49 protein-coding genes, 1 tRNA gene and 1 pseudogene (1 of these 51 running past the window's edge) are annotated in these 57,671 nt (G+C 38.0%); 22 read left to right on the plus strand and 29 right to left on the minus strand.

Features of this window, described 5'->3' with window-relative positions:
* From AC1M87_RS09685 to AC1M87_RS09700, 4 genes are all read right to left on the minus strand, one after another.
* The coding region (locus AC1M87_RS09685) for an Ig-like domain-containing protein (RefSeq protein WP_481593579.1) at window positions 1-1,984 on the minus strand (1,984 nt) is incomplete at its 3' end.
* A gap of 576 nt (window positions 1,985-2,560) precedes the next feature.
* Window positions 2,561-4,060 (minus strand): cation:proton antiporter, encoded by a 1,500-nt coding sequence (locus AC1M87_RS09690; RefSeq protein ID WP_481593580.1) that lies wholly within the window; start codon window positions 4,058-4,060, stop codon window positions 2,561-2,563.
* A gap of 202 nt (window positions 4,061-4,262) precedes the next feature.
* The gene (ypfJ, locus tag AC1M87_RS09695; RefSeq protein WP_035270407.1) at window positions 4,263-5,162 is read right to left on the minus strand and encodes a KPN_02809 family neutral zinc metallopeptidase; all 900 of its coding nucleotides are present in this window, start codon (window positions 5,160-5,162) and stop codon (window positions 4,263-4,265) included.
* 55 nt (window positions 5,163-5,217) lie between these two features.
* A complete protein-coding gene (locus AC1M87_RS09700) occupies window positions 5,218-6,141 on the minus strand; it encodes a DUF808 domain-containing protein (RefSeq protein ID WP_481593581.1) in 924 nt (307 codons plus the stop codon).
* Window positions 6,142-6,343: 202 nt separating this feature from the next.
* Between AC1M87_RS09700 and trpS the strand changes: the two genes are divergently transcribed.
* The 4 genes from trpS to AC1M87_RS09720 all read left to right on the plus strand — a co-directional run bounded on the left by trpS (window position 6,344) and on the right by AC1M87_RS09720 (window position 11,018).
* Window positions 6,344-7,357, plus strand: coding sequence for a tryptophan--tRNA ligase (trpS, locus tag AC1M87_RS09705; protein ID WP_092767023.1), 1,014 nt, complete (start codon window positions 6,344-6,346; stop codon window positions 7,355-7,357).
* Window positions 7,358-7,744: 387 nt separating this feature from the next.
* Complete coding sequence (locus tag AC1M87_RS09710) at window positions 7,745-8,383, plus strand: YqiJ family protein (RefSeq protein ID WP_481593582.1); 639 nt, start codon at window positions 7,745-7,747, stop codon at window positions 8,381-8,383.
* Window positions 8,384-8,401: 18 nt separating this feature from the next.
* Window positions 8,402-10,111: a flotillin family protein gene (locus AC1M87_RS09715; RefSeq protein ID WP_481593583.1), complete on the plus strand. Its 1,710-nt coding sequence runs from the start codon at window positions 8,402-8,404 to the stop codon at window positions 10,109-10,111.
* Between the two features lie 169 nt (window positions 10,112-10,280).
* The gene (locus AC1M87_RS09720; protein ID WP_481593584.1) at window positions 10,281-11,018 is read left to right on the plus strand and encodes a sulfite exporter TauE/SafE family protein; all 738 of its coding nucleotides are present in this window, start codon (window positions 10,281-10,283) and stop codon (window positions 11,016-11,018) included.
* A gap of 31 nt (window positions 11,019-11,049) precedes the next feature.
* On the opposite strand, the gene AC1M87_RS09725 is transcribed toward AC1M87_RS09720, so the two are convergent.
* Together AC1M87_RS09725 and AC1M87_RS09730 are read right to left on the minus strand one after the other, a co-directional pair.
* On the minus strand, window positions 11,050-11,637 hold the full coding sequence (locus AC1M87_RS09725) for a 1-acyl-sn-glycerol-3-phosphate acyltransferase (RefSeq protein ID WP_481593585.1): 588 nt from the start codon (window positions 11,635-11,637) through the stop codon (window positions 11,050-11,052).
* 194 nt (window positions 11,638-11,831) lie between these two features.
* Window positions 11,832-13,433, minus strand: coding sequence for an isocitrate lyase (locus AC1M87_RS09730; protein ID WP_035267987.1), 1,602 nt, complete (start codon window positions 13,431-13,433; stop codon window positions 11,832-11,834).
* A gap of 681 nt (window positions 13,434-14,114) precedes the next feature.
* Between AC1M87_RS09730 and AC1M87_RS09735 the strand changes: the two genes are divergently transcribed.
* From AC1M87_RS09735 to AC1M87_RS09745, 3 genes are all read left to right on the plus strand, one after another.
* Window positions 14,115-15,107: a LysR family transcriptional regulator gene (locus AC1M87_RS09735; RefSeq protein ID WP_035268043.1), complete on the plus strand. Its 993-nt coding sequence runs from the start codon at window positions 14,115-14,117 to the stop codon at window positions 15,105-15,107.
* 141 nt (window positions 15,108-15,248) lie between these two features.
* The gene (gene paeA, locus AC1M87_RS09740; protein WP_035267989.1) at window positions 15,249-16,571 is read left to right on the plus strand and encodes a polyamine export protein PaeA; all 1,323 of its coding nucleotides are present in this window, start codon (window positions 15,249-15,251) and stop codon (window positions 16,569-16,571) included.
* 337 nt (window positions 16,572-16,908) lie between these two features.
* On the plus strand, window positions 16,909-18,246 hold the full coding sequence (locus AC1M87_RS09745) for a CitMHS family transporter (protein WP_481593586.1): 1,338 nt from the start codon (window positions 16,909-16,911) through the stop codon (window positions 18,244-18,246).
* A gap of 58 nt (window positions 18,247-18,304) precedes the next feature.
* On the opposite strand, the gene AC1M87_RS09750 is transcribed toward AC1M87_RS09745, so the two are convergent.
* The 12 genes and pseudogenes from AC1M87_RS09750 to AC1M87_RS09805 form a co-directional block, all read right to left on the minus strand.
* Window positions 18,305-19,843 (minus strand): TolC family protein, encoded by a 1,539-nt coding sequence (locus AC1M87_RS09750; protein ID WP_481593587.1) that lies wholly within the window; start codon window positions 19,841-19,843, stop codon window positions 18,305-18,307.
* A complete protein-coding gene (locus AC1M87_RS09755) occupies window positions 19,840-21,972 on the minus strand; it encodes a peptidase domain-containing ABC transporter (RefSeq protein WP_481589119.1) in 2,133 nt (710 codons plus the stop codon). Before AC1M87_RS09755 ends, AC1M87_RS09750 begins: the two co-directional genes overlap by 4 nt.
* 11 nt (window positions 21,973-21,983) lie before the next feature.
* A complete protein-coding gene (locus tag AC1M87_RS09760) occupies window positions 21,984-23,252 on the minus strand; it encodes an HlyD family secretion protein (protein ID WP_481593588.1) in 1,269 nt (422 codons plus the stop codon).
* A gap of 235 nt (window positions 23,253-23,487) precedes the next feature.
* Window positions 23,488-25,275 (minus strand): cholesterol oxidase substrate-binding domain-containing protein, encoded by a 1,788-nt coding sequence (locus AC1M87_RS09765; RefSeq protein WP_481587244.1) that lies wholly within the window; start codon window positions 25,273-25,275, stop codon window positions 23,488-23,490.
* Window positions 25,276-25,369: 94 nt separating this feature from the next.
* Window positions 25,370-25,708, minus strand: coding sequence for a hypothetical protein (locus AC1M87_RS09770; RefSeq protein ID WP_035268003.1), 339 nt, complete (start codon window positions 25,706-25,708; stop codon window positions 25,370-25,372).
* 136 nt (window positions 25,709-25,844) lie between these two features.
* Window positions 25,845-26,591: a twin-arginine translocase subunit TatC gene (gene tatC, locus AC1M87_RS09775; RefSeq protein ID WP_051586588.1), complete on the minus strand. Its 747-nt coding sequence runs from the start codon at window positions 26,589-26,591 to the stop codon at window positions 25,845-25,847.
* Window positions 26,584-26,982 (minus strand): Sec-independent protein translocase protein TatB, encoded by a 399-nt coding sequence (tatB, locus tag AC1M87_RS09780; RefSeq protein ID WP_051586589.1) that lies wholly within the window; start codon window positions 26,980-26,982, stop codon window positions 26,584-26,586. Before tatB ends, tatC begins: the two co-directional genes overlap by 8 nt.
* 54 nt (window positions 26,983-27,036) lie before the next feature.
* Window positions 27,037-27,186, minus strand: a pseudogene (gene tatA / locus AC1M87_RS09785) (twin-arginine translocase TatA/TatE family subunit); the annotation flags it as partial.
* Window positions 27,187-27,432: 246 nt separating this feature from the next.
* Window positions 27,433-27,945, minus strand: coding sequence for a hypothetical protein (locus AC1M87_RS09790; RefSeq protein ID WP_481593589.1), 513 nt, complete (start codon window positions 27,943-27,945; stop codon window positions 27,433-27,435).
* A gap of 125 nt (window positions 27,946-28,070) precedes the next feature.
* Window positions 28,071-28,979 (minus strand): AEC family transporter, encoded by a 909-nt coding sequence (locus AC1M87_RS09795; RefSeq protein WP_481593590.1) that lies wholly within the window; start codon window positions 28,977-28,979, stop codon window positions 28,071-28,073.
* Window positions 28,980-29,110: 131 nt separating this feature from the next.
* The gene (locus AC1M87_RS09800; protein WP_481593643.1) at window positions 29,111-29,839 is read right to left on the minus strand and encodes an HAD family hydrolase; all 729 of its coding nucleotides are present in this window, start codon (window positions 29,837-29,839) and stop codon (window positions 29,111-29,113) included.
* Window positions 29,840-29,949: 110 nt separating this feature from the next.
* The gene (locus AC1M87_RS09805) at window positions 29,950-31,236 is read right to left on the minus strand and encodes an MFS transporter (protein WP_481593591.1); all 1,287 of its coding nucleotides are present in this window, start codon (window positions 31,234-31,236) and stop codon (window positions 29,950-29,952) included.
* Between the two features lie 136 nt (window positions 31,237-31,372).
* Between AC1M87_RS09805 and AC1M87_RS09810 the strand changes: the two genes are divergently transcribed.
* The 5 genes from AC1M87_RS09810 (at window position 31,373) to putP (ending at window position 36,092) form a co-directional block, all read left to right on the plus strand.
* Entirely contained in the window at window positions 31,373-31,990 is a 618-nt protein-coding gene (locus AC1M87_RS09810; RefSeq protein ID WP_481591646.1) for a lysophospholipid acyltransferase family protein, read from the plus strand.
* Window positions 31,991-32,064: 74 nt separating this feature from the next.
* Window positions 32,065-32,994, plus strand: a complete 930-nt coding sequence (locus tag AC1M87_RS09815; protein WP_051586590.1) for a patatin-like phospholipase family protein — start codon at window positions 32,065-32,067, stop codon at window positions 32,992-32,994.
* Window positions 32,995-33,080: 86 nt separating this feature from the next.
* Window positions 33,081-33,554 (plus strand): NfeD family protein, encoded by a 474-nt coding sequence (locus tag AC1M87_RS09820; protein WP_481593592.1) that lies wholly within the window; start codon window positions 33,081-33,083, stop codon window positions 33,552-33,554.
* Window positions 33,555-33,578: 24 nt separating this feature from the next.
* Complete coding sequence (locus AC1M87_RS09825; RefSeq protein WP_035268029.1) at window positions 33,579-34,433, plus strand: SPFH domain-containing protein; 855 nt, start codon at window positions 33,579-33,581, stop codon at window positions 34,431-34,433.
* A gap of 168 nt (window positions 34,434-34,601) precedes the next feature.
* Complete coding sequence (gene putP, locus AC1M87_RS09830; protein WP_092767008.1) at window positions 34,602-36,092, plus strand: sodium/proline symporter PutP; 1,491 nt, start codon at window positions 34,602-34,604, stop codon at window positions 36,090-36,092.
* A gap of 34 nt (window positions 36,093-36,126) precedes the next feature.
* On the opposite strand, the gene AC1M87_RS09835 is transcribed toward putP, so the two are convergent.
* The 3 genes from AC1M87_RS09835 to prpF all read right to left on the minus strand — a co-directional run bounded on the left by AC1M87_RS09835 (window position 36,127) and on the right by prpF (window position 39,559).
* Window positions 36,127-37,038: a polyprenyl synthetase family protein gene (locus AC1M87_RS09835; RefSeq protein WP_481593593.1), complete on the minus strand. Its 912-nt coding sequence runs from the start codon at window positions 37,036-37,038 to the stop codon at window positions 36,127-36,129.
* Window positions 37,039-37,174: 136 nt separating this feature from the next.
* Window positions 37,175-38,137 (minus strand): GGDEF domain-containing protein, encoded by a 963-nt coding sequence (locus tag AC1M87_RS09840; protein ID WP_481593594.1) that lies wholly within the window; start codon window positions 38,135-38,137, stop codon window positions 37,175-37,177.
* A gap of 234 nt (window positions 38,138-38,371) precedes the next feature.
* Window positions 38,372-39,559, minus strand: a complete 1,188-nt coding sequence (gene prpF / locus AC1M87_RS09845; RefSeq protein ID WP_481593595.1) for a 2-methylaconitate cis-trans isomerase PrpF — start codon at window positions 39,557-39,559, stop codon at window positions 38,372-38,374.
* Window positions 39,560-39,881: 322 nt separating this feature from the next.
* On the opposite strand from prpF, the gene AC1M87_RS09850 reads away from it, so the two are divergent.
* From AC1M87_RS09850 to AC1M87_RS09870, 5 genes are all read left to right on the plus strand, one after another.
* Window positions 39,882-41,231 (plus strand): amino acid permease, encoded by a 1,350-nt coding sequence (locus AC1M87_RS09850; RefSeq protein WP_180028093.1) that lies wholly within the window; start codon window positions 39,882-39,884, stop codon window positions 41,229-41,231.
* Window positions 41,232-41,301: 70 nt separating this feature from the next.
* Window positions 41,302-41,377: transfer RNA gene (locus tag AC1M87_RS09855), tRNA-Arg, on the plus strand.
* A 219-nt stretch (window positions 41,378-41,596) separates the two neighbouring features.
* Window positions 41,597-42,883, plus strand: coding sequence for an OmpP1/FadL family transporter (locus AC1M87_RS09860; protein ID WP_481593596.1), 1,287 nt, complete (start codon window positions 41,597-41,599; stop codon window positions 42,881-42,883).
* Between the two features lie 347 nt (window positions 42,884-43,230).
* On the plus strand, window positions 43,231-44,595 hold the full coding sequence (locus AC1M87_RS09865; RefSeq protein WP_092767002.1) for an OmpP1/FadL family transporter: 1,365 nt from the start codon (window positions 43,231-43,233) through the stop codon (window positions 44,593-44,595).
* A 296-nt stretch (window positions 44,596-44,891) separates the two neighbouring features.
* Window positions 44,892-46,079 carry an OmpP1/FadL family transporter gene (locus tag AC1M87_RS09870; RefSeq protein WP_481593597.1) on the plus strand — a complete coding sequence of 396 codons (1,188 nt, stop codon included), beginning with the start codon at window positions 44,892-44,894 and terminating at the stop codon, window positions 46,077-46,079.
* 51 nt (window positions 46,080-46,130) lie between these two features.
* Here the strand turns inward: AC1M87_RS09870 and thrH are convergent, their stop codons facing one another.
* Complete coding sequence (thrH, locus tag AC1M87_RS09875; protein WP_035269809.1) at window positions 46,131-46,748, minus strand: bifunctional phosphoserine phosphatase/homoserine phosphotransferase ThrH; 618 nt, start codon at window positions 46,746-46,748, stop codon at window positions 46,131-46,133.
* Window positions 46,749-46,946: 198 nt separating this feature from the next.
* On the opposite strand from thrH, the gene AC1M87_RS09880 reads away from it, so the two are divergent.
* Window positions 46,947-47,681 carry a phosphoadenylyl-sulfate reductase gene (locus AC1M87_RS09880; RefSeq protein WP_035269807.1) on the plus strand — a complete coding sequence of 245 codons (735 nt, stop codon included), beginning with the start codon at window positions 46,947-46,949 and terminating at the stop codon, window positions 47,679-47,681.
* A gap of 166 nt (window positions 47,682-47,847) precedes the next feature.
* Window positions 47,848-49,302, plus strand: a complete 1,455-nt coding sequence (locus AC1M87_RS09885) for a WS/DGAT/MGAT family O-acyltransferase (RefSeq protein WP_481593598.1) — start codon at window positions 47,848-47,850, stop codon at window positions 49,300-49,302.
* Window positions 49,303-49,354: 52 nt separating this feature from the next.
* Here AC1M87_RS09885 and AC1M87_RS09890 read toward each other — a convergent pair whose 3' ends face one another.
* From AC1M87_RS09890 to AC1M87_RS09915, 6 genes are all read right to left on the minus strand, one after another.
* Entirely contained in the window at window positions 49,355-49,522 is a 168-nt protein-coding gene (locus tag AC1M87_RS09890) for a PA1571 family protein (RefSeq protein WP_171076802.1), read from the minus strand.
* 136 nt (window positions 49,523-49,658) lie between these two features.
* Window positions 49,659-51,113, minus strand: coding sequence for a ribonuclease G (gene rng, locus AC1M87_RS09895; RefSeq protein WP_035269804.1), 1,455 nt, complete (start codon window positions 51,111-51,113; stop codon window positions 49,659-49,661).
* A 51-nt stretch (window positions 51,114-51,164) separates the two neighbouring features.
* Window positions 51,165-51,731, minus strand: a complete 567-nt coding sequence (locus AC1M87_RS09900; protein WP_481589105.1) for a Maf family nucleotide pyrophosphatase — start codon at window positions 51,729-51,731, stop codon at window positions 51,165-51,167.
* Window positions 51,719-52,213, minus strand: a complete 495-nt coding sequence (gene mreD / locus AC1M87_RS09905) for a rod shape-determining protein MreD (RefSeq protein ID WP_481587256.1) — start codon at window positions 52,211-52,213, stop codon at window positions 51,719-51,721. The genes AC1M87_RS09900 and mreD overlap by 13 nt, the downstream gene beginning before the upstream one ends.
* Window positions 52,200-53,057: a rod shape-determining protein MreC gene (gene mreC, locus AC1M87_RS09910; protein ID WP_035269796.1), complete on the minus strand. Its 858-nt coding sequence runs from the start codon at window positions 53,055-53,057 to the stop codon at window positions 52,200-52,202. Before mreC ends, mreD begins: the two co-directional genes overlap by 14 nt.
* Before the next feature lie 30 nt (window positions 53,058-53,087).
* Window positions 53,088-54,134, minus strand: coding sequence for a rod shape-determining protein (locus AC1M87_RS09915; protein ID WP_035269793.1), 1,047 nt, complete (start codon window positions 54,132-54,134; stop codon window positions 53,088-53,090).
* A gap of 133 nt (window positions 54,135-54,267) precedes the next feature.
* On the opposite strand from AC1M87_RS09915, the gene gatC reads away from it, so the two are divergent.
* Genes gatC through gatB form a run of 3 tightly spaced genes read left to right on the plus strand, consistent with a single transcriptional unit; the run spans window position 54,268 to window position 57,581 of the window.
* Window positions 54,268-54,582, plus strand: coding sequence for an Asp-tRNA(Asn)/Glu-tRNA(Gln) amidotransferase subunit GatC (gene gatC / locus AC1M87_RS09920; RefSeq protein WP_035269791.1), 315 nt, complete (start codon window positions 54,268-54,270; stop codon window positions 54,580-54,582).
* A gap of 45 nt (window positions 54,583-54,627) precedes the next feature.
* Entirely contained in the window at window positions 54,628-56,106 is a 1,479-nt protein-coding gene (gatA, locus tag AC1M87_RS09925) for an Asp-tRNA(Asn)/Glu-tRNA(Gln) amidotransferase subunit GatA (protein WP_481593599.1), read from the plus strand.
* Entirely contained in the window at window positions 56,106-57,581 is a 1,476-nt protein-coding gene (gene gatB, locus AC1M87_RS09930) for an Asp-tRNA(Asn)/Glu-tRNA(Gln) amidotransferase subunit GatB (protein ID WP_481593600.1), read from the plus strand. The genes gatA and gatB overlap by 1 nt, the downstream gene beginning before the upstream one ends.
* 68 nt (window positions 57,582-57,649) lie before the next feature.
* Here the strand turns inward: gatB and AC1M87_RS09935 are convergent, their stop codons facing one another.
* On the minus strand, window positions 57,650-57,671 hold the 3' end of the coding sequence (locus AC1M87_RS09935) for a putative phage abortive infection protein (RefSeq protein WP_481593601.1). The gene runs 836 nt beyond the window's last position; only the last 22 of its 858 coding nucleotides appear in the window; its start codon lies off the right edge, out of view; it ends in the stop codon at window positions 57,650-57,652.

Below are 57,671 nucleotides of genomic sequence, written 5' to 3' on the forward strand. Positions count from 1 at the left end.
TGCCATCCGCAGTTTCAGTAGCAGTATTACCCACCGCATCTTTCGCTTCAGCTTTAACTGTATATTCACCTTCTGGTAATTCTTCAGTCGGCGTGTACGACCAGTTACCTTCTGGATCTACAGTCGCATCACCTGTTGCTACAGGGTTGCCATCTTTGTCTAAGATTTCAACTTTTACTGTTGCGCCTGGTTCAGTCTTACCATTAATTTCAGGAGTTGTATCACTAGTATCTTCTAGAGGATCGATTGTAATTTCCGGATCGATTGTATCAACTTCAACCGTAGTTTTAGCAGGTTGACTTACATTTCCTACCGCATCACGAGCTGAAGCCTCGACACTATATGTACCATCTGGTAACGCTTTAGATGGCTTATATGTCCAGCTACCATCGGCTGCAACATTCACAACTGCAGATTGAACAACCTTGCCAGCCGCATCCTTGATTTCAACACGTACTTGTGTTGCACCATCTTCAGTTTTACCTTTAAAGGTAGGCGCATCAATGTTCGTAAGTGGTAACTCTTCAATCGTTACTTTAGGTGGAGTAATATCCACAGTAAAGCTTGAAGTAGCGACTTTACTATTACCAGCCGCGTCATATGCTGTTGCTTCTAGTTTATAGTCACCTTCAGCTAATGTTACAGGTGATTTAAACTGCCATTTACCGTTGGTCACTGTAGCAGGACCTTCTGCGATAATCTTACCTGAACTATCGCGAATCACTACTTTTACGCTCTCACTATCTTTAGTGGTTCCCGTAAATGTAGGAGTTTGATTTTTAGTTGTATTCACTGGATTATTCTCCGATTCCGAAAGAGTATTTGCGATTGCAGCAATTGCAAAAGTTGATTGATTCGTTGCTGTATCCCAACCCTCAGGTTCAGGATCAGTAGGGATTGGATCGATGTCTATGTCTGGAGGAGTTAAGTCAACATTGAATTCTTGTTTTTCTTCTTCACCTTTATTTCCTGATTTATCAATAGGCGTTACGATAACTTCGTATTTACCTTCATCCAGGTTTTTCTCAGGTGTATATTCCCATTTACCATCTTTATCAACAGGAACAGTATCTTTATCAACCACGTTTCCATCTTTATCTTTAATTTCTATTTCGACATTAGATTCTGGCTCACCTTCACCTGATAATTTAGGTGTTTCTGAGTTTGTTTCACCCTTATTTCCAATTTCATCAATAGTGATGTCTGATGGTGGGACAGTATCAAGCGTGATTGTCTTAATCGGTGATTTATCACTTTCTTGACCACTTACAGTTTGTGTGACAGAAAGCTCATAGATACCATCTTTTAAATCTTGATCAGGTGTAAAACTCCAATCACCATTAGACAATGCAACAGTCTCACCAATTAGTTCATCGCCATTATAGATTTTGATGATTGCACCAGGTTGAGCTCCAGAACCTTTGATTTCTGGACGAGCATCATTTGTTACACCACCATCAGCAACTTCACCAATATGCTCTGGCACATCATCAATGACGATTGGTGCATTTAATAATGCATTTGGCTTTGGCTGAGGGTTAGGTGTAGGATTAGAGTCAGAACCATTATCTGCGACTGCTGCAATTGCACCAGCTGCACCAGCACCAATTAACCAAGGGAGAATACCACCGATAAAATCATCGGAATAAAGAAGAGGTTCGATTTCTTCGATTGGGTAATACAGAATTGTTTCTGCAATTGAGCCATCTTCATTGGTAAATTTAACCCAATAAAGTTGACCACTTTCATCTTGGAATACGAGGCTGTTATCAGCAAATGAAGGATTGAAATAGTTTTCAATCACAATCACTTCACCATTACGCAAATTGATTAGAGCATTATTATTATCACGAGTGATTGAAGCTACATCATCTTTAGATACTTGAACGACAACTACAGAGTTTTCGTTAAGCCCCACTTGACTAGAGTTGACATTCTCTAATACCTGATGACTCTCTTTAGATATTACGGAGATATTAGCCATGGTAAATTCTCACTTATAAATTTTATTTTTATCGATCTTTCTACATCTAAGATACAAAAAAGATAGACACTATTATCTATAAGTGAGATTTATATCACATTTTTAAGATTTAATGCGAATAGATTTTGCGTCTTTTATCAGCTTTTTGTAACCGCTCATCCACAATAAAAATATATACTTTATTTACAAACACTTATGACAAAAGAATTAATATTTTTCTTACTTTTAGGATATTTCAGGTCACCAAATTTCAAAGGCTTACTTATCATAATTTCTGCTATATTTAGTTTAACTACATACGGTAACTTGTCCACCTAACATTTTAATGTTAGTAAACTAGTATACTTTTCATTTTATATTGAAAATTAATACTTACTTTTTAGTAAGTTAAGAAATAAATTTTGCTTTAAATATGATGTAATTTTCACATTTTAATTTTATATTTCATCGATAAAATTCTGCGTAACTGAATAAAATATTTAAACAATATCACTGTTATCTTCTGCATTGATCATGCTTAATTCATAAAAAAAAAGAGCAAGCACTATCATGCTTGCTTCAATTAAATATAATTTTTTAGAAATTTTCTGGATTTTCTAATTTTTTCACCTCTTCAGCTTTAGCTGGATGATGGACGATTGCCACACCATCATCAGAAGTCCGATCTAATATCACTTCAGGATTATAAATCGTAATAATCTCATTACCTTTACTATCTTCACCAACAATATATTTAAATCCTTTACGATTAAGCTTATTACATAATCGCTGATATAGTCCCTTTAAGCCCTCTTTTTCCTCATTAGGATTGTAATAGAAAGCATTCATAACTGCTGGCAAACCTAAACCACATACTACGCCCGATAATAAAACAACAATAAAGGTATAACCAATCAAGATACTACTGTATTGCCTTAACTCTGGGACATTAGCAACCGCGAGAATTAGAGCCAATGAAATTCCTCCTCTTACTCCACCCCATGATAAAATTGCTAGGCTACCGTTATAGCTTTTCTTACGAAACGATGGGAAGAATGCGAAAGCCAGAAAGTTCGCAGCAAAACGAGAAATATGTAAAATTACAAATGCGATAATACCGCCAAGTATCATGCTGGCATTAAGATCAAGAATAAACAGCTCTAAACCAATTAAAGTAAATAAAAAAGAATTAATGATGCCTTCGACTGTATGCCAAAAGTGATTTACTTCTTGGATTTCACGATTTTGTAAAATTTCTTTCCATTTATTACCAACAATAAGTCCACCAATCACACATGCGATTGGTGCTGATGCATGAGCAAATAAAGCAACCAAATATGAACCACAAGCCAGTAAAGCTGTCGTTAGGATTAATGATTCCATTTCATGCTTCCCGCGAAGCAATCGTAAAATCCCCCAACCAAATATCAAACCAATAATTACAGCTACCACAATTTCATAAAGGAGTGTTTGTAGTGTCAGCAACAGACTAAAATGCTCGCCTTCAAGCACATTCAACAATGTCATAAATACAGCGATACACATTGCATCATTGAACAGTGATTCACCCTCCAATTTCACCATTAAATGATGTGGTGCACGTACAGAACTGAGTACCCCTTTGATTCCGATTGGATCTGTAGCCCCTAAAGCAGAACCGAGTAATAAAAGTACGAGTATTGGTACAGGGTTACCAATCAAATATTGAAATCCAAATAATAATCCACCAAACAATGCTGCACACAAAACCAAAGCAATAGTGGCAAGAATACTAATTGGCTTCCAATATACTTTTAAATCAGACACTTTAAATTTCAATGCCGACGATGTAAGAATGAAGCAAATAACACCATTTACGAGAAAATCATAAAAATCAATATGACGTACTGCTTCTTCAATATTCGCCAAATTAATGGTGATAAAACGATTATCCCCTAATAAATTGGCAGCCCATTGTAGAATAAAGACAAAAATTGCTGAAACAATTGGCACCCCTATCGCTTGGGGAAAACCTAGAATTCGTTTATTGAATATGGTGGTGGCAATTGAGAGGGCAAAAACCACTGTAAATACTTGGAGAAAAAAAAAGTTGCCCATTTTGCACTCTATGATATGTTTTATTTAAATGAGATCATTTAAATTTTAAATGAAAAAACTATAGCCATTTATTTATTTTATATAAAGAATGATTACTCGCAATCCCTTTTTTTAAAGATGTGTAGCCTTCCTAATAAATTATTACATTAGCAGGCTACATGTTTTAACTTTGCAAAAAATCAATCGATTCTGCTTGGTACATTTAGATTGAGGCATTGAATGTATCACATTGATTCACATCACCTGTTTTCATGCCACGATCGAACCAATACATTCTTTGTTGGCTTGTGCCGTGGGTAAAGCTATCAGGAACCACATGTCCTCTAGCCTTTTTCTGAAGATAATCATCACCAATCTTATGCGCCGCATCCATTGCCTCTTCAACATCACCTTGCTCCAAGAATTGGGTTCGTTGATGTGTATCTTTTGCCCACACACCAGCTAGACAATCAGCTTGCAATTCCAAACGGACTGATAATTGGTTCCCTTGAGCTTCAGTAGCTCGTTGTCTAGCTTGTTGGACTTGAGTTGAAATACCTAAAAGATTTTGAATATGATGTCCGACTTCATGCGCAATCACATAAGCTTGTGCAAAGTCACCAGCAGCATTTTGTGTAGATAATTCTGATTGATTTCGTTCACCCGATATACCCATTTGCTGACGCATATCTTTAAAAAAATCAGTATCAATATAGATTTTTTGGTCTGCAGGACAATAAAATGGCCCCATCGCTGACTGGGCTGTACCACAGCCTGAATTGACTACACCACTAAACATCACTAGTTTCGGTGCTTGGTATTGCATTCCCTGTTTTTGAAAAACGGTGGTCCATGTATCTTCAGTATCAGCGAGTACCGTACCAACAAATGCCGCTGTTTCTTGTTGCTCGGGTGTTGGGTTTTCAATCCCTATCGCTTGTTGCTGATTGTTAGAAGTCACTTGTTTAGTTGCCTGATAGGCTTGTTGTGGATCAACCCCAAAAAATTTCCAAGCAACAAATGCAACAACTAAACCGAGAATACTAATTCCACCAGCTTTAGCCCCACCGCCTCCACGGCGATCTTCTAAATTACTACTTACTCTCCGGCCTTTCCAACGCATAATCTCAGCCCTTTTAAATCATATAACTTTTTATAATACGTTATTTCATCAAACTCTAAACTTTTCTAGCGTTCCATAGTTTTTGTATTCCTGAAACAACGACCAAAACAATAAGTCCTGCAATAAAACCTATGACAAAGTTTAAGAGCGTCGGTGTTAAAGCACCGATGATACTGCCTACATTTGGAATATGTTCAATATAATCGACAGAATCTTCAGTAAAGTGATGAAATAATGGAATGGTATGATTAATAATACCGCCACCAACCAAGAACATCGCGATTGTTCCGACAATGGTTAGTGTCTTCATAAGTTTAGGCGCAAAAGCAAGTAAGCCCTGACCAATTCTTTGTTTCAATGCAGACGTTTGTTTGACGAGATAAAATCCCAAATCATCAATTTTAACAATCATAGCAACCAAACCATAAACACCAATCGTCATTAAAATTGCGATGACTGACAAGACTGCAACCTTTATTCCAAAAGTAGCTGCTGCAACTGTACCCAATGAAATCACGACAATTTCAGCAGATAAAATAAAGTCTGTTCGTATCGCGCCTTTGATTTTATCTTTCTCAAAAGTTGCTAGATCTACATTTAAGTTTTCGAGTTCTTTTTCGGCCTGTTCAGATGTTTTTGCTTTTTTATGGTGTAATGAGTGAAGTACTTTTTCTACACCCTCATAACATAAAAATAATCCACCCAACATCAATAAAGGATTTATAAGCCAAGGCGCAATCACACTAATTAATAATGCTAATGGAACCAAAATTAATTTATTAACAAATGAACCTTTTGCAACAGACCAAACGACAGGCAATTCACGGTCGGCTTTTACACCACTGACCTGTTGAGCATTAAGTGCCAAGTCATCACCCAACACACCGGCAGTTTTTTTTGCAGCCATTTTACTCATGAGCGCAACATCATCAAGAATGGTGGCTATATCATCTAATAGCACCAATAAACTATTTGCCATTATTGTTATCCTTCTTTGTTTTTTGGAATTTTATTCTTCTATTTCAATCTATTCTGTATCAACATTATTAATACTATCTCAAATAAGGTGTTTTTAATTCGATTCTTTCGATGCTTTATGCTGACATAAAAAAAAATAATGCCGTACAATATTGCGAAATTTTAAAAATTCAGCCCTAGTGTTGATGACTTTGGTATAGAAAATGAGTAATCAAGATAATCGCCCTGTTATTTTGACAGGTGACCGTCCAACTGGACAACTTCATTTAGGCCACTTTGTCGGTTCTTTACGTTCACGAGTAGGTTTGCAAGATTCCCATCACCAACATCTATTATTGGCTGATGCACAAGCTTTTACAGACAATGCTGATAACTTCGAAAAAGTTAGACGTAATATTATTGAAGTTGCAACTGACTATCTCGCTGTTGGGATCGACCCGACAAAAACAACAATTTGCGTTCAATCAAGCTTGCCAGCTTTGAATGAGCTGACCATGCTTTATTTAAACTTTGTCACAGTTTCAAGACTAGAACGAAATCCTACGATTAAGTCTGAAATACAAATGCGTGGGTTCGAGCGTGACATCCCAGCTGGATTCTTATGCTATCCAGTTGCCCAAGCAGCTGATATCACTGCTTTTAAAGCATCGATTGTGCCCGTGGGTGAAGACCAAATTCCAATGATTGAACAAACAAATGAAATTGTTCGTCGTTTAAATCGTCAGATTGGTCAAGAGCTTTTGCCTGAATGTAAAGCTCTGCTATCGAATGTTGGTCGACTACCAGGATTTGATGGTAAAGCTAAAATGTCTAAATCATTGGGCAATACAATTGTCTTAGATGCTTCTGATAAAGACATTAAAAAAGCTGTAAATGCAATGTATACAGATCCTAATCATCTTCGTATTGAAGATCCAGGTCAGGTGGAAGGTAATGTTGTATTTACTTATTTAGATGCTTTCGATCCAAATCCAGAAGAAGTAGCAGAGCTTAAAGATCACTATCGTCGTGGTGGTTTAGGTGATGGTACAGTCAAAAAACGCCTTGAAGGTGTTCTAAAAGAGTTGATCACGCCTATTCGTGAACGTCGTATGGAGCTTGCTAAGGATCCTGATTATATTATGGATATCTTAAAAACTGGTACTGACAAATGTCGTGATATTACGCAAGCAACATTAGATGAAGTTAAAGCTGGATTAGGTGTTTTTAAATTTTAATCCCTAAAAAATAAGCACACTTAAAGCCGCATCACATTGCGGCTTTTTTTATGGCTATTTATTAGCCTATTTAAAATTAACCTTCAATCAAACTTATTAACGTAATCTTACACGTTTTAACCCGACTACCAATGAGTTGCTAAATGAAATTGAATATCATTTAATTACTGTTATGAATACCCCCAAAATTCATAACATTTCTCCTTAACCGAAACTGTGTAAGCAGATTCGTTGTTCTGCGCAGTGATCACCCCAATCACTGCGTATTTTTTTATGTTGAATCCATTAAAAATGAAATCAATATTATATAATTGATAATTACATCACTTTATTTTATTATTTTGATTAAAATTTGATAAAAATTCTAATATCTATAAGAGACTACCCATGTGGGACATGTTTATAAATCCGTCGAACCTATTCTTCAGTATTAGTATCTGCTTAATGTTTTTTATAGGCATTCTTGAAGTCTTTCTATTAATAACAGGTCTCAGTAGTCAAGGATTTTTAGAGCAATTTCTACCTAGTTCATTAGATTCTTCTCCTGAAATGATCGTTGACCATCAATCTAGTATTTGGATTCAATTTTTAGATTGGCTTTATCTTGGACGTATTCCTGTATTAATTTGGCTGATCATCTTTCTCACGACCTTTTCAATTGTTGGCTTCTTAGCCCAATCTATCATCCATCATGTATTTGGATCATTTTTAACAGTCTGGCTCATTACTCCACTGGTACTTGTGGTCTGTATGCCATTCGTACGGCTATTCTCAAGATGGATAGTAAAGATCATCCCTAAAGATGAAACCACAGCAATTCATAGCGACGATTTAATTGGACTTCGAGCAGAAATCATTTTAGGCACTGCTCGACTGCACTATCCTGCGCAAGCAAAACTCAAAGATCGCTTTGGTAAAACACATTACATTTTAGTCGAACCTGAAGCTGACGAAATATTCGTACAAGGTCAGCAAGTCTTACTTACACAACGTAGTCTCAAAGGCTTTCAAGCAATTTCACAATAAATCAACTTAGAGAAAAAAATGTTTAGTTCAAGTTTTTATCAAATTATTATAATTGCAGGACTTATTCTCATTGCACTGGTTGTCATCGGAACCATTATTGCACGACTATATAAACGCTCTAGCAAGGAAGTTTCATTTGTCAGAACTGGATTTGGTGGGGAAAAAGTTATACTAGGAGGTGGTGCAATTGTACTTCCTGTTTTACATGAAGTCATTCCTGTCAATATGAATACCCTTCGCTTAGAAGTTAAACGTGCAGCTGATCAAGCCTTGATTACGCGTGATCGAATGCGTGTAGATGTGATGGCTGAGTTCTATGTTCGTGTTAAGCCAACAGCTGAATCGATTGCTACCGCAGCACAAACTTTGGGTCAAAAAACCATGTCACCAAATGAATTAAAAGATTTGGTTGAAGGTAAATTTGTAGATTCCCTGCGTGCAGTAGCAGCAGAAATGGCTATGGAAGAGTTACATGAAAAACGTGTCGACTTCGTTCAGAAAGTTCAACAAGTAGTTTCAGAAGATCTGTTCAAAAATGGTTTAGAACTCGAAACTGTATCTTTAACAGGACTTGATCAGACCAGCTTTAAATTTTTTAACCCACAAAATGCATTTGATGCAGAAGGTTTAACAAAATTAACAGAAACTATTGAAGATCGACGAAAAAAACGTAACGATATTGAACAAGATGCTGACTTAGCCATTAAAGCGAAAAATTTAGAGGCTGAACAAGCACGCCTTCAAATCCTGCGTGAAGAAGAATACGCAAAGATGCAACAAGAGCGTGAAATTTCGATTCGAAAAGCTGAACAACTTGCTGAAATTGCAACACAAGAAGCTGCAAAAAAACGTGAGGCAGAAGAAGCCCAAATCGCTGCAGAACGTGAAATTGAATTAAAACGTATTTCAGCTGCACGTGATGTCGAAAATCAAAATATTCAAAAAGCACAAATTATTGAACAAGCGCAAGTAGAACAAAAGAAAACCATTGAACTTGCGGAACAAGATCGCGCAATCGCGATTGCCGAGAAATCTCGTGCTGAATCTGAAGCCAAAGCACTTGCTGACCAAGCTCGTGCGCAAGCAGTAAAAGCCGAGGAAGAAGTTGTGACTGTTCGTGAAACACAGCGAGCTGAGCGTCTTAAAGCGGTTGAACTTGTTGCTGCAAAACAGGCTGCAGAAACTGATGCTATTTCAATTACTGTGGCTGCCGAGGCATCAAAACAAGCTGCTGTAGATGAGGCTGAAGCTGTGCGTACTGCGGCTGAAGCAGAAGCTGAAAAAGTTCGCCTAAAAGCTAAAGGTGAAGCTGATGCTAAAATTTTATTGGCTCAAGCTTTAGAAAAACAATACCAAGTCGATGCTGAAGGGACTCGCGCAGTCAATGAAGCAAATAATATTTTGTCAAGTGAACAAGTTGAGATGCAAATTCGTTTGGCACTTTTGAAGTATTTGCCTGAAATCATCCGCGAAAGTGTTAAACCAATGGAAAATATTGATGATATCAAGATATTACAAGTGAATGGTCTTGGTGGCATTACTGGCGCCACAACTTCAGCTGATCAAGCAGATCAATCACAATCCGTTCCACTTTCAGATCAAGTGGTGAATAGCGCACTCAGATATCGTTCGCAAGCCCCTCTTATTGACAGCTTAATGAGTGAACTCGGTATTCAGGGTGGAGACATCAACGGTCTAACACAAAACCTAAAACCTAAAACCAATTAATGATAAAAGCCCTGATTTTCAGGGCTTTTATTCGCTTTACTGCTAGCTATTGCTGTTCTTATTATTTTTAAGATAACAAATATTATTTTAGGATTGATCAGTTTTCCTTATCCGATGATCTCATGCATTTTTCTTTTACTCTTGCTTCAGCAATTGATGCAGTCACCTTATGACGTTATGTATCTTTATTCTAGGCGCAATTTTTGCTGGATTTATTCAAGGTCTCACAGGTTTTGCCTTCGCTCTTATTGCGATGTCTTTTTGGGTATGGATTCTACCGCCTCAGATCACCGCCCCCTTGGTCGTTTGTGCATCACTATGGTGTCATATCATTTCAATGTATAAAGAACCAAGAACCTTTATAAAGCCTTCTATCGTTTGGGTCTATATTATCGCTGGCTTAATTGGAGTACCTTTGGGTACTTTTTTGCTTCATTATATCAATGCAGACACGTTCAAATTACTACTTGGAATATTTTTATTAATTTGGTGTCCACTCATGTTCTTTAATCCGCAACTACATTGCGTAAAAGATACCAGACTCAGGATGGACGGCTTGATTGGTTTTTTGGGTGGAATTTTAGGTGGGCTCGGTGGATTCTGTGGTGCAATTCCCTCGGCTTGGGTGATGCTAAAACAACTTCCTAAACATGAGCAACGCAGCATTCTTCGACATTTTAATTTTGCCATTCAACTGTTTACTTTGCTCATCTATTTATTTAACCAGACCATTAACGTAAATCACTTGTCCTATTTGTGGATTCTGATCTTCACGGTCAGCCTACCAGCGATCATTGGAGCAAAAATTTTTTATCAAATATCTGAGCAAAAATTTAAGTCGATTGTCTTAACTTTATTGTTTTTTTCAGGTTTTATTTTGACCTTAAGCGCAATTTTCTTATATTAAAAAAGGCAGATTATTCTGCCTTCTCCATATATCAATTGTTGTGCGAATATCGTTGGTCAACACTAAATTTTTCGGGGAATTTAGCTGAAATCTTTGAATAAAATTCCATAATTTCTGCCATATCCACTTCTATATCTCCAGTAGGATAAATAATTTTACCTACACCGCATTTTTTTTGACTGTAATCCATATATGCTAAAGCGATTGGGACATTCGCTGTAATTGCTACATGGTAAAAACCCGTTTTCCATTTTTCTTGTTTTGACCTTGTTCCCTCTGGCGTCACCAACATGACCAATTTTGGATGATCATTAAAAAGATCTGCCATTAATTGCACCATGCTTGGTCTTTCCTCTCCCTCTTTCTTTGGTCGGCGATTAATTCCGATCCCTCCCATAGCCCGGACAAAAGGACCAAATGGAAACTTCATATAGCTGTCTTTAATTGTAATTCTGACATTTACACCTAAAGCTTTGAGCGCTAATCGCGCGTATAAAGCATCCCAGTTACTGGTGTGTGGTGCAGCAATCATGACACATTGGTCTAAATCTAAGGGCCAATGGTTATCAATTTCCCAACCTAATGCATTTAAACTCTGTTCAGCAAATTTTTCAAACATATAAATATACAAATGTAAATTTTCGGGATTGTAACAGCTTTGGCATTACTTTTATTCAAAATATCTATTAGGTTTTACTATTACTGTTTTTCTATCTGTACATCAATTAAATTGGCTCATGTATTTAGTTAAATAATTTCATTAACAATAAAAAAACCCTGCTTACGCAGGGTTTTTTTGAATCAGTTCAGTGCTTATGCAGAGAATTGGTTCATTGTGTTTTTCGCATCGTCACCCGCTTTAAGCGCGTTGTCACCAGCGAAGATTTCTTTGTGGTCATCACCGATGTCTGAACCAGCCATTGCTTGGTGTTTAACACAAGCGATACCGCCACGGATTTCTTTACGTTGTACGCCAGCAACATAAGCCAACATACCTTCAGAACCGAAGTAACCTTCTGCAAGTTCATGTGTAGAAAGCGCAGCAGTGTGGTAAGTCGGAAGTGTAATCAAGTGATGGAATACACCTGCTTCACGAGAAGCATCAGCTTGGAACGTACGGATCTTCGCATCAGCATCAGCAGCTAATTCAGTATTGTCATACTCAGCGCTCATTAACTTAGCACGGTCGTAAGCAGATACGTCTTTACCTTCAGCAACCCAACGGTCGTAAGCTTGTTGACGGAAGTTTAACGTCCAGTTGAATGATGGTGAGTTGTTATAAACAAGTTTTGCATTTGGCACAACTTCACGTACACGGTTCACCATGTGAGCGATTTCTTCAACGTTTGGCGTTGCAGTTTCGATCCAAAGAAGGTCAGCACCGTTCTGTAAACTTGTTACACAGTCAAGTACAACACGGTCAATTTGAGTACCTTCACGGAATTGATATAGACCAGAAGCTAAACGCTTAGGACGGTGTAATTTACCATCACGTTTGATTAGGATTTCGTCTTCTTGCGCTTCTGAAATATCAATTTCAGTGGTATCTAAGTAGCTGATGTATTGAGAAGCGATATCGCCTGGCTCTTTAACCACTGGGATTTTTTGAGTCAAGTCAGCGCCTTCAGAGTCAGTACGTGCAACGATGATACCGTCGTCAAGACCCATTTCTAAGAATGCATAGCGAAGTGCATGGATTTTCGCAATGAAGTCTTCGTGTGGAACAGTTACTTTACCTGCTTGGTGACCACATTGTTTCGCGTCAGAAACTTGGTTTTCGATTTGAAGTGCACATGCACCCGCTTCGATCATTTTCTTCGCAAGTAAGTAAGTTGCTTCTTCGTTACCGAAACCAGCATCGATGTCCGCAATAATTGGCACAACGTGAGTTTGGAAGTTGTCGATTTGTGAAGTGATTTCAGCAGCTTTAGCAGTATCACCCGCTTCTTGTGCTTTTTTAAGTGCACGGAATAAGTCGTTTAATTCTTTTGCGTCTGCTTGACGTAAGAATGTGTAGATTTCTTCGATCAATGCAGGAACTGAAGTTTTTTCGTGCATAGATTGGTCAGGAAGTGGACCAAACTCAGAACGAAGTGCAGCAACCATCCAACCAGAAAGGTAGATGTAACGGCGTTCAGTAGTGCCGAAGTATTTTTTGTTCGCAATCATTTTTTGTTGTGCGATGAAACCATGCCAGCAACCCAAAGATTGAGTATATTTGCTAGAATCAGCATCATAAGCAGCCATATCACGACGCATAATCGCAGCTGTGTATTTCGCAATATCTAAACCAGTTTTGAAACGGTTTTGAAGTTGCATACGTGCAGCATCTTCAGGACTGATGTCTGCCCAAGTGTTGCCGAATTTTGCTTTTAATTCGCGGATTGCATCAATCGCTGTTTGGTATGTAGTCATGATATTTTACCCTGTATATAATTTTAGGATTTATCAATCGAAGGACTAAATCTACTCGGTATTAATTGTTCAGATTTAGAGCGCTTCGTTGCTATGGACTTAGCTTAGATTGACTCTAGAAATTAATCCAATATTTTCGTTTAATTCTCAGTATTTATTTAAAAAATATGTAGATTAAAGTCGTAATATAAATGAAATACCATTCAATAAATTATTGATTTTAATAAAATTTATAAAATAAGCATTTGTACACTTTTAACACAATTTGAGTAATTCTTATTCATTAGACTTAAGTATCAAGCTCACAATTACGTTTATTTTTTCTTCAAACATCTTTAGATTTTACCCTTCAATTGACTTTTCTGACAGAGCATCATTAATAAACTGTTAGTTTTAAATGAATATTTTTTAAACTGTGAACCATATTGATGGAATTACCAATAAAGCATTTAAATTGAGATAAACCTAAAAACAATTTAGAACATAGCATGGTAATTTCAAAAACAACTAAAGCCCTATTTCTTAAATAAATGTATAGGTACTGCCTTATGACAAAAATAACGTAAATTTGATGAATATATGTTAAATTCTGCTGAAAAAATCAGCATAAAAACACACAAACCTAAGCGCTTATGGCATAATTCTCCACGATTTCAAAAATTTATTTTCGGTATTTTTTTTATGAATCTTGAGCGGGTTGATCTCAATCTCTTAATTTACTTAGATGTTCTTTTGCGAGAGAAGAATGTTACACGTGCAGCAGAACAATTGGGTGTTACTCAGCCTGCAATGAGTAATATTTTACGTCGTCTTCGTAACTTATTTAATGATCCGCTTTTAATTCGCTCTTCTGAAGGAATGACTCCTACAGAAAGGGCTTTAGAACTACAGCCTCGTATTCGTGATGCTCTTTCTGATCTATCTATGATCTTAGAACCACGAACAGAATTTAGACCTTATACGTCAAATCGTGTTTTCCGCATCATGACTTCAGATTATGCTGAAGCTACACTTGTGCCTCGCTTAGTTAAGGCTCTGCGTTCAGAAGCACCAAATGTTGTTTTAGATTTTCTAACACCGAGTGATGTATCTTATCGTGATATGGAACAAGGTAAAGTTGATCTTGCCATCAACCGTTTCAACGAAATTCCACAAAGTTTTCATCAGGTTCTGGTGTGGCGTGACAGCTTTTCATGCTTACTGAATAATAAGCATCCTGCCGTAAATAATTTGAATCTTAAAAGTTATCTAGATGCGCAACATATCTGGGTTTCAAAAACTGGGATGGGGGTAGGATTTGGTGTTAACCCAGAGAAACAAGCCGGTTTAGGTTGGATTGATCAAGCTTTAGAGCGTATTGGTCAAAAACGCAAAATTTCGGTATTTACACGTCATTATCAAATGCCAGGTTTATTAGCGTCTAATGTTGATCTCATTGCGACATTACCGACGAAAATCGCTCGCCTACAAGCTAAAAGTCAAAACTTGATGCTCAAAGACCCTCCATTTTACATTCCTGAATTTGAACTCAAAATGGCGTGGTGCCCTCTATTACATCATCATCCTGCTCATCGTTGGTTACGTCAGTTGATTTTATATGTTGCTCGTCAAATGACTGAGGAAGAAAATCGTGAATTTCTTTCAAATAACAATACCCACTTCTCACAATTTTGATTGAGTAGAGCTGATTTAAATCAATACTTTAAAAATTTTTATTCAATAACTATGATATTGAGGTAGTGTAAAAATTCACTACCTCTATGTTTTTTGTGATAAAACTTTCCTCATAAATAATTTAAAAACAAAGGTGTTCGTGTGAGCCTCTTTCAGAATTTCGTGATCATTATGATTTTGATTGCTGGAGCTGGATTCTTATCATTAAGTGAAATCGCACTTGCAGGATCACGTAAAGTGAAACTGAAAATTTTGGCTGAGTCTGGTGATGATCGTGCACAAAAAGTGCTTACGCTTCAAGAGAATTCAGCTGATTTCTTTGCTGCCTCTCAAATCGGCTTAAATGCTATTGCAATTTTGGGGGGGATTTTAGGTGAAGCTGCATTTAGACCTTATTTTGTGATTTTGGTCGATCGTTTCTATGATGGTCCTTGGTCACAATCAATTGGTTTTGCATTGTCATTTACTTTAGTGACATCACTGTTTATTTTATTTGCTGATCTTATGCCTAAACGATTGGCAATGATTGCACCTGAAAAAATCGCTGTCTCTTTAATTAATCCTATTCAGGTATTCATTACTGTTTGTCGTCCATTAGCTTGGTTTATCAATGCAATTGCCAACCTATTATTCCGTTTATTCAAAGTAAATACTACTCGTGATGATAATATCACCTTTGATGATATTTCTGCGGTAATGGATGCAGGGGCACAAGCAGGTGTCTTACAAAAACAAGAACATCACTTTATTGAAAATGTATTTGAGCTTGAAGAGCGAAATGTTCCTTCGAGTATGACTACACGTGAAAACGTGGTTTTCTTTACCATCAATGAATCAGAAGAAAGTATTCGTCAAAAACTGGCTGAATTTCCCTATTCAAAATATTTAGTCTGTAATGAAAATATTGATCAAGTGATTGGCTATGTTGATGCTAAAGATATCTTGATTCGCATCTTAAATAATCAAAAATTTAATCAGTTGAATGAATCCACTATTCGTAATGTATTAACGATTCCAGATACACTTACACTGTCAGAATTACTTGATCGCTTCAGATCTAGTAAAGAAAAGTTTGCCGTTGTGATCAATGAATATGCCTTGGTGGTTGGTGTTATTACCCTATCTGATATTATGATTACCGTGATGGGTGACTGGGTTACGCCAACGGATGAAGATCTTCAAATTATCAAGCGGGATGATCATTCTTGGCTGATTGAAGGCAGTACACCTATTGAAGATGTCAAGCATGCATTAGAAATTGATGAAATGCCTGATGATGAAAACTATGAAACTTTAGCTGGGTTTATGATGTTTAAACTTCGTAAGATTCCACGTCCTGCTGATAGTGTGGTATTTAATGGTTATAAATTCGAGGTGGTCGATGTTGACCATTTTAAAATTGACCAACTACTCGTGACCAGATTACTTGATGAAAAAGCAGAATTAGAATCAACTGTTGAATAAGACACTATCCACCACTCAGGTGGATTTTTTTATTCAGTTTATCTAATTAAACTTGAGATTTTTCGCCTTCAAAAATTATTGAAATTAGAATTTATACTCAATTTTTATTACAACTATCACACTTAAAAATCATTTTTAATGTCTCCAATCACAAAATATAAATTTTAAACTTATGAATTTTAACTACTATTTTTTATAAAAATTATGGTTATTTTAATATTTTCTAAACAATATTTAGTTTAATCATAAATTTCTCTAAGATGGTCGGCGTTTTCGAAGATAACAAATACTGTAATAGAAACAATATTGATTAAAACGCTAATCTAAGGATAGATCCATGTTGACCTTGCTTGGTTTGGGCATGATTTTGTGCTTTATGTACCTCATTATGTCTAGACGTATGACTCCCCTCGTCGCACTCACGCTTATTCCCGTTCTTTTTGCGCTAATTGCATATGGATTAGGTTTTTTTGTAGATAGTTTGAACCATATTCAACTTAATGAACTTGGTGAAATGATGTTAGATGGTGTTAAAAAGTTAGCACCTACCGGCGTCATGTTGCTATTTGCTATCTTGTATTTTGCCATCATGATTGATACAGGTTTATTCGATCCATCAGTGAAATTTATTCTCAGATTGGTAAAAGGTGATCCCCTCAAAATAGTATTAGGTACGATTACCTTAACATTGATCGTGTCTTTAGATGGTGATGGCTCTACCACTTATATGATCTGTGTTGCTGCCATGTTACCGCTTTACAAGCGATTAGGCATGAGCCCTTTAATTATGGCCTGTCTCATGATGTTAGCCAGTGGAATCATGAATTTAACGCCATGGGGTGGACCTACTGCACGTGCGGCAAGTGCACTCCATGTAGATCCTAGCGATGTGTTTGTTCCTATGATTTTACCGATGCTGTTCGCCATTGGTTGGTTGTACTTTTTAGGAACCATGTATGGCCGAATGGAGCGAAAAAGATTAGGCATCATGGAATTGGATATTAGCCATGGCGACAATATTCAAATTTCATCAAACCCAGAGGCAAATCGAGCGCATTTGAGATGGTTTAATGGATTATTAACTCTTGCACTGATGGCCAGCCTAGTCATGGGTATTTTGCCTATGCCTATTTTATTTATGATTGCATTGTGTATTGCTTTAGTCGTGAACTATCGTGATATTGATATGCAAAAAAGCTTAGTCGCTCATCATGCTGGTAGTGCTTTAAATGTCGTTGGTATTATTTTTGCCGCTGGTATTTTTACAGGTTTACTCACTGGCACGGGTATGGTCGATGCCATGTCAAAAGAGTTAGTAGCGATTATTCCAGATAGTATGGGTCCATATTTGGCACCAATCACAGCCGTTTTAAGCATGCCTTTAACGTTCTTTATGTCAAATGATGCTTTTTACTATGGTGTTCTGCCCATCTTATCTGAAGCTGCAGCACATTATGGCATCTCTCCTGTGGAAATGGCTCGTGCATCGATTGTTGGTCAACCCGTTCATCTGCTCTCACCCTTAGTTCCATCTACCTTTTTACTCTGCGGGCTTGCTGGGATTGAGTTTGGTCAACACCAAAAATTTACCATTAAATGGGCGATTATTACGTGCTTAGTGATGCTTGCAAGTGGATTAATATTTGGGATGTTCCCATTCTATTCTGCTATTTAATCGTATCTCTAGTTTCGGAGTGATTTTTTGATCACTCCAATCTCTTATTTATAAAGGCTTATTGAGCTTGAGTCTCATTCCAAATATTCAAGTTCCCCATGTTAGATAGAAGTTGATACCTCACCACTAAAAACTCTGTCAACAAGGTGGAATAATTCATTTTTGCTTCATTCAACACATTCTGAGCATTAAGCACTTCGAGTAAATTTCCTACACCCGCTTTATAACGTCCTTGGGCGACTTCATAGGCTTCTGAAGCACTTTGATTCAATATCGTTAGCGCCTTAATATTGTCATGGATTGCATTTAGCTCATTATAGCTTTTCCAGATTTCAGCATTAATTTCAAGCTTCAATCTTTCTTGCTCTAATTGCTTTAATTTTAAGTTTTCTTGAGCAACGACAATTTGATTTTTTCGATTATAACCATCAAACAATGGGAAATTGACTTGCACACCTGCTTGTAGAGATTGGCGATCACTGCCATAACTGTCACTCGTTTGTTTTTGCTGATCATAAATGCCGTTAAAACTAACAGATGGATATCTAGACCGCTGTATTGCCTTAATTTTATTTTCAGCTGCGAGTGAATCATATTGTGCAGCTTTAAACTTTGGATGCATTTTTTCAGCATCCTGAATGAGGATTTCAATCGGTTTAAGACCTAGCTCTTTTGGAATTTTTAATTGATTATTAATTTGGAAATTTTGGTATGCAGGCTCACCCATTAATGATGCTAAAAGTCCTTTTGCTATTTTTAAATCACCTGAAAATTTAGTTTGATCTGACTTTACTTTCGCCAAATTTGCGGACATTTGTAATGCATCTGATTTGATACCAACACCCGCACGATATCGAGCATTTGCAATTTCATAGTTTTTTTCTGCAAGTACAACCAACTCATTAATATTATTTAACTTTAACTCAGCCTGAATAATTTGATAATAAGTCGAAATCGTTTTGATGATCATATTTTGCAAAGCAACATCATGCTGTGCCAAAGACATCGCTAATAATTTTTCGGCTTCTTCTGCTTGATAAAATCGACTACCAAAATCATAAAGTAGCCAATTGGCTCTTATTCCAAGTCCGTAACGGCGTAAGTCAGTGTCATAACTCAAAACAGGACGATCTTTTACTTGATTATCATCACGTGACCAATCGTAATTCAAGGTGCTATTCACTTGAGGATAATAATTTGCTTTAGAGATTTTAAGCTGAGCAGCTTGAATACGCGTTTGTACCCAAGTACTTTTTGTCTCAGGATTACGACAAACTGCACGTTCAATGGCATCAATCAGTTCTATTGGCTGTTCATTCTTGAGATTATTTTGAGATAAACAATATTGAGGTTGACTTAACATTTTCTGATTTTGAAGATCAAGTGACACATTTTGATTGAGTTGTTGTTCTATTTCCTTACGTTTTGTCTCATTCTCACGGGCTTTACGCTGAACCGTGAGCTCATCAAACCATAATGTCTCGCGCTGTTTTTTTAGATTTGGAGTCAGTTTTGACAACCAACTCTCTGCATAAGCCAACGAACTATGTCCGAATAGTGACCCAACAACAATGAAAGCGATGTATGTAATTTTCATTTAGATTGCAAATCCTTGGTCAACATATCACGGACAATCACGCCATCTTGTAAAGCGATAATCCGCTCAGCAGATGAAATCGTTTCTGGACGGTGTGCAATAATCAATTTGGTAATATTTAAATGCTTGAGATTTGCATTGACCTCTTGTTCTTTTAATACGTCTAAACTACTGGTCGCCTCATCCATAAATAAAATCTTTGGTTTTTTATAGATAGCACGAGCCAATAAAATTCGTTGTTTTTGTCCTCCTGACAACATATTACCAATATCACCTACTAAGGTTTGATATCCCATTGGCATACGGCTAATGTCATCATGAATTGCGGCATAGGCTGCACATTCTTGTACCCATTGCATGTCTGGATTTGAATCAAAAAAGCAAATGTTTTCTGCGATTGAACCAGCAAATAGAATGTCATCTTGTAACACTGTCGCGACTTGATCTCGCACAGCGTTTAATCCTAATTGTTCAAAGTCACGCCCCATGATTTTGACTTCACCTTCATTCTGCTTAAATACGCCTAACAGAACATGTAGCAATGTGGTCTTACCGCAACCTGTTTCCCCGACAATGGCGACAGATTGATTTTGGGGAATCTTAAAACTAATCCCCTTGAGTACATAAGGGTCATTTTCTGAATATTTAAAGTGCAGATTTTCGACTTCAATTGCATTATCAACCTGATCTACATTTGTGATTTCAGCATCACCGTATAATTTTTCTTGTTCTGTTAACACAATATCGGATAAACGCTCTACATCAATTTGAAGCATTTTAACTTCGATAAACTTATCGATTAGTCCTGCAACCCGACTATCAAATTGGCCTTTATACGCCATAAATGCCATCAGCACACCAACTGTAAAATTACCCTCCAATACCAATGTGGCACCTAACCAAATAATTAGAATGTTCTGAATCCCAAATAGCACTCCATTTGCCAATGAGAATCCCAACCCCAGCTTTTGGGTCGTTAATCCAGCATTGACTTGATTGACCATAAGATTTAACCAAGTCGAACGGCGAACATCTTGTCGTTGGAACAGTTTTATGGTTTTAGCTCCACGCACAGTTTCCATAAAATGGCTGCTTTGCTTCGCTGCATGAATAATCTGCGCTTCAGTCGCTCGTTTCAAAGGTGCATACCAAATCCATCGGATTAAGGCGTATAAGCCCATAGTAAAAATTGCAATCCAAGCTAACTTCGGACTGTATACAAACATTAAAATCAACGTAAATACAGTCATTAATCCATCAAGAATCGCAGCTAAGAACGTTGTGGTGAGCGTTGTTTGAATGTTTCCAATTGATCCAAATCGTGAAACAATGTCACCGAGTGATCGTCTTTCAAAATAAGAGACAGGAACATTAATCATGTGATTAAAGACGTTGGCTTGCCACTGCACACTTAAATGTGTGCTCATATACATCATGATCCAAGAACGAAGTAGCCCGATAAACTGCTGAAGTAACATTAACATGCCAAAGCCAATAGCCAGTATCGTTAAGAGATCCCGATCTGCAGATACGATCACATGGTCGATCACCCATTGCATAAAGAATGGGCTAATTAATGAAAAAACTTCTAAGGCTAAAGCCAAGATCAAAATTTGCCCGAGAGATTTCCATAAACCACGAACATGACCAATTAGACCTTTAAGCTGAATCTGATTTTTATCTTCTTTTTTTTCAAATTCAGTATCTGGCCAAAGCTCTAATGCAACACCCGTAAAATGTTCAGATACCTCATTGAGTGTCAGTACACGTTTACCAAATGCTGGATCTAAAATCGTGACTTTATTGGCACTGACTTCTTGCAACACCACAAAGTGGTTGAAATCCCAATGTAAAATACATGGGGTTTTAAGCTGATCTAAATCTTCTAAATCCAGCTTTAATGGGCGTGTTACCATTTTCAACTGATTACTAATTTTGATCAGCTGATTGAGATTTGAACCCTTTTGAGAAACTGAAAAACGACGTCTTAACGTTAATAAATCAGACTCATAGCCATAATAATGCGCAATCATCGCAATACAGGCTAATCCACATTCTGTCGCTTCCGTCTGTAAAATGGTTGGAATTTTCCGTCCAAATCCAAGAGAAATTTTGTCTAATATCTGCATGTTATTTCTTCTTATATCTTGCCCGTGATGCTATATAACGGTTCGAGTACCCATTCATATAGTTTTCTTTTTTCTTGCATGATATCTGCATCAAAGGCCATGCCCACTTTAAGAGGCTTACTTTCACCATAGGCTTTTACAAACTGTTGTTCTAATTTGACTTTGACTAAATACACAGGTTCACTTTGGTTAAATGTTACACCCTGACTTAACTCGCCTAAATTGGTCAGTTCTTGTGGGTTCATCGTCGTCGCTGAGATTGAATGAATCACACCTTCACCTTGACCAAATTTTTGGTAAGGATAGGCTTGAAAACGAAGTTTTACGGTTTGACCAGTCCTTATAAATCCAATTGCTGAACTGGGTACAAAAAGATGTGCTTCTAAATAAGAAGGCGTCGGAACAATATTCATAACAGGAATATTAGGAGAAATAAACTGACCAACCTCTGCATTAATCGATGCTATTTTTCCTGTCGCATTGGCTTGTAATAGCAAACTATCCCGCGCTTTATTTTCTAAAAATTCTTGCTGATTCGAAGCTAATTGACGATCGACCAAAGTCAGCTCACTTTCCAACTTCGATGCTAGTCCTTGCTGAGCCAATATTTTATTTTCTAATTCAGCTTGTTTAGTATTTTTTTCACGCTCATAACTCTGTAATGCAACTTTTAGGCTGATATAGTTATCTTGCTTCAGTTGATATTCTTCAATCGAAATATATTCTTTATCTTTTAAATCTCGATAACGATGTGCATTTTCTTGTGCAAGTGCTAGACGTTGGCGTTGCTCGGCAATTAAGCCATCTAATTTTATTAAATCTAAACGTATAGATTGAATTTCTGCATTTAATTGTTGAACATTATTTAAATGTAAGTCTTTTAGTTTATTTTTTTCAGTATCTAAACTTTGTTTTTTTAACTCAATTTGTTTTTGTACAGACTCATTATAGTTACCTGTACTATTATAACGCGTCATTTTTAATGTAATTAATGGTGTCCCTTTCTCCACTAATTGACCTTCTTTAACGAATTTTTCACTGACTGTACCCCCTTCAGCACTATAAACTCGGATTAAACCTGTATTAGGAATCAATAATCCTTTAACACTCGTCCTCTTCGTATAGCTTCCAAAAAAAATAAAACTCACTAATAAAACAGTAAAAATGGCGACAACAATCGTGAGTACCGTAAATGAAAATGGTCGAATCAAAATGACTTCACCAATCCACTTTGACTTTTGTGCATCAATCGCTTTGTCTCTAAACAGCTTATTTGTCATATATATTTGTAATTAATTTTTCAAGTACGGGTTTTTATATTGAATTTTCATCAAGTTGACTACATTTCAACAGCGTGCTTAAAAGAGACAAACACAAACCAAAAGTTTTCAATAAAATAGTCATGATCTGTGTTGTCTCCTGTTCTATCCCACACTTCGCTCAGCTAAATCTGCTTTGAATAAACTCAGTTGGATACTGATTTCAATAGATTAAAAACGAAGCGTTCATCTTGTTTTATTTCAAAACTCGATTGACTAAAGGTGCTGTGAACAAAGCATGAGGATCATATTGCTTTAAAATATGACTACTCGACTGAATGGTTAAATGATTAGATTGACCCTGAGCATGGACGCGTGGAATTTCGTAATCGATATAAGTTGAACTATCCCAAGCTTTTTGATTGGTATAGCCCCACCCTTTAGACCATTCTGGTCGCATCAAAGAATCACCTTGATAACGTTGTGACATCCACTCCTCAACTTCTGTGTAAAATTGCGCTGAGAATGGCGTACCTGGCAAGGTTAAAATATCAAACCAAACGGCACAGTCCCATTCAGGATGATCAGGACAAGGTTTAATGGCTGATAATGCTGCTGTTTGAGCGCCGTGAACAATTGAATCTTCTGGATGATCCAAGCCCGTAACTCGAATTTCAACAGGTCCATTCATTGGGAAACGACCCATTTTTTGATATTGCTTCATCTTAATGCCGTAATAATCACAAAAATCAGCAATAACCCGTTGAACGTTTGCACGACTGGTAATGACAGCATAGCCATTTGCCGTAACACGCAAAGTTGTTGGTTTGACATACAGTAAAACGTTTTTTGACGTTCCCCATAAATCATAAGTTTGAGTGGAAGCCAAACCACCAGTCAAAATCGTCGTGATTCCAGATAATGGCGTACCATTTAAACCTAGTTTAGAGATTTCATACTGAGTAAAACCGAAGGTTGGCGTGAGATAAGTACTTTTATTGACGATGATTTTATGAATCAAATCAGTAATAGGTTTGATCAAATTATCTGAGAACCAATAATTGAATGGTTTGACTGTCTGTCGAGCAGTCAAAGGACGATACGGAGTAACAGTCCAAACTTTTAACCAAGGATAATCGGTGAATGGAAACCAAATTGCTTCTGCACGACCAGATTTATCCAGAAAATGAGAGAAGGTACGTCCAGCATGCTTATCTTGAGCGAATAGCTCATTGATATGAATGTCGGTATAGCTTTCACAACGAATATATTGATTTTTTGACGTTTGTAATTGTGCAGATAAAATAAATGCACGACCTATATGAACTAAAAATGCACGAATTTCTGGATCATTTCGCAGGAAGGTTTTCGCAACATATCGACCTTCTCGTTGGTCGAAAACAGCAGCAGTGATCGATACCACTAAATTACTGATCGAACCATAAGTTTGACCTTCTTGTTTTATTTCCCCTACGGCAGGTACACCTGTGCCATGACCATCAATGGCCAACACACCACCCAAAGTTAAATCTCCAGGTGCGGGCACTGCTACAAATCCTCGATTACGGTATTCCATTGCGGTTAACAATGCTTCCATTTGAATGCCTGCTTCGGCAGTCACAATACCTTTTGCATCAATACTGACTTTGTTGATATGCGTTGGCATATCAATCAATAAAATTTTAGTAATCTTGTCTTGATCATCCAACAATAAAGGTGACCAATTATGTGACATCCCTTTGGGTCTGACTTTATAGCCATTTTGATATGCCCAGTTAATGGCTTTTAAAACTTGTTCTTGATTTCTCGGTGATGCTGTCCATGCATTTTCATAACGAGATTCCCCAGACCAATTTTCATATTTCTGTTTAAAAATTGAGATTTCAGTTGGGAAATTTACTAATCTTTCTTGTAAAGGAAAAAACCAAGCTTCTGCCTTTTGTGTTGGAAGCCATGCTGAAACAGCACCAACAGCAGCTAAGCTACCCATTGTTTTTAGAAAGTTTCTTTTATCGTGATCTATTTGTTCTGATGAATTCTGCATTGTTATAGCCACCAAAAGTTTAGCTTTATTATTTCTGTTACTGAAAGCAGACCAGTACTCATGACCAGTCTGCCTTTAACACTTTATTTAAAACTTATGAAAGCCAAGCACGAACGCCATTTAAAGTCGGAAGAAGTTTATATTGACCTTCTGCCTTTTCTTTTTCGTAATGGTTTGGAGTTTCAGCTACATCGCCACCAAGTGCACGACCAAGACCAATTAATGTTTTTGATGCCACTAAACCAGTAGTATCAGCAGCTTGGTGTACTAGCCCTAAACCTACTGCACTAAATACAACACCAACTGATGAAATCAGTTTTGAATTAAGTGTTTGATTGAATAAGTTCACACCGTGGATGATTGAGTCACCAATCAATGTTCCAGCACCAGATACTTCATTGATTTCTTCTTGCTTTAATTCTACTAAGCTCATGATTAAAACCTCGTTATAAAGAATTTATGTTAGATACACCTAACTTTTGTTAAGCACTTTTAATATACAGAATGAATTGTGTATCTATAATGAAAACTGTATGACACTATTTAATTATTTTGTGATTTATTTAACATTAATTTTGATAATTCGATTGACTCAATATTCTTGAAAATAACAGCCCAATTTCAAATAATAGATAGATCATTGTGCCCCCAATCGCCATTGATAATATGTCTGGCGGCGTTACAAACATGGCAATAAAAAAACAAAAGATAAAAATGTAAGGTCTATTTTTTTGGATGGTCTCAATGTCTACTAATCCAAAATACACCGTGATCATAATGACCAATGGCACTTGAAAAATCAGCCCTAAGACGAAGAAAAACTTAATACAAAACAATAAGTATTGTTGAATATCTGTCATAGGGGTCACACTATCTGGCGAAACTCCAATAAAGAATCCCAATACAGCGGGCAGAATAAAAAAGTATCCCAGTGCAATGCCCGAGTAAAACAACACAATACTTGAGGGAAAAAAGAAAAAGAAAATTTTACGTTCTTTCAGATAAAGCGCATGTTTTAAAAAAACATATAATTTATAAAAAATAAAAGGAAAAAGGATGATCAGCGTGACAAAAAATACCAACTTAATGGGTGCTACAAATGTACTGGTAATATCTGTCGCAATCATATGCGCATTTGCAGGTAATTTAGCTTGTAGAGGCAGTGCGATCGCGTTATAAATTTTGTTCGCGAATGGCACTAATCCAACAAAAATAACTAAAAAGCCGATAACGACATGAATTAAATTTCGCCTAAATTCTTCAAAATAATCAGAAAAATGACTCAGTGTTTTTTTGAGGTCGGAAGTTTCAGACATATCTCACTCCCATTACATGTATATCAACACACGACCAATGCGCTAAATGAGTCATTAGAAAATCTGTTTTATAAGGTGCTGGAACATAAAACTTTTGTATTGGGAAATATTGTTTTTGTTTCTGATCAATTTGATCATCTAGATGCGCGAAGTATTCCTGCATTTGAGTTTCAAGCTGTTTAACATTCTGAATTTCGTCTTTTAATTCTTCACGAAGTTGATGAAGCTCAAGTTCTAGATCTACTTTCTGTTTAATATCGGATTTTATTTCACTTATTTTTTTCAAGCTTCGAAGCGCAAAACGAATCGCATCGGGTAAACGATCAGGACCCAAGACCACAATTACAATCAGTCCAAGAAAGAGTAGTTCTCCAAACCCAACATCAAACATAGGCTAAAACACCACAATATTGCTTTGAATATTGTTTAAAAAAGATTATTGATGAGTGTCTTTTTTATCTTCGCGAACAGCATCTTTAAAATCTTTTACAGCGCCGCCGACATCTTTGCCAAAATTCTTTAATTTAGCTGTACCGAAAATGACCAAAATAATTATGGCAAATAGTGCGATATGACCAATTGAAAGACCCATCATTATAGTTATCCTTATTTTTTAATATTGCTTAATAATAACAGACCAACAATGCATAGAACTCTTGAAATGTCTAACAATCTCAGCATACATATTTGAGTCTGTTAAGATTTTTTATTCTGCTTTCAAAATATAAGCTACTGATAAAATTAAAAAAACCGATTTAAGCCTTTGCTTAAATCGGTTTTCAGTCACTTGATTCACTGAACTAAGTTTTTCAATTTTTTGTTTAACTTGAATAATAAAGGATTAGCAACCATAGATTTCTAAAAGTTTATCTAAAGTTGCTTGATAATGAATATTAATGTCTTCAGCTAAAATAGCATACGCATTATCTAACTGAACCATTGGCCAGCCTTCTTTCCAAAATGGAAAAATATTGTGTAGATCATGCGTCACGATCGCTTCTTCACGTGTAATCGCCTGTGCAACCTGCGATAAAACCTGTGCCGTTTCAGCACCATCAATCTCAAGATAATCAATACCACGCGCTTTAAGAATACGAATTCTGTCTTTTTTATATTTAATTTTTTTTGCTTGTGCTTCATTTAAGCCTAGCGCAAGTGTCACTGCTTCAACAAACTTTTCTTCGAAAGATTGATGTAATGCAACCAAGGCTTTTTTATGTGCTTCCTGACGCCCCTCTTTACCACCACTACGAATCAGTTTATTCGCCTCAACATTAAGTTCGTCAGATTTCATTGACTGCAAAATATCTAAAATTTCGATATCACTTAAAGATTCAGCATTGTGGTGTGTCATGGGAGTACTTCAATTCAACTTAATCTTGCATTTTCTCATAATTCAACACAAATACATAATCTAATTCAAATTGAATCGATAAGCTTTCAAATGATTCTAAATATTTGGAATTATACTTCTGAGTTTTAGTGCAATATGAAAGTCAAAACGATGGGTAGTGTGATTGCAGCACCGATAATTTGCAGACTAATTACGCCAGCCATTAATTGACTGTCACCACCCAATACTTTTGTCAGAATATAAGCAGCTGAAGCCGTTGGTAATGCAAAATATAAAATAAAGATTTGCGTCTCTAAAGTATTGAAGCCCAGCATTTTACAGACCAACCAAGCCAAAATCGGCATTAAACATAAACGCGATAGCGTGTTGATCATTAGAGGAAATGATTCTTTTTTAAGAGCCACAAATTGCAATGCAGCACCGACACACATTAGTCCCATAGGTAAGCTACATATCGCAAGTTGGTAAATTAATGACTCTGCACCTTTCCATAATGGTAGCCCGGATACATTGTAGAGCACCCCAACCAGACAACCCAAAATTAAAGGATTTTTGAGTAACGATATAATCACTGCTCGAAAATTCATATTTTCATGATCGGTCAGTGCCAATACCGAGATGATATTCACAACAGGAATACTGATCGCCAACAGTAATGCAAAAATTGTCATGCCTTCTGCTGGAAAAAGCGAAGCAACAACTGCTAAACCAATATAGGTATTAAAACGTACATTACTTTGAACATAGACTCCAAATCTTCGTGTTGGGGTCTGAAAAATTCTTTTTAAAATATATAAAACTGCACAAGCAATTGGAAAGACCACGAGTAAAATGACTAAAATTTTACTTACCATCTCCATATGAATATCAGCTTGAGCCAAATTGCCAAAGAGCATGGCAGGGAAAAAAACAAAATAGTTAAGTTTTTCTGCACCCGCCCAAAACTCGTCAGTTAAATATGATTTCTGTTTAAGAAAATATCCAATTAAAATGAGCCCTATCAGCGGCACTAAGGATAAAACAATGCTGTACATAAATGATGAGCCTAATCGAGTGCAGATCGCTCAGTCCTAATACGCTCAATCAACCACAGTGGTTTATTGCATGCATTTTGAACTGATCATTTTATATTACACTGCATCAAGCTGATCGTCTCAAAAATTCATCATTTACATCGAGCATTGACTTGTTTTATATACGCTAAAATTTCAGGCAAAGTCTGGATTGTTTTATTTAACGGCGGTTGATGTTCAGCTAAGGATTGGTGAAACCCCGCCAAATATAGTCCATCTAGTCCAGCCTGAGTAGCACCCCAATAATCATTCACTGGATGATCACCAACATAAAGACAATGATCAGGCGCAATTCCTAATTGTTGACAAGTCATATGAAATATTTCTGCTTGAGGCTTTGACACACCTGCCTTCTCAGAACTCATGATTACATCAAAATAATGCGCGATTCCTAAACCTTCGATAATTTTGTGTCGAGTGAAATGTCCTCCATTCGAAATGATTGCCAACTTAAACCCTTTATTTTTAAGGCGATCAAGCATCTGAATAGCATTTGGCATCATGACTGCGTTTAGTCCAAATTGATTAAACCAATAATTACTTAATTCATCTAATTCTGGTGCTTTTTTCCATTTCAACTGCTTCAGTAATGCATGAGCGACTGAACCACCAATGGTTGGAGCAGTCATTCTTTCTCGGATGGGATAGCCACCATGATCAATATATCGAATCGTTTTAAGAATCTCAGCTTGCGCAGACGAGGCAGATTGATCGATTTGATGTTTATAAGTATTAAATAATGCCCGACTAAAAGTTTGAACACTTAAATCTCGGTGTGTCAGTGTATTGTCCAAATCAAAAATAACAGCTTGAATTTTCATAGTGCTTAGAGGAGTGTATTCATTTGCCCATGCTATCAACTCTCCACAATATCGATTATTCATTTTTATTTCATCCTAAGCATGAAAATGAATATAAGATAGATTACAGACTAATTCCATTGATGTTTGTTTTGAGCTGTATACCGACTCCATACTAAAATCGGTATGAACAAAAATAATCCTAAAATACAGATCAAAATGAGATATGAGGTATAACCGAGCCAATCGCCTAATATGCCACTCAAGGTATACAGTGCTCCCGCAATGGAAGCCATCAATGCGACTTGGAAAGTAAAATCTGTTCCTGCAAATTCTTTCCGACTGTATTGCATCACCAAGGTTAGAATAATCACCAATAACATCGCAGCGAACATATCTTCTAAAGCATTGATCATATAGATCCACACGACGTTCAATTCAGAAGGTCGCGCCTCATAATGCGATAACCATGCAAATCCAATGAGACTCAATAATTTAAGCAGTGAAAAAGTAATTAAAGCACTTTGGCGCGAATAAAACCTAAGTAGCCAACCCGCAATACCTGCTCCGATTAAAGCAGCAAATGCTCCAAGCATGGTCACATTGACACCAATTTGCGTCTTAGATAGTCCTAAATCGACCAACAATGGTTTAAGAATAGGTCCAGACAATCCATCCGTCACTTTAATGCTACACAATACAAAAAACCAAAGTCTGAGTTCTCGATTTTGAAAAAAATATTTTAAGTAATGACTTAAAGCTTTCACGAAACTTTGAGTTTTAGATGATGAATCATCATCTCGATGATTATTGATGCTTTGTGAAGCATGTTGAGGCTCACGATACAATAATACGGGTAGCGTATTAAATGCCACCAAAATAGCCAGGCATAAAAAAGTGGTTTGCCAAGTCAATGCATCTAATACCCACAATATCGCACCGCCTCCCACAATAAAGCCCAATCTTGAACCAATCACTTGGAACATATTGCCTAGATGCTGTTGTTCGCCTTTTAAAATATTCACAGCTAAGCCATCAGTTGCTATATCTTGAGTTGCTCCGATGCTGTTCATCATCAAAAGTGCTACAAAAAATCCAAATAGATATTGAGGTTGGTTCAGTGATTGAATGGGGATAAACGATAAGATAACCAGCGTAATCATTGTGAGTAACTGAGTGGGTATAATCCAACTGCGGTAATGCCCTTGATTGAACAAATGATGACGATCAACCAATGGAGCCCATAAAACTTTGAGTGCCCACGGAGCCATCAGCAATCCAAATCCACCAATATGCGTTAAGGAAACACCTTCAGCACGCAGAATCACGGGCAAAGTATGTGTCATAAATCCTACTGGCAATCCTTGCGCCCAATAGAGTGAAAATAAAAGCACATACATTTTGGTATTTGGTGACATGAAAGAGGTGTCCTGCAACTGATGTTTTCTTAATCATCCGTATTGAGATGTCCTTGTCACTTGATTCTTATTCTGCCAATGTATCTCATACACAAGGTCTTTATAATAAGTTTAAAAAGCAATTATACAACGCACAATGAACAATAGATTTCCAAAATTACCATCACAAGTTCCTCAACGCGGTTCAACGTTGAGTCGAGCAGCGTTCAAACAGCTTTATCTTCGACAAGGCTGGTCTTTTGAAGGAGAATTTCCAAATTTTCCCAAAGCTGTCGCAATTGTGTCCCCGCATACATCAAATTATGATGGACTGTATGCCTTTCTCGCGATGCTTGGCATTGGCATTGAAGTCACAATCTTTGGAAAAGATAGTCTGTTCAAATCTCCACTCAAACATTTACTCAAATGGATCGGGGTGATTCCGGTAAAACGCGATACCCCCCAAGGCTTGACTCAACAAATTGTTCAAGCTATTCATGAACGAGATAAAATTTGGGTGGCAATGGCACCTGAAGGTACACGAAAAAGTGCTAAAAAGATTCGCAGCGGTTTTTATCACATTGCCTTAGGTGCAAATATACCAGTGGTAATGTTTGCATTTGACTATGATCATAAAGTCATACGATGTTTAGGAAGCCTTGAAATGACGGGAGACTATGAATCTGATCTGCACAAAATATTAGAATATTATCGTGGAAAAATTTCTCCTAAAAATATAAGTCGTTTAGCATTACCCTTTAAAGAACTTTTGTAAAAATGCTAGAAAAATAGACAGCAATCTGTTGAGATATGCCTAAAATTTTGACACTTTTTAACAGATTAATGTCTATGTCATTGCTCCTCAATCTTCCCAAAATCAGCTTCATTGGCCTGAGTTTATTGGCGCTATCAGGCTGTAACTCTACTGTAAAAAATCCTACACAATCCACTCAAATTCAAGCACGCGAGCCAGTGATCGCCATTGCTCTAGGCGGTGGTGGTGCAAAAGGTTTTGCGCATATTGGTGTATTAAAGGTTTTAGAATCTCATGGTATAAAACCCAAAATTGTTACGGGTACAAGTGCTGGAAGTTTTGTCGGTAGTATTTATGCTTCAGGCAAATCTCCCTATCAACTACAGCAAATTGCACTTCAGCTGAAAGAGTCCGATATTCGTGATTTAACTTTAAATCGACAGGGTGTGGTCCTCGGTCAAAAGCTCCAAGATTATGTCAATCGACAGGTTGGGAACAAACCGATTGAACAATTCCCGATTCGATTTGCTGCAGTTGCCACACGTTTAGATAATGGTAAACGCGCTGATTTCGTCAAAGGTAATACAGGTCAAGCCGTAAGAGCGTCATGTAGTATCCCTAACGTCTTTGTTCCAACAACGATTGGCAAAACCAAATATGTTGATGGTGGACTCGTGAGTCCAATTCCAGTTCAAACTGCCAAAAATATGGGTGCAGATATTGTGATAGCAGTTGATATTTCTGCACGCCCTGCAGGCAATAAGCCGATGAGCATGTGGGGACTGTTGGATCAAACGATTAATATTATGGGTCAACAAAGTATCAATACTGAACTCAATGCAGCTACAGTCGTGATTCAGCCAAAAGTTGGCCATTTAGGAACTTTGGATTTGAAAGCCAGCAATGAGGCAATACTTGAAGGTGAGAAAGCAGCGCAACTGAAAATTAAATCAATAGATACCGCAATTGCCAATTTCAAAAAATCTCCTGCTGCTTTCAAACCTGCACCAACAGCTCGCTTTTAAGCATTTTTTATAGGCTTCTCTGCCCTAGTCTGTTATCTTGATATAGATGTTTTCGTCTATAACAAGATAACGATTAGAGTAGATGTATGGACTTATTGATTGAACCTTGGCATTGGTTTGTATTAGGTATTTTGCTCATCCTGTCTGAGCTCATTTTACCGGCCTTTGCTGCACTGTGGTTTGGTATAGCTGCAGTCATTATTAGCATACTGGTGTGGCTATTTCCTTCTATGGGGCTTCCAGTTCAAATTATTTTATGGGTTGTCCTATCGATTTCATGTACGGTGATTTGGTTTAAATTTATTAAACCACTTTCCGTTGATAAGACTAAAGCGGGGCTCTCACGTGAAGCGACAATCGGACAAGTTGGGATGGTGATTCAAATTGGTCATGAACCTGAATTAGTCAAAGTTCGTTTTCAGCTTCCAGTTCTCGGCTCTGACGAATGGAATTGCAGAACACTGAACCCTGTTCAGGTCGGTGATCGTGTCAGAGTTACAGATATTTTAGGTAATGAGCTGGTCGTTCAAGCGCACAATAACCTCAACTCACCGTTATAAACAATAATTCTTAAAGGAGTAGAAATGTCTGGTTCAATTATTGCCATCGCATTTTTGGCATTCGTCGGGATCACTATTTTTAAAGGGGTTCGTATTGTTCCTCAAGGCTATAAATGGATCGTACAACGTCTGGGTAAATACCATACAACCTTAAGTCCAGGTCTAAACTTTGTGATTCCTTATGTTGATGAAGTCGCATATAAAGTCACGACAAAAGATATCGTTCTCGATATTCCATCTCAGGAAGTGATTACAAGAGATAACGCAGTTCTTTTAATGAACGCTGTTGCCTATATCAACATTACTACACCAGAAAAAGCAGTCTACGGTATCGAAAACTATACTTGGGCAATCCAAAACCTTGTCCAAACTTCTTTACGTTCAATCGTAGGTGAAATGGACTTGGATGATGCTTTATCTTCACGTGATCACATTAAAGCGAAGCTAAAAGCAGCAATTTCTGATGATATTTCAGATTGGGGAATTACGCTTAAAACGGTTGAAATCCAAGATATTCAACCATCAGGTACAATGCAATCCGCAATGGAAGCCCAAGCCGCAGCTGAACGTCAGCGTCGTGCGACAGTGACACGTGCTGATGGTGAAAAACAAGCTGCGATTCTTGAAGCTGAAGGTCGTCTTGAAGCGTCACGTCGTGATGCTGAGGCTCAAGTTGTACTCGCTGAAGCTTCAGAAAAAGCCATTAATATGGTTACCAATGCTGTAGGCGACAAAGAGATCCCTGTCGCTTATCTACTTGGTGAACAATATGTAAAAGCAATGCAGGATATGGCTAAATCTAATAATGCTAAAACTGTGGTATTGCCTGCTGACATCATGAATACGATTCGTGGGGTAATGGGTCGTAATAATCCTTAAATCGCTCAAACACTCTTCAAAATTTAAAAAGGCAGCTTCGGCTGCCTTTGTTATTGATATGACTCAAGATTCAATTCTTCAGCATTTATTTTAAATTTATGGTTAAATTTCGCATCCTGAAAGATTGCATGAAAACAATCTATCGTCTAACTGCATCATGGAAATTGTATGAGCACCTTTGATCCCACCTTAATCACTTTCTTGTTCTATATTGTCGCCATGGTCGTGATTGGTTTAATCGCGTATCGAGCGACCACGAACTTTTCAGATTATATTTTGGGTGGACGACGCTTGGGAAGTTTTGTAACAGCCCTTTCAGCTGGTGCTTCTGACATGAGTGGCTGGTTACTTATGGGTTTGCCAGGTGCTATTTATCTTTCTGGTCTATCAGAAATGTGGATTGCAATTGGTTTAATTATTGGTGCATGGCTCAACTGGCTGTTAGTGGCAGGACGTCTCAGAGTTCATACTGAAGTTCAACACAATGCCCTTACACTCCCAGATTACTTTTCCAATCGTTTTAATGATCAGAAAAAAATTCTACGAATCGTTTCTGCATTTGTCATTTTAATCTTCTTTGCCATTTATTGTGCTTCAGGCATGGTGGCAGGCGCTCGATTATTTGAAAGTATGTTTGATCTTTCTTACAGCACTGCCCTTTGGATTAGTGCAATTGCAACGATCAGTTACGTTTTTATTGGTGGGTTCTTGGCTGTTTCTTGGACAGACACCATCCAAGCGGGATTAATGATTTTTGCCTTATTGCTTACCCCCATCGTGGCTTTACTGACTTTTTCAGATTTATCTCAAGTGAATTTAGCACTTGAAGCAGCGCGACCAGAAGCAAGCAGTTTAATGGGTAATTTAAGTACCGTCGCAATTATTTCATTACTGGCCTGGGGTTTAGGCTATTTCGGACAACCTCATATTCTCGTACGTTTTATGGCTGCTGATTCAGTTAAATCGATTCCTAATGCTCGTCGTATTGGTATGACTTGGATGATTCTGTGCCTTGGTGGTGCAGTGGCTGCTGGATATGTCGGTATTGCTTATTTTCAGCAAAATCCACAGTTCGCTAATATTGTGAATGCTAACCCTGAAACTGTATTTATGGAGTTAACGAAAGTTCTATTTAACCCATGGATCGCAGGCATTGTATTAGCTGCAATTTTGGCTGCGGTAATGAGTACATTGAGTTGTCAACTTCTTGTATGTTCAAGCACTTTAACCGAAGATTTTTATAAATCTTTCATCCGTAAAACTGCTTCTCAAAAAGAACTGGTTTGGGTGGGTCGCTTGATGGTGCTACTGATAGCTTTACTTGCGATTGTTTTAGCGTCAAACCCTGAATCTAAAGTACTTGGTCTAGTTGCCTACGCTTGGGCAGGCTTTGGGGCAGCATTTGGCCCGCTCATTATTCTGTCTTTATTCTGGAAACGCATGACATTAAATGGCGCTTTGGCGGGGATGATCATTGGTGCAGTGACCGTTATTGTATGGAAAAATATTTGGGCTGATACTGGAATCTATGAAATCATTCCTGGCTTTATTTGCTCTCTCATCGCAATCATTGTTGTGAGTTTATTAGGTAAGCAACCGAACTCAGATGTTACTGACCGATTTGACGAAGCAGACCGATTATATAAAGCGACAAAATAACAAATAAAAAAGAGGACTTTCAGTCCTCTTTTTTTTAACTCTTTCGAGCAAGTAAAAAAGCTGAAATCTGTTTAAGTTCAGATGCTGAATCACCAAAATAATCTAAAGCACTAATGGCTTGCTGATGAAGCTTTTTTGCATATTCTTTTGCAGCATCTAAGCCCAATAAAGCTGGATATGTTGATTTTTCTACAAGTTCATCTTTTCCAGCGGTCTTTCCAAGCGTTTCAGTATCCGAAACTATATCTAAAATATCATCTTGTACTTGAAATGCTAAACCTAATGCTTGACCAAATTCACGCAATTTCGGTATTCCTGCATCTACACCGTCCATCACTGTCACTGCTGACATCATGATTGCCGCCTGAATCAGTGCACCAGTTTTATTAAGATGAATATTTTCCAATGCTTCCTGATCAATTTTCTTGCCTTCCGCTTGCAAATCTAGGACTTGACCACAAACCATCTTAGAAGATGATGTCGCCAATATCTGCATTTGCTTCAACACAATAGAAGGATCTACAGTGACTTGTGTATCAAAAAGGCGACTTCCTAAAACCTCAAATGCCATCGACTGCAAGATATCTCCCGCAAGTAGTGCTGTATCTTCACCATATGCAACATGGCACGTTGGTTGACCACGACGCAATAAATCATTATCCATACATGGTAAGTCATCATGAGCAAGTGAATAGCAATGAATTAACTCGACTGCGACTGCTGCACGTCGCACAGCAGCAAAATTTTTATGATCTTCACTTAATTCTGCTGTTGCATACGCTAAAGCTGGACGAACCCGTTTTCCACCTAACATGACTGCATGATTTACAGCACTTTTCAAAGGCTCTGGAATGAAAAATGCATCTAGGGCAATTTTCAGATCCTGTTGGATTTGCTGCTGAGCACGTTGTAATACTTCACTATTCACAGAGATATGTACTGTCACTGCCGTCTTTGAACCTCAAGTTATACCGTTTCATGTCGGTATATATAAAATTGTCCTTATTCTACAACCAATTGTGATTGCTACAAAACACAATGCTGATTTGTTTTATTTAGTGATAGGTTTAAATGAAGAGTGACTATTCATCTAACACATGAATCGAGTTTCGACCCAATACATGTGCAATGTCAACAGCCCGATCTAAGGTTTCTAATATTTGCTTTTCTGAGTACATTTTCTGGCAATTAGGATGAAAAATCCCAATCGCACACGTGAGTACCTCATCCTCTTGAGGATCGAAATAAATTTTTTCACGGACCAATGTTTGTTTTAGGCGTTCAGCAATGGTGAGAATTTTCCAAGGAGTCGATTCTTGAATCACCAAGATAAAACTTGCAGAATTCAAACGATAGACTTCTGCTAAATCTTGATTCAACTCCTCTTTAATCAGAGATCCAATACGACTCAAAATTTCATCGCCAATGGTATAACTATTGAGCTGATTAAACTTTTTAAAATTTTCGACTTCAAACTTGATAAAAGAATAATTTTTCCGATCTTGAATAAGGAAGCGATCTTTTAAAAACTGTTCAAATGCCAGCTTATTGTTCATCCCAGTCACAGGATCCAAATATAGCTCTTCAAACAACCTTTTATTATTTTGGATCAAGACACGTTCACGTCTTTTCAATTTTGTTATATCTGCACATACGATCAACACGCAATCCAAAGAGGTTGATTTATCTCTTAAAGCACTAAAATAAATTTGAAAAAAATGCCCTTTTGAATAGAACTCATTTTCAATTTTGTATAAGCGTGAATCATGTCGAAACAATTGCAGCGCATCTTGAAATAATTGGTAAACCGTCGTTGATACGAAACCTAATTTCTTTCCGAGTAAATAGAGTGCATCACTCTCATAGATATCAGCAAATAATTGATTTGCACTAATAAATACACCATCATGCTGAACTAGCGCCACAGGCACAGGGATTTTGGCAATCACAGATACCAAATCTAATTTATTTGTAGCATGAATTTGGTTTAGAAACTCTTGATCAATCTTGGGCGTATCCTGCTCAAAATTATTATCCTTCTTCATTGGTCTTTCTCATTTTAATTATTCGTGGAGCGAAGGCTATTCAGCAACTTAATTTTATGAATTCGGTGAATATAATCACGTTGACTTATTTCCTTAATATAACATGTCAAAATTGTCATAGTCTCAATTATTTATGAGTGAATCGTACTGTTAGTAATGCTTTCAGGCTAATTTAGTATACTTATCACATATTTTATGCGCGTAAAAAAACCACTCGAAAGTGGTTTTTTCATATTAAAACGTATCGCCAGGAATTCGCACCCATCCTTCCATGAGTACTCGAGCACTGCGACTCATAATGGCCTTTTTTACAGTCCATTGGTCATTAATTTTCTCCGCTTCAGCGCCCACTCTGAGTGTCCCAGAAGGATGCCCAAATCTGACTGATTTTTTTTCACCACCACCTGAGGCTAAATTGACTAATGTTCCAGGAATTGCAGCGGCGGTTCCAATCGCTACAGCTGCGGTTCCCATCATGGCATGGTGCAGTTTACCCATAGATAAAGCACGAACCGTCAAGTCGATCTCATCAGCGTGTACTGCTTTTCCGCTAGATGAGATGTAATTTTTAGGCGCAGATACAAATGCAATTTTAGGTGTATGCTGACGTTGAACCGCTTCATCAATATGCTGAATAATACCCATCTTTACAGCACCATAAGCACGAATTTTTTCAAACTTGGCCAAGGCCTCGACATCATTATTGATATGATCCTGAAGTTCAGTTCCTTCATACCCTAAGTCTGAAGCACACATAAAAATAGTTGGAATACCCGCATTAATCAGCGTCACCTGAAAGCGACCAATATCTGGGACTTCCAGCTCATCAACCACATTTCCTGTGGGAAACATGGTAGCCCCATCCTCTCCATCATCTGCGGGATCTAAAAATTCTATTTGCACCTCTGCAGCTGGAAATGTTACCCCATCAAGCTCGAAATCACCTGTTTCCTGAACATGACCATTTGTAATTGGGACATGCGCGATAATCGTTTTCTGGATATTGACCTGCCAAATCTTTACCGTACAAATCCCATTCTCTGGAATCTTTTCTGCACTCACGAGACCATTTGAAATCGCAAATGAGCCTACTGCTGCCGTAAGATTGCCACAGTTGCCACTCCAATCGACAAATGGTCGATCAATCGCAACCTGTCCAAAAAGATAATCTACATCATGATCAGATTGAGCGCTTTTAGAGAGAATGACTGTCTTACTGGTACTAGATGAAGCACCACCCATTCCATCGATTTGTTTGCCATAAGGATCAGGGCTTCCTATCACACGTAATAAGATCTGATCTCTTGCTTTACCTGGAACTTGAGCTTCTTTAGGTAAATCATTTAAGTTAAAGAAAACACCTTTACTCGTTCCTCCACGCATATAAGTGGCTGGAATTTTAATTTGTGGTGTTGAACTCATAGCTCATTCCTTCTCTTTTAATATTTGTTATCAATCGTGATTTTTAGTTCAACACAGTATAAATGATTTTTTATGTGAACATGAGCACTTAACACTATGGTATGAATTTCCATCAATTACGATAGATTAAATTTAATTCACTCTCACAAAAACAAATTCTAATAAAATTAAATGATTGATTAAAAAATAATTAAATCATTTTTCTATAATAATTTTATTTTATTTAAATCATAAAAAATATTCATGAACGCTGACGTACTAGGCTAATGCAATTTGATCTATTACAATCTTGTAACTTATTTCAATCGTCGGGCTGAATACTTTGAATAACAAGTCTTCACAACTTCAGCGTGGCTTAAAGAATCGTCATATCCAATTAATCGCTATGGGTGGTGCAATTGGTACAGGCTTATTTTTAGGTTCCGCACACGTGATCCAATCTGCCGGCCCATCTATTATTTTGGGTTATGCAATTGGTGGTTTAATCGCTTTTTTAATTATGCGCCAATTAGGCGAAATGATTGTTCATGAACCTGTTGCAGGATCATTTAGTCATTTTGCAAATAAATATTGGGGTAAGTTTCCTGGATTCCTAGCAGGTTGGAACTATTGGATTCTTTATATTTTGGTCGCGATGACCGAATTAACAGCTGTTGCAAAATATATTAACTATTGGTGGCCTCACATTCCTGCTTGGTCATCAGTTCTTTTCTTCTTTATTATCATTACCTTAGTTAACCTCTGTAATGTTAAATTTTATGGAGAATCAGAGTTTTGGCTGTCTATTATTAAAGTAGCAGCTGTCGTGTCGATGATTATCTTCGGTCTATTCTTGTTGTTTACAGCAGGATCTGACTCTACTGCATCATTCAGTAATCTTTGGACTCACGGTGGTTTCTTCCCTCATGGATTCGAAGGTTTATTCTTCATGCTGGCATTCCTGATGTTCGCCTTTGGTGGTATTGAACTGATTGGTATGGCGGCAGCTGAGGCTGAAAATCCAGAGAAAACGATTCCTAAGGCAATTAATCAAGTTGTTTTCCGTATTCTGATTTTCTATGTTGGATCGCTTACAATTCTTCTTTCTTTAGTTCCATGGAATCAACTGCAACTTGGTGGTCTAGATAAAAGTCCATTCGTAATGATCTTCAGTCAACTGGGTATTGATTGGGCTGCTCACCTGCTCAACTTTATTATTTTGACTGCTGCGCTATCGGTATATAACAGTGGAATGTACGCAAATAGCCGTATGCTTTTTGGTTTAGCAAAACAAGGGAATGCCCCTAAAATTTTTGAAAAAACCAATAAACAAGGTGTACCTGTTCCTGCGGTATTGTTGTCAGCAGTGTTAATTTTCGGGTGTGTTTTATTAAACTATTTCGCACCTGAAGATGCTTTAAGTAATTTAATTTATATTGTCGTTGGTGCTCTAGTACTTAACTGGGCGATGATTGCTTTGACTCACTTGAAATTTAAGCAAGCGATGAAACAGTCGAATACCACTTCTAAATTTCCTGCTTTATGGTCACCAGCGAGTAACTATTTAGTTCTTGGGTTTATTCTTGTCGTGCTTTACATCATGTGGACTCAGGGCTTAAGCGGTGCTGTGATCATGATTCCGATCTGGATTATCCTGATGTTGGTATTGTTTAAATTACTTTACCGAAAATAGTAAGACACACTAAAAAAGTTATTGCTAAGCAATAACTTTTTTTCAAAAATTTATTTGATCAGATTTGTATGCGTCCTTAGCTTAACTGGATAGAGCAGTTGCCTCCTAAGTGACCGGCGTGGGTTCGAGTCCCGCAGGGCGCACCATTTTCTAAGATTAATACACTTATCAACAAATTGACCCAAAATAAAAAAAATAATGTCATTTCAGTCAAATTTTTGTTGCATCTCATTACCTTTATGATATGTTGTTTGTAGAGTAAAAAATAAACATTTTAGCATAAATCGTTTATTTATCAGCTCTTAAGGAAATAACTAAAAAAATTCTATTAAATTAAAAATTCAAATTATCTAAGGATAGATAACATGAAATTAAAAACCATCAGTGCATCTGTATTATTTGCTTTATTACCGATTTCTGGGGCTCATGCAGCCGCTATGGATCGCTCAGGTCAATCGATAGGAGCATTTTTACAACCAAATAATTACTTTGAAGCTGGTATCTCCATTATTGACCCTGATGTATCTGGAAAAAATCAATTGGGTCCAATTAGTGATATGGGTGATGATTATTATTTTCCAAGCGCAGCTTTGAAATTACAACTTAACGAAAATTTCTCTTTCGGTATTCTATATGATCAGCCATTTGGGGCATCTGCAACTTATACAGATGGTATGATTCCTGATGATGGAGCCTTAGGTAATCGGCCACTTGCAGGCACTAATGTAAAAGTTAATTCAAATAATATTACTGCTCTTTTCGGCTTTCAACCTAATGAACAATGGAACTTTTATGCAGGCGGTGTATATCAAGATGTGAGAGGCAACTTAACACTGTCTAGTATTGGTTATAATTCAACTTTTAAACGTGATGAAGGCTACGGTTGGTTAGCAGGAGCAGCTTTTCAAATACCAGAAATTGCATTAAAAGTGTCTTTGACTTATAGATCTGAAATTGATCATGAGCTTGACACTACTGAAAATTCAAATTTAGTCGTTGGTGTAATTAACAATCAAGTTGCAACAATTGATGGACTAGTAGCATTAGCAAACGGCACAGTAACATTTGAGCAAGTGGTAAGTTCTCTGCCTATTTCTGCAGAAGATAAAGCTCAAGCATTAGCAGCAAATAGTTTACGAAACAAACTACTTAATTCTGATTCAGAAAAAACTAAAATCTCCACACCTCAATCCGTTAATTTAGATTTCCAAACTGGCATTATGGCCAATACAGTTGCTTTTGCAAATGTACGATGGGTCGAATGGGGTGGCTATGGTATAGATATTGATAAATTTGGAAGTATTACCCAATTATTATCAGGCCAACGACAAAATATTATCGATTATGATAAAGATCAATGGTCTGCCACAGTTGGTGTTGGGCGAAAAATTAATGAAAAATGGGGTGGTGCTATTTCTGCCGGTTGGGATTCAGGTGCTGGTAATCCTGTAACTGCACTTGGTCCAACTGAAGGTTATTGGAATGTCGGATTAAGTGCACAGTTTAGTCCTACTCCAGCAACTTTTATCGGTGGAGGCGTCAAATATTTTTGGTTAGGAGATGCTGAAGCTCGTTCTGTTGGCAAATATGTCGGTAATTTTGAAGATAATAATGCTTGGGCATATGGTTTAAAAATGGGTTATCGTTTCTAAATGCCATTTATTTTTCAAAAGAGCACTTTAGTGCTCTTTTTTATTTAATCATGAATACCGTTGACTGACCGTTGACTGACTGTATAGTTCATTTATAAATTAACGATAAGATAGTATGACTCAAAATTAAATAATTCATAAATTCAATAATTTATATAAAAATAAAATTCCTATTATTTTTATCAGAATTAAAATTCAATTATAAATTTATTTCCTTAGAGTATTTACTCTGATTCTTAATGTGTTATTTTGTGAATATATGATTTAGGATCAGTTTAAGATAACTAATCCTCAATTCAATTGGAAAATACAAAATAATTCATTGAAGAAGATCAGGGAAAATTCAAGTGAAATTAACAAAATTATCAGCTGCTGTATTATTCGGTTTAGCATCATCAGGCACTTTTGCTGCTGCATTAGATCGTTCTGGACAATCTATTTCATCATTCCTTCAACCAGGAAATTACTTTGAAGCAGGTATCTCAATTTTAGATCCATCTGTCTCTGGTAAAGATTTATCGGGTAATCATACTGGAGATATGGCTGGTGATTACTACTTCCCTACCGCGGCATTAAAAATACAAGCGACTGATAATATTTCAGTGGGTCTTTTATATGATCAACCTTTTGGTGCAGATGCTGAATACACAGGAACAAATAATTTTGTCGCTAGCCCAGCCGATGGTGTATTACCTGGAACTGCTTTGACAAATGGATTACCAGTAGTGACTGCTAATCCAACAGGAAGCTTTAACGGTATACCTGTAATCACAGATCCGTCTACTGGATTACCAGTTGCAATCGGTTTAGGAACTCAAATAACTGGAAACACATCTGTCGAAGTTGATACTCAAAACTTATCACTGATTTTAGGCTACCAACCTACAGAAAATTTTAACTTTTATGGTGGTGCAGTCTATCAAACAGTTAAAGGTAACGTAAAACTTCGCGGTTCAGCATATAGCTTATTTAATGGTTATGATGCTGATATTCCTGAAGACAATGCCTTTGGATGGTTAGCTGGCGCAGCATATCAAATTCCTGAGATTGCGCTTAAAGCATCGATTACTTATCGTTCCGAAATTGATCATAAAGTCAATGTTAATGAAAGTATTCCTCTCATTGCGCCTCTAGGTTCTTTACTAGTGGCTTCTGGAGCATTACCAGGTTCAGCTTTGGCAGGTCTTAATTCATCTGGTGAAACTAAAATCACTACACCACAATCTGTAAATTTAGATTTACAATCTGGCATTATGGCTAACACCGTAGCATTTGCAAACATACGTTGGGTAGACTGGTCAAGTTTCTCTATACGCCCTCATAAATTTGGTCAATTATCAGAGCTTGCTGGTGGACTATTACCATCTTTAGGCAAACCTAATGGATTTAACCTAGTTGATTATTCTAAAGATCAATGGTCTGTAACAACAGGTGTAGGTCGTAAATTTAACGAGCAATGGGCTGGTAATGTTTCAGTTGGATGGGACTCAGGTGCAGGCAATCCTGTAACGACACTTGGACCAACAGAAGGTTATTGGAACGTAGGTTTAGGTCTTCAATATAGCCCTACTCCAGCTACGTTTATTGCAGGTGGTGTTAAATACTTCTGGTTAGGTGATGCTGATGCTCAGACAGGTGCACATAGCGCAGCAGGAAAGTTTGAAGACAATGACGCTTTAGCTTATGGTCTTAAAATCGGCTATAAATTCTAATCATTCATCAATAAAAAAAGACCACATGATTGTGGTCTTTTTTTATTTTTATACAAGTATAAATTAATTGCCTGTTATATCATCATTTAAAATAAGAAAACGACTCAAACTACAATTCCTTTTTTGCTCAATAATATTTTTTAAAAACATGGACATAATTATTTAATCTCATAACTTGATATTGAAGCTACATAAATTTGATTATATTTCAAACATTTCCGAGTATTTACTCTTTTTTTATTTATGTTATTTTTCATGCAATTTTTTTCGCCATATGGCATTCATGGATGAACATCATGAAATTTAAAGTACTTTCATACTCTGTCTTATTATCTACGCTCCCATTAACTTCAATTTACGCCGCAGGATTAGATCGTTCAGGTCAGTCAATTTCAGCATTTCTCCAATCAGGTAATTATGCAGAAGCTGGTATTTCTGTTTTAGATCCCACCGTTAAAGGTTCTTCCACCGTGATTAATAAAATCACTGGTCAGGATTTAACAGGCGAAAAAATTACCGATATGGGCAGTGATTATTATTTTGTAAACACTGCTCTTAAACTACAGATTACTGACCAAGTTTCTTTAGGATTAATTTACGATCAGCCTTTTGGTGCAGATGCATTATACGATGCTAAAAATCAATCATTTGGGAATAGTTTAAGTGGTACATCAGTTGAAGTTAAAACACAAAATTTAACTGCACTTATTGGCTATCAACCCACTGAAAATTGGAATTTTTACGCTGGTCCAGTATGGCAAACAGTTGAAGCTGATATCAATCTAAAAGGTAGTGCATACCAAGTCTTAAATGGCTATAACATCCATGTAGACCAAAAAGAAGCCTACGGCTGGATTGCAGGTACTGCATATCAAATTCCAAAAATTGCATTAAAAGCATCTATCACTTATCGCTCTGAGATTAAACACAAAGCTCAGTCGAATGAAACCTCGCTCCTTCCACTTTACGCCGATGCATTAAAAAAGCCTGAGTTTAATAGATTAGATAAGATCGCTGCACTAACTGAAGCAGTTACTCCACAATCTGTAAATATTGATTTACAGTCTGGAATTGCAACAAACACTTTGGCGTTTGCTAACCTGCGTTGGGTTCATTGGGATCAATTTACGGTTACACCTAAATTACTTGGATTAGTTGGACAGGACCTCATTTCGTATTCCGATGATCAGTACTCTGCAACCTTAGGTGTTGCACATAAATTTAATGATCAATGGGCAGCAACCACAACTGTAGGCTATGACTCTGGAGCTGGAAACCCTGTAACCACTTTAGGTCCAACTGAAGGTTATTGGAGTGTAGGCTTAGGTGGTCAATTCAACCCATCACAGCAAAGCTTTATTCAAGCTGGTGTTAAATATTTCTGGTTAGGCGATGCAACTGCTCAAACGGGTGGAATAAATGTTGGAGAATTCAGCAACAATTATGCATTAGGTTATGGCATGAAAATCGGGTATCGATTCTAACAATTGTTATAAAAAAAGGACGCTAAAGCGTCCTTTTTTCAAAGTAATAACTTAGGCTGGAATATCACGTACAGAAGCGTTGCGGATCGCTTCTTTCAATGCAGCATAACCATTAATCGCAGGAAATTGTGGGAATTCTGCAATTACATTATCCGGCGCATCAAATAAGAAACCTTGATCTGCTTCACCGAGCATCGTAGTATCGTTATACGAGTCGCCTGCAGCAATTACACGGAAATTTAAACCGTGTAAAGCTTGCACTGCTTTACGTTTTTGATCAGGTTGACGTAGTTTATAATTTGTAATCATACCATTTTCGTCAGTTTCTAATTTGTGACAGAAAATCGTAGGCCAACCTAACTGCTTCATCAATGGATGAGCAAATTCATAGAATGTGTCTGATAAAATGATGAGTTGGAAATGAGTACGTACCCACTCGACAAACTCCTTAGCACCTTCAAACGGTCCCATATCTGCAATAACAGCTTGAATGTCATTTAAACCTAAACCATGCTGTTTAAGAATATTTAAACGCTGAGTCATGAGCACATCGTAGTCTGGAATATCTCGAGTTGTTGCTTCAAGCTCTTTAATTCCTGTTTTTTTTGCAAAATTAATCCAAATTTCAGGAACCAAAACGCCTTCAAGATCTAGACAAACGATTTCCATGATACTGCCCTCAGCATTAATAAAATTTGCAATATCATAGCCGAAGATTGTTGAATATCGATGTAATTTTTTAAATCTATTTTATTCATAAGTATTTATTTTTATTTCATAAGATAAATCTCTGAATTCAACTAAAATATACATCAAATATTTTAATATAGGACTTGTTGTTTCCAAGCCTATATCGCCAGGATTCTCATGACTACCATTCCAAGCATAGATTTAATTGATGCACTTGCATCAGAGTATGAAGATAAATCCCCTTCGGAAATTATAGCCTTAGCTTTAAATCAAACAGGTGAAATTGCCATTTCATTTTCAGGTGCTGAAGATGTTGTATTGATTGATATGGCTGCAAATTTAGGTAAACCTTTTCGCGTGTTTAGTCTAGATACAGGTCGCTTGCATTCAGAAACTTATCAATTTATTGAGACTGTTCGTAAGCACTATAATATCAACATTGAAATATGTTTCCCGGAAGCTGAAGCTGTTCAGAATCTGGTCAACGAAAAAGGACTGTTTAGCTTTTATCAAGATGATCATAAAGAGTGTTGTGGTATCCGTAAGGTTCAACCTCTTCGTAAAAAGTTAGCAACACTTGATGGATGGATCACGGGTCAACGTAAAGATCAAAGTCCGGGTACACGTACTGAAATTCCAGTGATTCAAGCTGATCTAGGTTTTTCAGGTGAAGGTAAACAACTCATTAAATACAACCCTTTGGCGAATTGGACGAGTGCTGACGTTTGGAATTATATTCGCATGATGGAAATTCCATATAATCCATTGCATGAAAAAGGTTTTATTTCAATTGGATGTGAACCATGCACGCGTCCAGTACTTCCAAATCAGCACGAGCGTGAAGGTCGTTGGTGGTGGGAAGAAGCAACGCATAAAGAATGTGGTTTACATTCAGGTAATTTAAAAAAGTAAAAACTGTCTCACAAAGTTTTAAGCCACTGATTTAAAGTGGCTTTTTTGTACTGACCATTCATTAAAAAAATTTATGCCCCCTCCAACAAATACGTCTATACTGATCTCTTGGATTGATAATTCTAAAAAACAATTTTAGAAATTTGCAGTGAGGCAAACCTAGACTATGCGCCCATTACACCCGCTTGATTTTATTTTCTTATCTTTGGAAAAAAGACAACAGCCCATGCATGTTGGCGGATTATTTTTATTTGAAATTCCAGAAGATGCGCCACCAACCTTTATTCAAGATTTAGTGGCAGATATTCGCAACTCAAAATCTATTCCAATTCCACCGTTTAATAATAAATTAAACGGACTGTTTTGGGACACAGACACTGAATTCGATCTTGATCATCACTTCAGACATATTGCTCTACCACATCCTGGTCGTATTCGTGAGCTACTCACCTACATTTCCCAAGAGCACAGTTCATTAATTGATCGAGCTAAGCCATTATGGATGTGTCATATCATTGAGGGCATTGAAGGCAATCGTTTCGCCATGTATTTCAAAATACATCATGGGATGGTCGATGGTATTGCAGGCATGCGTTTAATTGAAAAATCACTCTCTCATGATCCAAATGCAAGAAGTATCGTTCCGCCATGGTGTCTCGAAGGTCCGCGTGCTAAGCGACTTAAAACACCTAAAGTAAGCCGTGCAAAACAAATATTGTCTAATTTGAAAGGTCAAGTGCAGTCTACACCGGGTGTATTCAAAGTGCTGTCTGAAACTGTCTTTAAGGATATGGGACGTAATCCGGACTATGTATCTAGTTTCCAAGCCCCAAGTAGTATTCTGAATCAAAAAGTCAGCTCATCGCGTCGTTTCGCTGCTCAGTCATATGAGTTTAAGCGCCTCAACCATATTTCAAAATCACTGGGTGTGACCATTAACGATATTGTTCTCGCGATTTGCTCTGGTGCTTTGCGTGAATACTTAATCAGTCAAAGTGCTTTACCTGAGAAACCATTAATCGCTATGGTTCCTGTCTCCGTTCGTACTGATGATTCAGATATGTCAAATCGTATAACGATGATTCTGGCCAACTTAGCGACACATAAAGCCGATCCATTAGAACGACTCGATCTTATTCGTCGTAGCGTAATGAATGCGAAACAAAAATTCAAACGCATGACTTCAGATCAGATTCTCAACTATAGTGCCTTCGTATATGGTCCTGCAGGTTTAAATATCATCTCTGGTTTAGCACCTAAACGTCAGGCATTTAACCTCGTTATTTCTAACGTACCAGGGCCTAAAGAGCCGCTATATTGGAATGGTGCACGTTTGGACGCACTCTACCCTGCTTCTATCGTACTTGATGGTCAAGCATTGAATATTACAATGACCAGTTATATGGATAAATTAGAAGTCGGTTTAACCGCATGTCGAAATGCTTTGCCTAAGATGCAAAATTTATTGACCCATTTAGAAGATGAGATTCAACGATTTGAAAAAATTGTGGGTTTACCTGAAGATGAAAAACCGCAGATTATGAAAAAGACCACTAAGCGTAGTGCAGTGAAGAAACAAGTAGTAACGGATATAGAAGTTGCAAATGAAAAACCAGCTTAAGGCTGTATATTTCGATATTCACAAAAAAATTAAGGGGCTTTAAAAAGGCCCCTTAATTTTTAATATTACGACACTGCTTGATTAATTGCTGACAGAGCGAAACGACCATCGCTTGTGTAACTCGAACTTCTTGACCTTGATCGTTGAGCATCAAGCAAGCGCTTTTGTTTGAATCCACAATTTGACGATGGCTACCCGCTAATTGTTCCGTTAAATTCATACCCACTTTGACCTCACTTTGCTAAGACAACATCGCTGTCTTTGGCTATTCGATTTGATTTCTTAAGTATTGAGAAATCGGGATCGAATGTAAAATCTCAGTTGTAACAAGTGTTTAACGATATTCTGTTACAATTTCAATTCAAAATGATATCGTATTGCTCTTGCGTGTATAAATTTTCGACTTGGAACTTAATGACACGTTTCACAAAATGCTCTAAATCAGAGACGGCCGCAGCTTCTACGGTTAATAATCGATCCACAACCGATGGATGCGCAACGACAGTAAAGTCAGTCTGAGACTCAAAATCTCGAGCATATCTTAATATCTCTCGAAAGATTTCGTAACAAACAGTCTCGGCACTTTTCACATAACCACGTCCCTGACACGTTGGACAAGACTCACATAACAAATGTTCAAGTGATTCACGCGTCCGTTTACGCGTCATTTCTACCAAGCCAAGCTCAGACACTTGAGTGATTTTAGTTTTTGCATGGTCACGTTCTAAGACTTTTTCAAATTGCTTAAGCACTTCATCACGGTGTGAGGCCTCTTGCATATCAATAAAGTCAATAATGATAATTCCACCTAAGTTGCGCAGTCTGAGTTGACGCACAATGACTTGTGTAGCTTCCATGTTGGTCTTAAAGACGGTGTCCTCAAGAGAGCGTCCACCTACATATGAGCCTGTATTGACGTCAATAGTGGTCATGGCCTCCGTCTGATCAATCATGAGATAACCACCAGACTTTAAAGCAACACGTGTTTGCAGTGCTTTTTGAATATCTGTTTCAACATTGTATAAGTCGAATATCGGACACTCACCAGGATAATGTTTCAGACGATCAACCATATTTGGTACAAACTCAGCCACGAACTCTTGTAGCTTGCCAAACACTTCTCTTGAATCGACTTGAATTTTTACCGTATCTTCATTTGCCAGATCACGGATGATACGTTGAGGAAGTGGTAGCTCTTCAAAGATAAGTGATGGCACCACGACACTTTTTTGTTTGCGCTGAATAAATTCCCAAAGTTTTGCCAAATACGCCATATCTTGCGCAATAGCGGCCTCTTCGATCCCCTCTGCTGCAGTTCGTACAATGACAGAACCGGGTAACTTATGTTCAGCTTGAATACGCTCAATGATCGAACGTAAACGATCACGCTCTTCTTCTGATTCGATTCGCTGAGACACGCCAGTATGATGTCCATAAGGCATCATCACCAAATAGCGAGAAGGAATGGAAAGATCAGTACTTAAACGCGCACCTTTCGTGCCTAACATATCTTTCATGACCTGCACTGTCAGAATCTGACCTGGTTGCAGAAGATCAAAGACATTTGGCGTCGGTTGATTACGAGGCCAAATCATGTCATTGATATGTAAAAAAGCAGTACGAGATAAGCCAATGTCTACAAATGCCGCTTGCATACCAGGCAATACACGTACAACTTTGGCTTTATAAATATTCCCGACTAAACCACGTTTAGCGTTGCGTTCAACAAATAGTTCGTTGACCGTCCCATTTTCAACTAACGCCACCCGACACTCCATTGGGGTGACGTTAATCAACAACTCGTCAGACATAAAAAACACTCAAAACATTATAAAAATTTTTTAAAAGGTTAATTTAGTGCCTTAACCACTTTTCAATATTTGATTCAGTAACTGTGATGTTTCATGTAAAGGCAAACCCACCACATTGGTGTAGCTACCTTCAATACGAGGAACGAACTTTGCGGCGATTCCTTGTATTGCGTAAGCCCCTGCTTTTCCTACAGGTTCCCCAGTTGACCAATATTCTTCCATATCATGATGACTGAGTGATTGAAAATCAACCTTTGTGCTCACTACTGTACTTATTGTTTTATGTTGTGAAGACACACAAACGCCACTGAGGACTTCATGCTGACGTCCTGACAAGGATTGCCAAATTTCAAACGCATGTTGCTTCGAGTCAGGTTTGCCAATAATTTGTCCATCTAAACTGAGGCTTGTATCTGCAGCAATGACCACCGCATCTGGAAATCGCGCTAAAACAACCTGAGCTTTTTGTTCTGCTAAACGTCGAACATAATCATGCGCTTGCTCACCATCACGTACAGACTCATCGATTTCTGGACTAAAAATATCAAATTTAAGTCCCAGCTGTGCAAGCAATTCTTTACGCCGAGGCGAGCTCGACGCCAGGATTAAATTCGCCATTTTCGAAGCAAATAATACAAGATGGGCCAAGTTAAAATACTACTCATTAGTGGCTGCCAATGACGAGTTATCGAAAATTGCATATCGGAAATAATTTGTGCAAAAAGGACATAAATCAAATGTGCCAATATAGCAACACTAGCGATTGCCCAAGTATTTCCAAACGTCATTAAACGGCGTTCACGCACAAACCAACGGATGGCGAATGTTAGTAAAACGAAGCTTAACGCATGTAAACCAAGGGGTGCATCAAGCAGTAAATCGGTAAATAACCCGACTGCAAAAGCAAACCAAACGCCACACCATGTCGGTTGAAGCAAGATCCAATACATCGTAATCATCAGCATGATCAGCGGTCGCCATCCTGCCAATGAATAAGACAGAGGATACACCACCAAGACTGAACCAATAATGATTGAAAGCACGATGATCCATAGAGGATCACGTGTTTTAACTGATGATATTTTTTTAGCGCTGAGCATGAGGTTGCTCCATGGCTAATGAGTCTGAGAACAGTACCACTACATGGTGTCCACCTGCCAACTGAGCTGCAGGTTTCACGTCTATCTGCGCAAACTCACCGGTATTTTCACGCTTAACTTTGGACACTGTTCCGACCAAATAACCCGCAGGAAAATGTTGTCCTAAACCTGAACTATACACCTTGTCCCCGACTTTGACGTTAGCGCTGGTCGGTACATATTCCATTTTCAGACGACCTAAATCACCAGTGCCTGACACAATGGCACGCATGCCAGAGTTTTCAAGACGTACAGATAAGGAGTGTTCTTTATCAGACAATAACATGACACGGCTACTGTGCGGATAAACATTGATGATCTGCCCCATGATACCGTTATCATCCAACACCGTTTGCCCGACACGCAGTTGGCTCGCAGCACCTCGGTTAATGATAATGATATGACGTAACGGATCAGCATCTGTTCCAATCACCTCAGAGATTTCCATACGACCGTCAATGATCAAAGGCGTATCCAATAATCCACGTAAGCGCGTATTTTCAGCGGAGAGTTCTGAGAGTTTTTGAAGACGAACCTGAGCCTGAAGCAGCTCTGCCTGCATCGCAGTATTCTCACGACGCAATTGCGCTTCAGACTTGGTTTGTTGACTGAGCCATTCTTTCGATAAAACGGGATAACTTGCAATGGCATAAATGGGATTGTATGCCGCGTACAAGACATCTCTTGCTGGTTGAATCAAGTGTGGAGCACGCCAATTAAACATTAACACGAACAAACACACGATGACTGCAATGATGAAAGAGCGAAAAGATGGCGGTTGTCTTGAAAACAGATTCGGTTGCACCGCCTCGTCCTTAAATTAAATTACAGAAAATTAACCAACAAACAGCATGTCATGGTTCGGGTTATCAAAGAGTTCTAAGACTTTACCACCACCACGTGTTACGCAAGAAAGCGGATCTTCAGCAACTACTACTGGCAAACCTGTTTCTTGTGACAATAACTTGTCTAAGTTACGTAATAACGCACCACCACCAGTCAACACAATACCGCGCTCCGCGATATCTGATGACAACTCAGGAGGTGTTTGTTCAAGCGCAGATTTCACTGCAGAGACAATGCTTTGCAATGGATCAGTGATTGCTTGAGTAATTTCATCAGAAGTCACCGTAATTGCGCGCGGAACACCTTCCGCCAAGTTACGACCTCGAACTTCGATTTCTAGCACTTTGCCATCTTCATCTGGAAGTGCCATACCCACTTCTTTTTTGATGGTTTCAGCTGTCGTTTCACCAATGACGCAACCGTGTGCTTTACGAACATAATGAATAATTTGTTCGTCAAAAACATCACCACCAATGCGTAATGAGTCTGCATAGACACAACCTTGCAATGAAATGATTGCAATTTCAGTTGTACCACCACCTACGTCTACGACCATCGAACCACATGCTTGCTCAACTGGCATGCCTGCACCAATCGCTGCTGCCATTGGCTCTTCGATTAAACGTACATCACGTGCGCCTGCATTGAATACAGCCTCACGAATCGCACGACGTTCAACCAAAGTTGATTTACATGGCACACACACCACAACACGTGGCGCTGGTGGGAAAAGACGCTTTTCATGCACTTTACCAATAAATTGGTTTAACATGGTCTCAGTGACTTCGAAATCCGCAATCACGCCATCTTTCATTGGACGAATTGCAGAAATATTCGCAGGGGTACGACCAAGCATTTGCTTAGCATCCAAGCCAACAGCGGCAACTATTTTTTGTGAACCACTGTGACGAATTGCCACAACAGTCGGTTCATTTAATATAATGCCCCGTCCTGGCGCATAAATTAGTGTATTAGCGGTGCCTAAATCTATGGCTAGATCTGGCGAAAACAAGCCAATTAGTCGTTTTAGAATCACGGGTCGTTCTCAGTTCAACGTTATATAGACGTAAGATGGCAACTTTAACTAAATGTGATGCTTTGGACAAGTCAATCGCTTATTATAACGCATGATATTTTGAATATTTTTATTACTGATTAGGTGAGACAGCATGTCAGCATCAGATGCTCAGCAATCTGCAGATTTAAATGCACAAACCGTTTCAAGCATTGCACACTTAGCACGCTTGTCTTTGGATGACACTCAATCTGCTGAATATGCTCAAAGTTTGAATAAAATTTTAGGAATGATGGAAACCTTGAAAGGCATTGATACCGAAGGTGTTGAGCCACTAAAGAGTCCATTTGACCATCCGCAGCCATTACGTGAAGACGCTGTGTCTGAACAAAACCATCGTGATGACTATCAAGCCGTTGCACCAGCTGTACAAGACGGTTTGTATCTTGTTCCACGTGTAATTGAATAATTGTTCAGTTTTGCCCTATTTAAATTTTAGTTAAGAATTTTTCTCATGACAGATTTACATCGCTTATCGGTTCGTGAACTTATCGATGGTTTAGCAACCGCTAAATTCTCTTCACGTGAATTGACGCAACATTATTTAAACCGTATTGAAAAAATTGATGCGCAAGTCAAATCTTATGTCACTGTGACTGCTGAACAAGCATTGGCTCAAGCTGATGCAGCTGATGCAGCGATCAAAGCAGGTACAGCGACCACTTTGACTGGTTTACCTATTGCACATAAAGATATTTTCTGTACGCAAGGCATTAAAACCACGGCTGGTTCTAAAATGCTAGACAACTTTATCTCTCCGTACGACGCAACCGTTGTAGCGAAAAGTAAAGCTGCGGGCCTAGTGACTTTAGGTAAAGTGAACATGGACGAATTTGCCATGGGTTCTACATCAGAATCATCTTACTTCGGTGCAACGGCGAACCCTTGGGCTTTAGATCGTGTCCCAGGCGGGTCATCAGGTGGTTCTGCTGCCGCAGTTGCAGCTGACCTTGCACCGTTTGCGACTGGTACAGATACAGGTGGTTCAATCCGTCAACCTGCATCGTTCTGTGGCCTTACAGGCTTAAAACCAACCTATGGTCGTGTATCACGTTTCGGTATGATTGCCTATGCATCATCACTTGACCAAGGTGGCCCAATGGCACGTTCAGCAGAAGACTGTGCGTACCTTATGAACGTGATGGCAGGACATGACGCAAAAGATTCAACCTCTGTACAAAAAGATGCTGATGACTACGTTGCAAACTTGAACGGCACGTCTGTAAAAGGATTACGCATTGGTATTCCTAAACAGTACTTTAATGTTGAAGGTTTGGCTGCTGACGTTAAAGCACGTGTTGAAGAATCTCTAAAAAAATTGGAAGAGATGGGCGCAACGCTTGTTGAAATTGACCTCAACATGACTGAAGCTTATGTTCCAACCTATTACCTGATTGCCCCTGCTGAAGCATCGTCTAACCTGTCACGTTTTGACGGCGTACGTTATGGCTACCGCTGTGAAGATCCAAAAGACATCATGGACTTGTACAAACGTTCTCGTTCTGAAGGTTTTGGTGCTGAAGTTCAACGCCGTATCTTGATTGGTACTTATGCGCTGTCTGCAGGTTATTACGATGCCTACTATGTCAAAGCACAAAAAGTACGTCGTTTAATCCAACAAGATTTCTTAAAAGCATTCGAGTCTGTTGACGTGATTGCTGCGCCATCTGCACCAACAACGGCCTATAAGATTGGTGCAAACCTTTCTCCAGTTGAAATGTACTTGGGCGATATCTATACCATCGCGGTCAACCTTGCAGGTCTTCCTGCGATTAACGCGCCTGTTGGTTTTGATCAAAATAATTTACCTGTTGGCTTACAGTTGATTGGTAACTACTGGTCAGAATCTCAATTGTTGTCTGTGGTGCACCAATACCAACAAGCAACTGATTGGCACACCAAACGCGCTGTAATTGCTGAGGAGAATGCATAATGGCGAAGAATAATGCAAAACCTAAGTCAAATTTGATTGATGGTTGGGAAGTCGTTATTGGTATTGAGATTCACACTCAACTTGCGACTAAATCTAAAATCTTCTCAGGTTCTTCAACTGAATTTGGTCAAGACCCAAATACACAAGCGAGCCTTGTTGATTTGGCAATGCCGGGCGTACTGCCTGTATTGAACAAAGAAGTGGTTGATCTTGCCATTCGCTTTGGTTTGGGTATTGATGCGTATATCGACCAAGCGTCTGTATTTGCACGTAAAAACTATTTCTACCCTGACTCTCCAAAAGGCTACCAAATCAGCCAAATGGACAACCCGATTGTGGGCTTGGGTCATATCGACATCCAACTTGAAGATGGCACAGTAAAACGCATTGGCGTGACACGTGCGCACCTTGAGGAAGATGCAGGTAAATCGATCCATGACCAATTTGAAGGGATGTCAGGCATCGACTTAAACCGTGCAGGGACACCACTTCTTGAGATTGTATCTGAACCCGATATGCGTTCGGTTGAAGAAGCAGTTGCTTACATTAAAGCGATTCACACACTTGTGCGTTGGTTAGGTATTTCTGATGGTAACATGGCGGAAGGTTCATTCCGTGCCGACTGTAACGTATCACTGCGTCGTCCAGGTCAACCATTCGGTACACGTTGTGAATTGAAAAACTTAAACTCATTCCGTTTCATTGAACAAGCGATCAATGTTGAAATTGAACGTCAAATGGAAATCTTGGAATGGGATGGCACCATCGACCAAGAAACGCGTTTGTTCGACCCTGTGAAGATGGAAACGCGTTCTATGCGTTCGAAAGAAGAAGCGAACGATTACCGCTACTTCCCAGATCCAGACTTGTTGCCTGTGATCATTGCAGATGAGCAAATCGAAGCGATTAAAGCGACTATGCCTGAGCTTCCTGCTGCACGTCGTGCGCGTTTTGTAGCGGACTTTGGTGTGACTGAGTACGATGCTCACGTTCTGACATTGACTCGTGAAATGTCAGAGTTTTATGAAGAAGTTGTTAAGGCTGCGGGCGGTGCTGCACAAGGTAAGATTGCTGCAAACTGGGTGATGGGTGAATTCTCAGGGGCGCTGAACAAAGCAGGCTTAGAATTGGCTGATTCTCCTGTATCTGCTGAGAAATTGGGTGGCATGATTGCACGTATTGTGGACAACACGATTAACGGTAAGATTGCAAAACAAGTGTTCGGCTTTATGTGGGAAGAAAGCAAAACTGCGGACGAGATTATTGCTGAAAAAGGCTTGAAACAGGAAACTGATACAGGCGCAATTGAAGCGATTATTAAAGACGTGCTTGCTGCGAACGAGAAAATGGTTGAAGAGTATAAATCTGGTAAAGAGAAAGCCTTTAACGGTCTTGTTGGTCAAGTGATGAAAGCCGCGAAAGGTAAAGCTAACCCTGCTCAAGTCAATGAATTAATGAAGAAATTGATTGGTTAAAACTGATTAATTTTGGAATAAAAAACCCGCTTTAGAGCGGGTTTTTTAATCTAATAAAATGATAGTTTCTATTGAAATGCAGTTTTACTA

Source organism: Acinetobacter sp. 24-47-62 (assembly GCF_056779765.1).

Coding starts and splice junctions, on each gene's coding strand:
- AC1M87_RS09690 (WP_481593580.1), bottom strand. CDS start 4,060: ATGGGCAACTTTTTTTTTCTCCAAGTATTTACAGTGGTTTTTGCCCTC.
- AC1M87_RS09870 (WP_481593597.1), top strand. CDS start 44,892: ATGAAATTTAAAGTACTTTCATACTCTGTCTTATTATCTACGCTCCCA.
- AC1M87_RS09880 (WP_035269807.1), top strand. CDS start 46,947: ATGACTACCATTCCAAGCATAGATTTAATTGATGCACTTGCATCAGAG.
- AC1M87_RS09810 (WP_481591646.1), top strand. CDS start 31,373: ATGAACAATAGATTTCCAAAATTACCATCACAAGTTCCTCAACGCGGT.
- gatC (WP_035269791.1), top strand. CDS start 54,268: ATGTCAGCATCAGATGCTCAGCAATCTGCAGATTTAAATGCACAAACC.
- thrH (WP_035269809.1), bottom strand. CDS start 46,748: ATGGAAATCGTTTGTCTAGATCTTGAAGGCGTTTTGGTTCCTGAAATT.
- AC1M87_RS09770 (WP_035268003.1), bottom strand. CDS start 25,708: ATGAGCTTAGTAGAATTAAAGCAAGAAGAAATCAATGAAGTATCTGGT.
- AC1M87_RS09710 (WP_481593582.1), top strand. CDS start 7,745: ATGTGGGACATGTTTATAAATCCGTCGAACCTATTCTTCAGTATTAGT.
- AC1M87_RS09800 (WP_481593643.1), bottom strand. CDS start 29,839: ATGAAAATTCAAGCTGTTATTTTTGATTTGGACAATACACTGACACAC.
- AC1M87_RS09790 (WP_481593589.1), bottom strand. CDS start 27,945: ATGACACACCACAATGCTGAATCTTTAAGTGATATCGAAATTTTAGAT.
- AC1M87_RS09900 (WP_481589105.1), bottom strand. CDS start 51,731: ATGGCGAATTTAATCCTGGCGTCGAGCTCGCCTCGGCGTAAAGAATTG.
- AC1M87_RS09700 (WP_481593581.1), bottom strand. CDS start 6,141: ATGGCAAATAGTTTATTGGTGCTATTAGATGATATAGCCACCATTCTT.
- AC1M87_RS09815 (WP_051586590.1), top strand. CDS start 32,065: ATGTCATTGCTCCTCAATCTTCCCAAAATCAGCTTCATTGGCCTGAGT.
- ypfJ (WP_035270407.1), bottom strand. CDS start 5,162: ATGCGTTGGAAAGGCCGGAGAGTAAGTAGTAATTTAGAAGATCGCCGT.
- AC1M87_RS09735 (WP_035268043.1), top strand. CDS start 14,115: ATGAATCTTGAGCGGGTTGATCTCAATCTCTTAATTTACTTAGATGTT.
- tatB (WP_051586589.1), bottom strand. CDS start 26,982: ATGTTTGATGTTGGGTTTGGAGAACTACTCTTTCTTGGACTGATTGTA.
- AC1M87_RS09745 (WP_481593586.1), top strand. CDS start 16,909: ATGTTGACCTTGCTTGGTTTGGGCATGATTTTGTGCTTTATGTACCTC.
- AC1M87_RS09840 (WP_481593594.1), bottom strand. CDS start 38,137: ATGAAGAAGGATAATAATTTTGAGCAGGATACGCCCAAGATTGATCAA.
- AC1M87_RS09820 (WP_481593592.1), top strand. CDS start 33,081: ATGGACTTATTGATTGAACCTTGGCATTGGTTTGTATTAGGTATTTTG.
- AC1M87_RS09890 (WP_171076802.1), bottom strand. CDS start 49,522: ATGAATTTAACGGAACAATTAGCGGGTAGCCATCGTCAAATTGTGGAT.
- AC1M87_RS09860 (WP_481593596.1), top strand. CDS start 41,597: ATGAAATTAAAAACCATCAGTGCATCTGTATTATTTGCTTTATTACCG.
- trpS (WP_092767023.1), top strand. CDS start 6,344: ATGAGTAATCAAGATAATCGCCCTGTTATTTTGACAGGTGACCGTCCA.
- tatC (WP_051586588.1), bottom strand. CDS start 26,591: ATGTCTGAAACTTCCGACCTCAAAAAAACACTGAGTCATTTTTCTGAT.
- AC1M87_RS09755 (WP_481589119.1), bottom strand. CDS start 21,972: ATGCAGATATTAGACAAAATTTCTCTTGGATTTGGACGGAAAATTCCA.
- AC1M87_RS09825 (WP_035268029.1), top strand. CDS start 33,579: ATGTCTGGTTCAATTATTGCCATCGCATTTTTGGCATTCGTCGGGATC.
- AC1M87_RS09725 (WP_481593585.1), bottom strand. CDS start 11,637: ATGTTTGAAAAATTTGCTGAACAGAGTTTAAATGCATTAGGTTGGGAA.
- AC1M87_RS09885 (WP_481593598.1), top strand. CDS start 47,848: ATGCGCCCATTACACCCGCTTGATTTTATTTTCTTATCTTTGGAAAAA.
- prpF (WP_481593595.1), bottom strand. CDS start 39,559: ATGAGTTCAACACCACAAATTAAAATTCCAGCCACTTATATGCGTGGA.
- AC1M87_RS09795 (WP_481593590.1), bottom strand. CDS start 28,979: ATGTACAGCATTGTTTTATCCTTAGTGCCGCTGATAGGGCTCATTTTA.
- putP (WP_092767008.1), top strand. CDS start 34,602: ATGAGCACCTTTGATCCCACCTTAATCACTTTCTTGTTCTATATTGTC.
- rng (WP_035269804.1), bottom strand. CDS start 51,113: ATGTCTGACGAGTTGTTGATTAACGTCACCCCAATGGAGTGTCGGGTG.
- AC1M87_RS09720 (WP_481593584.1), top strand. CDS start 10,281: ATGACGTTATGTATCTTTATTCTAGGCGCAATTTTTGCTGGATTTATT.
- AC1M87_RS09805 (WP_481593591.1), bottom strand. CDS start 31,236: ATGTCACCAAATACCAAAATGTATGTGCTTTTATTTTCACTCTATTGG.
- AC1M87_RS09730 (WP_035267987.1), bottom strand. CDS start 13,433: ATGACTACATACCAAACAGCGATTGATGCAATCCGCGAATTAAAAGCA.
- AC1M87_RS09760 (WP_481593588.1), bottom strand. CDS start 23,252: ATGACAAATAAGCTGTTTAGAGACAAAGCGATTGATGCACAAAAGTCA.
- mreD (WP_481587256.1), bottom strand. CDS start 52,213: ATGCTCAGCGCTAAAAAAATATCATCAGTTAAAACACGTGATCCTCTA.
- AC1M87_RS09750 (WP_481593587.1), bottom strand. CDS start 19,843: ATGAAAATTACATACATCGCTTTCATTGTTGTTGGGTCACTATTCGGA.
- gatA (WP_481593599.1), top strand. CDS start 54,628: ATGACAGATTTACATCGCTTATCGGTTCGTGAACTTATCGATGGTTTA.
- AC1M87_RS09765 (WP_481587244.1), bottom strand. CDS start 25,275: ATGCAGAATTCATCAGAACAAATAGATCACGATAAAAGAAACTTTCTA.
- gatB (WP_481593600.1), top strand. CDS start 56,106: ATGGCGAAGAATAATGCAAAACCTAAGTCAAATTTGATTGATGGTTGG.
- AC1M87_RS09715 (WP_481593583.1), top strand. CDS start 8,402: ATGTTTAGTTCAAGTTTTTATCAAATTATTATAATTGCAGGACTTATT.